This window comes from Chryseobacterium sp. G0162, from assembly GCF_003815715.1.
Taxonomy (GTDB): Bacteria; Bacteroidota; Bacteroidia; order Flavobacteriales; family Weeksellaceae; genus Chryseobacterium.
Genome location: NZ_CP033922.1, coordinates 3,015,343 through 3,073,013, shown reverse-complemented (window position 1 = coordinate 3,073,013; position 57,671 = coordinate 3,015,343). Strand labels below are relative to the sequence as shown.

The window sequence follows — 57,671 nt, the reverse complement described above, 5'->3', positions numbered from 1 at the left end:
GAAAAAACTAACCCAGCAGACGAAAAAAACTTAATCGAACTGGGAACCCGTTCCCTGCTTATAGAGGATGGAAAGAAGCTAATCCTTGTAGACTGCGGTCTGGGCAATAAACAGGATGATAAATTCTTTGGACACTACTCTCTTTGGGGAGATGATACTCTGGATAAAAATTTAAAAAAATATGGTTTTGTAAAGGAAGACATTACTGATGTATTCCTTACTCATCTTCACTTTGACCACTGCGGTGGCGCCATAGAATGGAATGATGACAGAACGGGATACAGACCCGCTTTTAAAAACGCTCACTTCTGGACGAATGAAAATCACTGGCAATGGGCAACGGAGCCTAATGCAAGAGAAAAAGCAAGTTTTCTGAAGGAAAACATCATGCCTATGCAGGAAAGCGGGCAGCTGAACTTTTTACCTCTTCCTACTACCGGAAATTATGGATTTGCTCCGGATCTGAAAATGGATGTCATCTTTGTAGACGGACATACGGAGAAGCAAATGCTTCCGGTCATTCAGTATCAGGAAAAAACGATTGTTTTTGCAGCAGACCTTATCCCTACTGCCGGACACATCAATCAGGTATATGTGATGGGGTATGACACCAGACCTCTTTTAACATTGGAGGAAAAGGGAAAGTTTCTTAAACAGTGTGTTGATAATGAGTATTTATTATTCTTTGAACATGATGCTCACAATGAACTGGCTAGTCTTAAAATGACTGAAAAAGGCGTAAGACTTGATGAAACGTTCAGTTTTAATGATGTTTTTGGGTATTAATTTTTAATTATGGAAGAATTACATTCAGAGGGCCAACAGGCCGAGCCGCCCGCACCCAAGATCATTGGTTTAACCGGGGGAATTGGCTCAGGAAAAACTACAGTTGCTAAGTTTATTGAAGAATTCGGTTTTCCGGTGTATTATTCTGATGACCGGGCAAAAGATATTGTCAATGACAGTGAAGAACTGAAAATTAAAATCAAGGAGCTTCTAGGTGAAGAATCTTATGATGAAAATGGTCTATATGACAGAAAGTTTGTAGCAGATAAGGTTTTCAATAATAAAGAGCTTCTTCAGCACTTAAATGAGATTATTCATCCTGCAGTACGTATTGATTTTGAGCAATGGGTAAAGCAGCAGACCAAATATCTGGTTTTTAAAGAAACAGCCTTATTATTTGAGTTAAGACTTAACAGACAATGCTATAAGTCTCTTTTGGTAACTGCAGAGGATAATATCCGAATCAAAAGGGTCATGGACAGAGATAACAAAACCTACCGCGAGGTAGAGGCTGTTATGGAAAAGCAAATGCCAGAAAGGGATAAGATTAAAATGGCAGATTGTATCATTTATAATAATACCAATCTGGAAGAGCTAAAAGAACAGACGGAAAAAGTCATCTTTGCTATTGAATAAAAAAGCTTTTAGAACATTCACTAAATACAAAAAGCCCTCACTTCTGAGGGCTTTTTCAATATCCATTATATCGGTCTTATAATGAATGAATGAATGAATAACAAATCAACTTATTCTAAAATGAACTGCTGAACAAAAAAATAAGCCTTCATTTCTGAAGGCTTATTCTATTTGAAATTTAAATTATTTATTCTTTAATAAATTTCTTTTGAGCAGTATTACCATTGTCATCAATATCTATTACATACACTCCATTAATCAATTTTGTTACATTAATTTCGTTATTTAATAGAATACCTTCTACGATGATCTGCCCTGCAGCATTGTAAATTTTATATTTAGCTCTTTTGCTAATATTTTTCACATACAATATTGAACTTACTGGGTTAGGATAGATTAGGATATCCTTCTGGTTAATTGGATTAGCAACTCCCGGTTTAGAAATTCTTACCGTATAGTCCTCAACTTCTCCATTCTTAACGTTCATACAGCTTACAGGAACACCATCTCTTTCCATTGCCACTCTCATCACAACATATTTATAATCTGTTGTACTTACAAAAGCATCTGCCGGTACATTAAATTTACCTGATACAGGAGTTGTTGTGTTTGGAGATGAAGTGAATATTTTTTCGTAAATATCAAATTCACCATTTCTATCGAAGTCGATCCAAACTGCAATTCCTTCATTATAAGTTTTTCCTAACCATTTTTTCTCGATGATAATCTCATTATCTGTAGATCCTTGGATTAGCTCGATAAATGTTTTAGGAACTCCAGTATAATCTGTATAAGTAGATCCTTTTGATTCATTCTCCATTTTATCTTTTCCGTTTGGAATAACAGTTACCTTGGAAATATATTCTCCTGCTGAGCTTTCTGACTTCATCTGACAGTAAATTACTGTAGGGGTTGTAAAGTAGTAAGGAGGAGTATAATTTCCTGGTTTTCCACTACAGATATTGACTACCTGCATTTCATACTTCGTCATTTCTACAAGGCCATTCAATATAACTGTGTTAACCGCTGTAGGAACTTCTGTCCAACTTGGAATACCTACTTTTCTGTATCTAAGAAGATATGTTGCGCCTGGATATGCATCCCATGTAACCTCTGCAGTTGTAGGCAATAGTTGAGTAATTGTCAATCCTGGAGGTGGAATCTCACATATTCTTACCGTTGTAAATACTTTAGAATTTGAGAAATTATTCCAAGTGGTTTCACCAGCACACTGATTAGCAATCTGAACTTCATAAGTAACAAACGAATCCAGATTATTTAACAAGAATGTATTAGGTGAGCTTGGAAGAGGAATTTCCGGTTCCCAAGCTGGAGCCCCCACTTTTCTCCATCTCATTTTATAAGTTGCACTTATTACGACTGGGTTCCAAGTAATTAAAGCACTTGTTGGAGTAATATTGCTTACTGTTACTGTTGGAGGTGTAGGATCACATCTTGTTGAGAATGTCTTAATTGCAGTAGCTGTACCTGTAGTACCTCCACAAACAGCAGCCACTTCCACTTCATAAGTTGTTGCCGGGCTTAATCCAGTAAGCGTAAGTGGAACGTTACCTAATGCTGCAGAAGCATATATTTGCGTCCATGTACCAGTTCCTGCCACTCTGTATCTTACAAGGTAAGTTACCGTATTAGCACCACCGGTTAAATTAACAACAGCCGTTGTATGGGTTATTGTAGTAAAGGTCGGTGCATTTGGCATCGCATTACTACACGGTCTGATTCTTACTGCATAATCTTCAACTTCTCCATCAATAGCATTAGCACATGCTGTAGGAATAGTTGTACCTGTTGAACGTTTCAATACGACTCTCATCGTAGTTGTATACGGTCCTATATAGGCAGGAGGTGCGTTAGGAACATTAAACAGGCTGGTAACCGGTGTAGTAGTACTAGCTGCAGAACCAAGAATTCTTTCAGAAGTATCAAACTGTCCGTTTCTGTCAAAGTCAATCCAAACGGCCACAGCATCATTCCCTGTTGATCCTGTCCATCCTTTCGCAACAAGAATTTTATTGTCAATAGAACCTGCATCTAAAGTAATAAGAGTTGCCGGGGTTGTATAGCTTGTATATGAATTCTGAACAGTAGTGTTGCTCATAGGCGGCACTCCTGAATTAGCAGACGTAACAGTAACATTTGAAATATGATCGTTATCTCCACTACCTGTTACAGGACAATATTGCAGTGGTAATGTCGTAAATTGTACTGAGCTTGAGAAAGCTCCAAAAGTAGTAGTACATTTCGTTGATACCTGTACTTCATATTTGGTTTGTTCTTTCAAAGGAGGAGTTGCAGGTGTAGTGTATATATTCCCTGGTGCAGGAACAGCAGCAACGGTTGTCCAAGCAGTAGTTCCAACTTCTCTATATCTCAATTGATATGTAGCACCTGTAGAAGCTAACCATGAGAACGTAGCACTTGTATCTGTAATGTTTGAAACCGTTATGTTTGTTGGCGGATTCGTTGTACATACCGGCTCGTCAATTAGTCTTACAGCATAGTCTTCTACTTCTCCTACATTGTATGTTCCAAATGATGAACATGGTGCATTAACAGTACCATCCATCATAACGACACGCATACGGGTAAGAAGAGTACCATCATAAGTAGCAATATTAGGTGGAAGTTCTATTTTGAAACCAGCTGCTACAGTTCCCACAGGGTTTGTAGTACTGCTAGTAGCGTTCACAACTCTTTCAGTTGGTTCAAAAATTCCGTTTCTATTCAGGTCAATCCATACTCCCACTCCATAACTAGATGTACTTCCAGGCCAGAATTTCGTAATACTAATTTTATTACCTGATGTCCCTCTAATCAGAGTAACTAATCTTGTAGGATCAGTAGAATAATCTTTATATCCGTCATATCCTGAACTACTTACCATTAAAGGTCCATTTGTAGGAGTAACAGTCACTTTACCAATATATCCACTTGGCGTACCTGTAGGAGGTACGTTAGGACAGTAAGTCAGAGCTAACGTTGTAAACTGAGTACTTGTAGAATATGCTCCCTGAGTACCGCTACAGATTGTTGCAATCTGAACTTCATACAGAGTTCCATCTATCAAATTATATAATGGCCAGCTGCTTGTTAATGGAGCTGTAATATCAATTACTTTCCAAGCTCCACCTGCTGCTGGTCTGTATTGTAATTTATAAGTAGCTCCTATTGCAGGCGTCCATGAAACGATAGCTGTACTCGCTGTAATACTATTTACTTTAATATTAGTAGGTGGTGCAGTTGTACAGGCTACTAGTTCTATACCTTTAAGCACAATCTGTGGAATGTTGGCCTGCTTAGTACCTGATGGCGGAGAAGCAGGATCAGGATTAGTACCATCACTAATATATTGTAATCCTCTTTCAGGTGTTCCTCCGGCAAAAGCTCCCCAATTAGCATATGGAGTTGAGGAATAGGCTGGTGCATTTTCATCTACAGCCACTACAATATTACTTGTTCCGTCCCAAAGCAAAGGAGTTGTTAATGGTATAGTTACCCAAGTCCCTGCCGTCATTGTAGGTAAAATTCCTGACCAAACCTGTTTCAATGAAGAGATTGGCACCCAGCTTGAGGTTGTTGCAAAATTATTCTGTGTAGTATTCCCCATATAAACTACCCAATCATTGTATTTACTCTGATCAGGAGCGGGATTATCTACATAGAATTTAAGTTCAGTAATGAATTTATTTGGCCCCACAGCTGCCGACACTTCGGAAGCTTTATAAATTTGCTGAGAATAATTATATCCCCAGTTTGAATTTACTGGAAGTTGAGTACTCTTACCACTACCAGATCCTATTTGTCCTAATTGAAATGGAGGTCCCGGCACCCAAGCACTTCTATCTGTAGAAGTACAAACTGCTCTTACCCACCAATAATAGGTAGTCCCTGCAACTAATGGAGTTAATGGTGTAGAGTTTCCTGGAACAATAGTACCTTGTGTAGTGGCATTATTTGTTGGCGCTACACCAGTAGTATTGTAATATACTTCATATCCTCCCGCAGGTGCAGAAGGTGATGCTGCCCAACCAACAACAGCACTGTTAGTTGTCATTGTTCCTACCGTTAATGAACCTGCAGTCGTAGGAACTGGCAGACATGTAGGTGGTGTTGCAAAAGATTTTGGTATAATATTCCAAGTACTTTGATCTGTTGAGCTACATCTTGCTCTCACCCATACATAATAAGTTGTATCAGGAAGTAAAGGGCTTAATGTTGCCGTTGTTCCTGATGGAACATTTTGCGATGGCAAAGTAGTACCATTAGGTGCAGCACCTGTGGTATTGTAATAAATATCATATCCTTCTGCAGGGGTATAACCAAATGAAGTCCAGTTAATCACCCCAGTTGTTGGTGTAATCGTTCCTGTTGTGATCGTTCCAGAAGTAGGCATCGCCGGACAGGTTGCCGGTGTAGCAAATGATAATGGTGTAGACCATTCACTTTGTTCTGTTGCACTACATTTTGCTCTTACCCACACATAATAGGTTGTCAATGGAGTTAATGGTCCGATAGTCGCAGTGGGTGCTCCTGGCGGAACAGTTAAATTAGGTGTTGATCCTGCTACTGGCGGTACGTTCGTTGTATTATAAAATACGTCATATCCCGCTGCCGGAGCCGGTACGTACGCAGTCCAATTGATTACAGCATTGGTTGCGGTAACCGCTCCTGTACTTAGTGATCCTCCCGGAGGCATAGGTAAACATGCCGGTGGTGTACCGAAAGTCATCTGAATATTGGGTCTGTTACTGGTAACTGTTCCGGTCTTAGTCGTAGGAGGTGTACTATCCTGCTCAATATACATGTGTCCTGATGTAACACTAGAATAAGCAATCTTCGCTCCTGTACTAAACGATCCGGAACCACCATAATTGGTTTCAACAAGTACCATTAGGTTATCTATTCCATTATAAGTATAAGGAAGCTGTAAAGGAATTGTATACCATCCTATGGGTATAAGACCTACACTTCCACTATATAATAAAGTAGCTCCGGTAGTTAAAGTATTCCAGCTTTGCGCTGTCATAGTTGTTGTAGTTCCTACCGGTTTTATATAAACTTTTACCGGCATACCAATATTAGAAACTCCGGTAGAATTCCATCCCAAAGATAGAATACTTCCAGTAGTTCCAATTTCAGCTGCCGTGTAAATAGATGCAGAACGTTCAAACCCCCAACTAGCTCCTAAAGGATACTTTTGGGTAGACGTTCCGGTACCAATTGTAATGGTTTGAGCCTGTATGGACAATCCGATGACCATACAGAGCAATGCAATGAGCACCTTAAAAGGTCGGCTCATTTTACAGAGTAAAAGTCCACTCATATTTTTTAAATTTAATAATGATAACGATAATTAAGAATTATAGTATTTCGCATTTTATGAGGCTGATTCACAATTCTGAAACCTCATTATTTACAGAAAATCTGTAGTAAAAAGAATAATTTTATCCCATAAGCTAATATTTTAATATTTACACAAATCTAATGATTTTTTCATTATAATATATCTATTAAAATGTTTTTTTGAAAAAGTTAAGCAACATTACCCTATATGATTGAAAATAAAAAATAAATCAAAATAACACAAATTCACCACCATTTAGCATCATTATTAATTTTTAATTAATTATTTACTTTCTAAAATATTATCACCTTTTATAGCAATAGCGTGCTTTACTTTTAACGGTTAATACTCATTTATATTATTATTATCAATCCTATTTTTTTTACGATTTAATACACCACATCATATATTACAACTATTTTTCACGATAAACCTTTACAATATTTACGATACTGCTGATGAGATTAAAATAAATTCTGAAGTTTTTATCTTTTTATCATTCATGCAGGAAACATAAGTGCTCATTTAAAATCCTTCCAAAACCACATAGCTTCCTTAAGGATAATCTCCATAAAAACAAATGAGCCTTAGGAAATTTCCCAAGGCTCATTGATATGATAAACAAATTGTTTAATAAACTTTCATTAGAACTTATACGCTATATTCCATGCGAATCCCATATTAAATTTTGAAGAGCTTTTTCCAAACCCTGGAATAATCATTGGAGAAATATTATCCTGTTTGGAAGTATAAGCTAAATAACGAGGCTGTAGATTTACATCTATATAAAAATTAGAGTCAAATAACTGTACTCTTCCTCCCAAGGTTCCCTCCAACCAGAAAGAAGATTGTGATGATGCAGGAAAAGCCACAGAAGAACTACTTCCCCCATATCCTCTGACTGGGATAGCCATATATTCCTGATTATAAAAGGAGCCGGCTACTTTTCCTCCCGCATAGAATCCATTGAATTCGTTTTCTTTATCCTTAGCCAGCATATAGAATGCTCCAAGTTTAATAAATGGGCCATTGGCTTTAGCATCGTATCCATTTTTCTGGTATATATTTTTTTCAAAACCAGCCTCTGCAATACCATGAACACTTCCATTAATTTTTGAGGAAATAAATCCCTGATACAGTTTCCTGTCTGAAAAAAATCCAACACCTGCATTCAAAATATCAAACCCAACCATAAAATTCGGTTCATACTTCCAATGAGTTTTTTTTACTTCTTCTTTCTTCTCCTCCTGTGCCCAGGTTAAGATTCCAAACAGGCTAAAAAATAAGGTAAAGATTAGTCTTGTCTTCATTCAATATTTGATTTTGTCCGTTTTCCACATTTTGAACAGGATCAGGAGTTATTAATTGTGAGCTTACATTCTCATATGTTTTTTTAGCACCACATCCAGCAGAAACATAGGCAGCCTTTGTTGTGTAAGTTACTCTTACTTTTGATTCTTTACTTTTAGTAGATGTTTTAAAATAAATATCCGTATAAGGAGAATCATCCACTCTCAAAGGAATAAGCCTTGAATCAATATTTTTCTGCCATCCAAGATCTACCTTCCCTGAGCCATAATCTACGGCTACAGATAATGAATCCATTGTTCTCTCCTTTCCCGAATCTGCTGTTTTAAAAGCAACCTTCATTCTTGGTGTACCTTCACCGCTTTCACAGATGTCATCATCGCTGCCACATGAAAAGAACATTCCAACCAAGCAAAGCATTATGAGAAATTTAAAATACTTCATACTAAAGATTTGAACTCAAATTTAATTAAATTATTTTTTAATCAGCAATGCTATATTTTCCACATGATGAGTTTGTGGGAACATATCAACCGGTAATATCTTTACTACGGTATAGTGTTCTTTCATCAATGCCAGATCTCTCGCCTGTGTTGCAGAATTACAGCTTACATACACTACTTTCTCCGGGGCTAATTTCAAGATTTGCTCCACTACTTTTTGGTGCATTCCATCTCTTGGAGGATCCGTAATCAGGACATCTGCTTTAGGATGGTTTTCCATAAACTCGTCATTAAAGACATTCTTCATATCTCCACAATAGAAAGTTGTATTGGTAAGACCGTTTAATTCAGCATGTTCAATGGCCGCATCAATAGCTTCCTGAACAGATTCTATCCCAATGACCTGTTTTGCATTTCTTGCCACATACTGCGCAATTGTACCTGTTCCGGTATACAAATCATATACTACTTCATCTCCTTTTAGATCTGCAAATTCAAGGGTTTTTCTGTATAATTCAAGTGCTTGTTTATAATTGGTCTGGAAGAATGATTTTGGTCCGATTTTAAATTTCAGCCCATCCATCTCTTCCATTAAATATCCTTCTCCAAAATATACATTGATGTCAAGATCATAAATAGAGTCATTGGCTTTTGGATTAATAGCATACACCAATGTTTTAATTTGCGGAAATTTCTCTAAAATAAAAGCAAATAATTTTTCTCTATTCTCTTTTTCTTCTCTAAAAAGTTGGAATAATACCATCCATTCTCCTTTAGAGTTCTGTCTCATCATCAAAGTTCTCAGGAATCCTTCATGATTTCTTACATCAAAAAAGTCTAATCCATTGTCAACAGCATATTTCTTCACCGCTAACCGGATTGCATTAGATGGATCTTCCTGTAGAAAACATTCTTTAAGGTCTAAGATCTTACTCCACATTCCCGGAATATGGAACCCTAAAGCATCTTTGCTTCCAAAATTCTCTTCAGAACTGATCTCATACTGAGTAAGCCATCTTGCATTGGAGAAAGAAAACTCCATTTTATTTCTATAAAAATACTGTTCTTGTGAACCTAGAATGGATACAGTTTCAAAGTCTTCAATCCCTCCAATTCTTTTGATATTGTTATATACTTCTTCCTGTTTAAAATCAAGTTGTTTTTCATAGCTCATATTTTGCCACTTACAACCGCCGCAAGTTCCAAAGTGAACACATTTTGGTTCTGTTCTGAAAGGAGATTTTTCCAAAACATCTACCGCTTCTCCTTCATAATATTTGGATTTCGCTTTTTTCACTCTTACATTCACAATATCTCCCGGAATTGCTCCTGAAACCAATACTGTTTTTCCGTCTTCTGTTTTTCCGATAGCCACTCCTTTTGCCCCGGCAGTTAACAGTTTTATATTTTCAAGAACTAAATTTTTCTTATTCTTTCTGCTCATTCTAAAATTTTCTATTTTCCTAATTGAAACTTTAAAAGTTTCATCTTGCAAAAATACAATAAAAAAAACCTTATCCGAGGATAAGGTTCTGATCTATATTAAAGTTTATTATTTTGTAGGTGCTGGTTGTGGATTTGTTTGCTGCGGTGCAGTAGGGTCAATCTGCAATTGCTGCTGCATCTGTGCATTCGGATCTACTTTTGGAGCTGCAAGCCCTGTTAGTTTATCTAGAATGGTTACAAATTCCTGTTCACCAAGATTTACAAATGATCTGCTGGCAATTTTACCGTCTTTATCAACGATTACAAAGCAAGGTAACTTAAATCCGTATACTCCATATTTTTTAGCAATATCAGACTCCATTCCTTTTTCTCCGTAAACATTTACTCCCGGAATACCTTTTAATAATGAATTGCTTGTTTTGATAAACTGATCTTTTGTATCATCTACATTTACAAAAACAAAGTTCATTTTAGATTTGTAAAAATTAACCACTTCTTTTAAAACCGGTACTGTAGCTTCACCGATATAAGGATTCCATGAAGCGTAGAAAAACAACATATAAGGTTTTCCTTTGTTTTCAGAAAGTTTGTATGCTTTTCCATCCTGTTTTACTAATGCTGCTTCCGGAGCTGCTTCTCCAATCTTAAGTCCTGTAATTGCCATCTGCATTTTTAACAGGTCACTTTTGATGGTAGCATCTTTGATATCTGTATCAATAAGTTTTTTGATTTTATCAATATTAGCAGTAGTTGTTGTTGGATGAATATCAGCCTGAGCCATTACAAATGCTAAAAGATAATCTTTTGCTGTTTGAGAAATATCTTTTTTAGTTCCTAAATATTTAGCAAACATTTCTGAAGTGGTAATTCCAGTTTTGTTTTTACTGTTTGCCTCTGCATATTTTTGGAAATCAGGAGTCATTTTTACAAGAAGATATTGTCTGTAAAGTGGAATAGTTTTTACCATCGCCTCTTTATCATTATCTAATTTAGCCTCATAATCTGTTAAAGCCTTAGAAGCTTTATAAGATGGGTTACCAGCCATGGCTCCATGAGACATTTCATAATTGGCAAGAAGGTTAAGAATGGTTACTTTAACATCGTTTTTCTTCCAATTCAAAAGAGCTTTACTAGGATTATTTTTAGCCGCAAGATCATCAACATTCTTATTGATATCTGCTTCTACTTTTTGCATGCCTTTAACGAATGCAGCTTCATCACCGGCCATTAATTGTCTTAAATCAATTTTATTACCATAGTCACCTAAAAACTTCTGGCTTGCTGCAAGGAAATCATTATTCTTTTTAGCATCGCCGGTAATAACATACTCGTTCGGGAATGTCATTGCATTTCCTGAGATATTTACTTTTTGTCCTCCTTCAAGGTAGATCAGGTTTTGTTTGTTAGCATAATTGATAACATACATTCCATCTTTAGGTGCTTCAAAGCTTCCTGAAAAGTTACCTTCTTTATCCAGACCGATATTAATTAAAGGCAATGTCCCTACTCCGGAAGCTTCTACAAATTCGATTCTTTCCAATGGTGAGCTTCCTGTAATTTTTCCTTTTACTTCTACTTTTTTTGAACAAGACATCACGAAAATCGCGATGATAAACAATAAAAGATATTTTTTCATTTCAATTTTTAATATTACACAAAAATACGCTTTTTAGGGCATGTTAATTCACACTGATAATTTTTTTAAAAAAAATTTATTATTACCGATAGAAAGGGAACTTTCAATTATTTTATCTATCCATTTTTTACCGGTAAAAAGCAACGGAAATGATGTACTTTTTACATCCTCCAACTGCCCTCCAAATATATACTTATTCAGCAAAGTAAACCTATATTTTACTGATAAGTTAACAAACTTTAACAGCTAAAAGGTTTCTATAAAAAAAATCGCCCCCGAAACGGAGGCGATTTTTAAGTATTCTGAATCAATTCTATCCTTGATCTACAAGAGCAGACATGTATTCTCTGTTCATTCTTGCGATATTTTCAAGAGAAATACCTTTAGGGCATTCAATTTCACAAGCACCCGTATTTGAACAGTTTCCGAATCCTTCTTCGTCCATAGCTTTCACCATGTTCAGAACTCTTCTCTTAGCTTCTACTCTACCTTGAGGAAGTAATGCATACTGAGAAACTTTAGCTCCTACGAATAGCATTGCAGATCCGTTTTTACATGTAGCTACACAAGCTCCACATCCGATACAAGCAGCAGCATCCATTGCTTTATCTGCATCTTCTTTAGGAACAGGAATTGCGTTAGCATCCAGCGTATTTCCTGAAGTATTTACAGAGATGAAACCACCTGCTGCCATCACTCTGTCGAATGCGCTTCTGTCTACCATTAAGTCTTTGATAACAGGGAAAGCTGCACTTCTCCAAGGTTCAATAACGATGGTCTCACCATCTTTGAACATTCTCATGTGAAGCTGACAAGTAGTAATCCCTGTGTCAGGTCCGTGAGCTCTACCATTGATGTAAAGGGAACACATCCCGCAAATACCTTCACGACAGTCGTGATCGAAAGCGATAGGTTCTTTACCTTCGTTAATTAAATTTTCGTTCAGAATATCCAACATCTCCAGGAATGAAGAATCTGTAGATACATCTGATATTTTATAGGTCTCAAACTGACCTTTAGTTTTACTATTTTTTTGTCTCCAAATTTTCAGCGTAAGATGTAAGCCTTTTTTTGCACTCATAATGTTATATTTATAGGTTGGAGATTATTTATAACTTCTTGTTTTAACCTCGATGTTGTCATATATCAGTTCTTCTTTATGCAATACTTCCGCATTGATATTTTCTCCCTGATATTCCCAAGCTCCGACGTATTTGAAATTTACGTCGTCTCTTTCCGCTTCTCCATCCGGAGTAGCGTGATCCCAACGGAAATGACCACCACAAGATTCTTCTCTGTTTAACGCATCGATAGCCATTAGCTGTCCTAGTTCAAGGAAGTCTGCCACTCTGAATGCTTTTTCAAGCTCAGTGTTCATCCCATCACCTTCTCCAGGTACTTTTACGTTCTTCCAGAAGTCGTTTCTTACTTCTTCAATTTCTTTGATTGCTTCTTTTAATCCTTCAGGAGTTCTACCCATTCCCACTTTATTCCACATAATGTGTCCTAGTTTCTTGTGGAAGTGATCTACTGAGTGAGTTCCCTTATTATTAATGAAGAAATCAACTTTATCTTTAATTCCTTTCTCAGCTTCGTCAAACGCTGCTGAATTCGTAGGAATTGCTCCTGTTCTGATGTCTGCAGAAAGGTAATCTGCGATTGTGTAAGGAAGTACGAAATATCCGTCTGCAAGACCTTGCATCAATGCTGATGCTCCCAATCTGTTAGCTCCGTGATCTGAGAAGTTAGCTTCACCAATTACGAAACATCCAGGGATCGTAGACTGAAGGTTATAATCAACCCATACACCTCCCATTGTATAGTGAACAGCCGGATAGATTTTCATTGGCGTTTTGTAAGGATCATCAGCTGTAATTTTTTCGTACATTACGAATAAGTTACCATATTTCTCCTCAACCCAACTCTTACCAAGATCATAGATCTGCTGATCTGTAGGATTATGAATATGTTTTTCGATAGCGGCTTCTTTACCTTTTTTCATGATCTCTGTAGAGAAATCAAGGTAAACCCCTTCTTGAGTATCATTATTTTCGATTCCGAATCCAGCATCACATCTTTCCTTAGCAGCTCTTGACGCAACGTCTCTAGGTACAAGGTTCCCGAATGCAGGATATCTTCTTTCTAAATAATAATCTCTATCTTCTTCTTTAATATTTTCAGGTCTTAATTTACCTTCTCTGATCGCTACTGAATCTTCAATCTTTTTAGGAACCCAGATTCTTCCTGAGTTTCTTAATGATTCAGACATCAAAGTTAATTTAGACTGCTGAGTTCCGTGAACCGGAATACAAGTCGGGTGAATCTGTACGTAGCAAGGGTTTGCGAAGTAAGCTCCTTTTTTGTGGATCTTCCAAGCTGCAGAAACGTTAGATCCCATTGCGTTGGTAGAAAGGAAATATACGTTTCCATATCCTCCTGAAGCGATAACTACTGCGTGAGCAGAGTGTCTTTCGATTTCACCTGTTACAAGGTTTCTTGCGATAATTCCTCTTGCTTTTCCGTCAACAATTACCAGGTCAAGCATTTCATGACGATTGTACATCTTGATTCTTCCTTTACCGATCTGACGGCTCATTGAAGAATATGCTCCTAATAATAACTGCTGTCCTGTTTGTCCTTTTGCGTAGAATGTTCTTTTTACCTGAACCCCACCAAATGAACGGTTATCTAACTGGCCACCGTAATCTCTACCAAAAGGAACCCCTTGAGAAACACACTGGTCAATAATATTTGCAGAAACTTCTGCTAATCTGTAAACGTTAGCTTCTCTTGCTCTATAGTCACCTCCCTTAATAGTGTCATAGAATAATCTGTAAGTAGAGTCACCATCTCCCTGGTAATTCTTAGCTGCGTTGATCCCTCCCTGAGCTGCAATAGAGTGCGCTCTTCTTGGTGAATCCTGGTAGCAGAATGCTTTCACATTATATCCTTGCTCAGCTAAAGTAGCTGCTGCAGAACCTCCTGCCAAACCTGTACCTACAACAATAATATCAATCTTATCTCTGTTGTTTGGTGCAACAAGGTTCATATGATCTTTATGATTTTTCCACTTGTCTTTAAGAGGACCCGCTGGAATTCTTGAATCTAATTTACTCATACTAGTATATTGATATTATTGAGTTATAAAATGATAAACTGCCACAATGATAAATCCTGCCGGAATAAGGATAGAATACCATGTTCCGAAAGCCTTAATCACAGGCGTATATTTTGGATGTCTTGCTCCAATAGACTGGAATGAAGACTGAAATCCGTGAGCTAAGTGTAAGCCCAATAGTACAAAAGAGATCACGTATAAAGCAACTCTCCAAAGGTCAGCAAACTTCTCATGAAGCTCTGGCCAGAAACGTTCTGAATCAGGAGCTATTCCCTCTACATACTTATAGTTGATTTCATGTAACCAGAAATCATATAAGTGAAGCGCCAAGAAAGCCAACACAACTGCCCCGGAAATAATCATATTTCTAGACATCCATGAAGAATTTACAGCAGCATTGTTTGATGCATACTTTACTGGACGCGCTTTATTATTCTTGATCTCCAATACAAATCCCATCGCAAAATGGAAAATTACTGCAAAGCCAAGAATAGGCTGCATTAAGAACTGCACAAAAGGATTATAGCCCATAAACTCAGATGCTGTATTGAATGCATCTCTGTTTAGAACTGATAACAAATTGGTTGTCAAATGCAGTATAAGAAAAATCAGCAAAAACATAGCTGATAATGCCATAGCGTATTTTCTACCTATCGTAGAACTCGTTAAACCTGCCATATAAGTTTAAATTTGAATTTCCCACAAAATTAAGAAATGTTAACAATATCGGGAAGTGAGAAATCTCACAATTAGACAGTTTGTAATCTTTCTAAATAAGAGCCTAACACGTTATAAATAAAGAAAAATCAAAAAAATCAAAAATATTTATTTCATATCATAAACATGATCTCCAAAAACTATTTTTTTAGTTGAAAAAGGAATCTGTTTTATTTCAAAATGATCTATTCTTCTGGAAGAACAGTAAGGCTCAATGATAAATTGTAAAACCTTTTCCCTGTCTGCCTTATCCTGAATCCAAAAGCAGGCCTTACTTCCTTTCTTTATTGATATAATTTTGTTCTTACTAAAGGAATGTAAAAGCACTTCTTCTTTCTGATTTTCAATAATATTACATCCTATTCTTATCATCATAAACGCTAAAACAGCAATGATGAAATTCATTGAATTTTTAAAGTTTAGGTTTAAAATCAATGCTCTTAACAAATATATTGCTATTAATACGGATATTACTTCCATCAGATTCATGGAAATGTTTTTAATGAATACCATATCTGCACTGGCAAACCAATGAATACTCTTCAGAAGTAATTGTATAACACCATCATAAAGCTTATCAATAAAGCCAAAATCAAGACCAAAGACAATAAGAAGTGTCATCAGAAATGAAAACACAATAATCAATTCAGAAAAAGGGATAATGATAAAATTGGCTGCAATCGAAACGAATGAAAACTGATGAAAGTAATACAACACCAACGGAAGTGTGGCTAACTGTGCGGATAAGGATATTGTAATGGTATTAAAAATCAGTTTTTTAAAATAATTATCAGCTCTTGGAAAATATTTCAGAAGTGGTTGATTCAACCAAAAAATTCCTAATACCGCCACAAAACTCAGCTGAAATCCCACATCAAAAAGCTGTTGGGTATCCAAAATCAGAATAATAAAGGCTGACAGCGCCAATGAGTGTAGTAAATCTGGTTTTCTCTGTAATAAAACAAACATAAAATATACACTCAACATGATACAGGACCTCAACACGGAGTTACCAAATCCAATAAATAAAGCAAATAGCCAAATAAAAACTAAACTAAAAATAATCGCATATTTTCTGAATTGTAAAGGAATACAACGGGTCATCAAAAAATAAAAAAGTCCAAAAATAATCACGATATGGGTTCCTGAAATAGCCAATAGGTGAACCAACCCAGATCTGTTAAAATCCTGTACAGTTGCTGCCTCCATCTCCGTTCGGTCTGCCAGGATAATTCCTTTTAAAAATTCTTTGGTACTCCCGGACATTTCTGTTTTGTCAATTTTCTTTAGAACATGGGCTCTGTATTGTTTGATCTGCTCTATAAAACTCAGATCATTTCGCTCTATAGAAGAAATGTTTTTTGAAATATAAGCCTGATAGTCAATATTCTTTCGTTTCAAATAGTGTGCATAATTGAACTGGAAATCATATTGTGGCTGTTGGGGTTGTGCAATATAGGCTTCAGCCTTGTAGTAATGTTCATAATCTAATTCTTCATGATTTTTCGGGATGTAAACCATCGAATTAAAGCTATTCTTCCCTAATTGAGCGATCCCTTCATATTTCTTATATTTTTCTGTTGAATTTAATTTCTGAGAAATTTTAAAAACAATAGTCTCATTTTTATTCACAGATATTGCCATTTTTTGAGGCAAAGAATTACAGAAATGAAGAACTACACCTATTCCAAAAAACAGTATCCCAAGCAAAATAACTTTGATCTTATGGAGAAAATATGTGTTGAAGAATAGAGAAATTAAAATCCCAACATTTATAATAATTACACCATAGATCCATCCTTTTCCCAATAAAAATGTATCCTGAAAAAAAATTCCAAGAATAAAATAGAGAACTAAAATCAGTAACGGTTCCTTATTCAATTTCAATTGTTTATATCACCAATATAGGAAATTGAATATTTGATTACTATCACTGTAATTACTAATAAAACACCCTGCTATCTTCAAAGAGATTAACAGGGCGCTTATTTTTTTGCTATGAAATTACGTTTAGGCTAAAAGTTTTACTTTCCTTTCAAAAACTTATCCGTTAAACGTTTCGTTTCTTTGATATACATCCATGGATCTTTTCCATAGTCTTCGTAGATGAAACTTCCAGTCTTTTTAGGAATTGCAGGCTCTATTTGTGTGCCTTCGTGCCATTCGTTAAATGAAGTAATTCCTATAAATTCAGGATTGACTTTAATCGCAGCATCAAACATCTTTTCGTAATATTTGCCATTATCCCGGCTTTTAAAGTTGGCTTCATTCCAAGGTCTGATTCTTGTATCTGAATAGCCTGGACCAACACATGGAATAAAAATAAGATGATGATCTTTCGCGTATTGAGCCATAAAATTCCAATTGGAAGTTGTGCTTCCATACACAAAACCTTCACTGGCAAAATAAGTGTAAAAACCATCAAATCCGGTTGTATTGAAAAATGCAGAATCTTTTTCTTCTACCCATAATCCAATATATAATGCATCCAGTTCCGTATTGCGTACAGTCTTCTCTCCATTTTTAGAAAGCAACTTTGACCATTCTTCCGGAGCTATTTTATAACTGTCATACACGTAATACAGAGGCTTTCCGTCTTTTTTATAAAAAGCATGATGATGGCCATATGTTTTAACAAGATAAGAAAGCTGCTCTCTAAACTCTGTAATTGATTTATAGAAAGGCTCTATATGAAATGCTATTTTCAAATTAAAACGGTCTGCAATGTCCAGATACTTCATCAAGCTTTTATCAGTAAAAGAATCTTTTCCCAACCAACTCACCACCACAACCCCTACACCAGAATCTTTAATCATCTTCATGTGCTTCTCTATGATTGCTTTATCATTGGAGCTATAATTACCTAATGCCGGATAAAAGTTGGCACCAATATCATCCCCGCCTTTGTGATTCTCAAGATTATTCCATTTAGGATTGCTCCAGTGCGGGATAATTTCGTGATTCCAGTGTTGTAGGCTTCCATCAGTTTTTGGGTTTCCATACCAGCCATAATAAAAAATCTGAACTTTATCTCTCAATGCTGTTTCTTTCTGAGCAAAGCTTATTGAGAAAATGGTACAGGCAATTAATAATAGAACATTCTTTATATGTTTCATTGTAATAAAGGAATTATATTTCCTGAGATTCTTCTCAGACATTTAAAATCACCTCAGCTGCATGATCACTGGCTCCGCTCCCCCCAAGCTTTTCTCTCAAAAGGCTATAGTCGTTCAGGACCTGTTCTCTTTTTTTTCCTTCTAAAATTTTGTTGAGTTCGTCCACCAGATTTTTAGTATTCAGATCACTCTGGATAAGTTCTTTTACGACTTCCCTATCCATGATAAGATTCACCAGGGAAATATAGTTTATATTTTTAACCAATCTTTTGGCAATGGCATAAGAAACAGTGCTTCCGCGATAACAAACCACTTCAGGAATATTCAGCAGAGCTGTTTCTAATGTAGCAGTTCCTGAAGTTACTAAAGCCGCTTTTGAGCACCTCAGCAGATCATATGTTCTATTCGAAACAAAGTGTACATTATCATCCACATATTTCTCATAAAATTCTTTAGGAAGACTTGGTGCTCCAGCAATAACGAACTGATAATTTTTAAAATGCGGTCTTACAGAAAGCATGATTTCAAGCATTTTTTCAACTTCCTGTTTTCTGGAGCCTGGTAAAAGTGCAATAATTTCTTTTTCGTTCAGTCCATTTTCTTTCTTAAAACCATCAATATTGATTTCCTTTAAATCAGAGATTGCATCCAGCAAAGGATGACCAACAAAATGTGAATGTACACCATGTTTTCTGTAAAAATCTTCCTCAAACGGAAGAATTACCATCATTTCATCCACATATTTTTTAATAATTTCCACTCTCCCCTCTTTCCAGGCCCAAAGCTGTGGTGAAATATAATAAACTACCTTAATACCCAATTCTTTGGCAAATCTGGCAATCCTTAGGTTAAATCCCGGGTAATCCACCAGAATTAAAACATCAGGTCTGTTGTTCTGAATATCTTCTTTGCAGAATTTAATATTATTTAAAATGGTTCTCAGGTTCATGACTACTTCCAAAAACCCCATGAATGCCAGATCACGATAGTGTTTTACCAATGTTCCGCCCTGAGCTTTCATCAGATCACCGCCCCAAAACCTGAACTCCGCATTTGGATCCTTTTGTTTAAGAGCTTTCATCAAATTACTTCCATGAAGATCACCGGAAGCTTCTCCTGCAATAATGTAATATTTCATTTCTTCCGAAATCTTTATTTGTTTTAATAACCGATAAAAACAACCTGTTTCTTTAAATCATGGGCAGTTTCTATGGTAAGGATAGAGAACAAATTAAAATGTATATTGATCTTAATTCGTAAATTTGTTCAAAGATAATGATAAAAATGTCAGAAGAATTTGAAATACGAAATAAAGTTGCTGAAAGCGGCCTTGTGAATTTTGACCTTACCACTTTGCTTCCAAAAGGGGAAAGAAAAGGTATTGACCTTAAAGATTTTCTTTTCCAGGAAATGATTCTGAAGGAAAAGGATTTCCGTGAAAAAGTAGAAGCAATCAACGTTGAAGAATACAGAGATTCTTACATCTATATATACAATTCTGTAGACACTATTATTCCACTTTGGGCTTATTTTGTATTGACAGCTAAGCTTACTGATGTCTCCAAGAAAATTGTATTCGGAAACCGTGAAGATCTGGAGGTTATTTTGATGCATAATGCGATCCAGACCTATGATTTTGAAGACATGAGAGGAAAAAGAGTTCTGGTAAAAGGATGTTCAGATAAAGAAATTCCTGAAAACGCTTATATTGAGTTGGTAGAGCAGCTGAAACCTATTGTAAAATCTCTGATGTTTGGAGAAGCGTGCTCTAATGTTCCTATTATAAAGAACTAAGACTCAGGCAGAAATTTTATACTTTATTGTTTAACAATTTTTCTCCTTTCTATTTTGTTTTGTTGAGGAGTATCTTTCAGAGAAAAATCCATAGACTATTTCAAATGGGAGATCAGAAAAACTTTAACAATAATTATGAATCCGGAGTATTTTATCAGGCACATTTTTTGATAACTTTGAGTCAATTAATACTTTAACAAACACAAACAATGAGCTTATTAGACCTACTTACAGGGAACACTAGCAACCAGGTTGCTGAACAGGCTGAAAACAAATTCGGAATCAATAGAAACCAGGTAATTGCTTTATTGGCAGTAGCTACTCCTCTCATCATTTCTTATTTAAGAAATAAATCTCAGGATGCTAAAGAAGCGGAAGCATTAAACAGTGCTTTAGACAAAGACCACAATGGAAGTATCTTAAATGATCCTTCACAAATTGAAGCCAGACAGGCTGAGGGTGGATCTATCCTTGACCATATCTTTGGTGGACAAAAGAGCACCGTAGAAAATCAGTTATCACAAAATACAGGAATCTCAATAGATAAGATAGGACCTATTCTTGCCATGTTGGCTCCGGTTGTAATGGGATATATTGGTCAACAAAAACAACAAAGTAACGTGGGTGCCGGAGGTTTAGGAGATCTTTTAGGAGGAATTTTAGGAAATGCTTCTAATCAGGCACAAGCTCAACAATCTAATCCATTAAATGACATTCTTGGAAGTGTTTTGGGGAATAATGGACAAGCTCAGTCATCAGGAAATCCATTGAATGATATCTTAGGAAGCGTACTTGGTGGTGGTGGAAATCAGCAACAGCAAGGCGGCGGCGGATTAGGAAGCATCCTTGGAAATATTTTCGGAAAATAATTAATTTAATTTTTAATAAAAAAGGGCGGAGAAAAATTTCTCCGCCCTTTTTATATCATTACTTTTTAGATTTCTCTTCAGAGGCTACAAAAGATTTTGAAGCTTTTCTAGGCCTTCTTTTTCCATAGTTTCCAGAATTGATCTTACCTCGTCTTGATTTTTTGTCTCCTTTTCCCATAGTAATAAATATTTGTTGTTCTTACGAATTTAGGGAATGCATGATTAATATCCAACTATTTAAGCTATTAAAGTTGATAAGAAAGGAGAATTAAGACCGAAAGGTGGAAGTATGCGCGTCGTTAATTCGATATTATTATATAAGAAAAGATGACATAAACTTCCAGCTCATGCTTTTCTGCTATTAAACCTGAACCGTTTTCCATTTTCCTTTTCTAAACAGAATAAAAGCAACAATAGTAATCAAAGTCTCTGCGGCCGGGATTGAAATAAAAACTCCTTTCGGCCCCATTTCCAGGTATTTGGAAAGGAAATAAGCTAAGGGAATCTGAAACAGCCAGAATCCGAAAAGATTCACCCATGTAGGGGTCCAGGTATCCCCTGCTCCATTAAAGGCATTAATCATTACCATTCCAATTCCGTAGAATATAAAACCTATACTCATGATATGAAGTGCATTTTTAGCAAAATTCTTGATCTCAATTTCCTGGGTAAAGAAACTCACCAGGAAATTACCGAAAAGAACAAATATTAAACTTACAATCACCATGAAAATCACATTGTATTTTACCGTTTTCATCACAGACTGTTCTGCTCTCAACATTTCATTCGCCCCCATATTCTGTCCCACCAACGTGGATGCTGCATTACTAAGCCCCCAGGCCGGAAGCATAAAGAACATCATTAATCGTAAGGCAGTCTGATAACCGGCAGAGGCATTTTCACCTCCTGTAGTAGCCACCAGTTCTGCGAGAAAGATCCAACTGCATGATGCAATCACAAACTGGAAAATTCCTGGAGTCGCAATTTTTATGATGGATTTAATTAACCCATAGTCTGCTTTAAAATAAGGAAGTTTAATACGGATCTGCGTATCCGCTACCAAAAGATGATACAGCTGATAGAATACTCCGATACTTCGTCCAATAGTCGTTGCCAACGCTGCTCCGGTAAGTCCCATGGCAGGAATAGGCCCAAAACCCTTAATCAGAATAGGGCAAAGAATGATATTGGCAATATTGGCAATCCACAAGCTTTTCATTGCAATCATCGCATTACCTGCTCCTCTAAAAATCCCATTGATAAGGAATAAAAGCATAATAATGGTACTGCTTCCCATCATAATCCTCGTAAAGTTTTTTCCATAGGCAGCGGCTTCCGGTCTTGATCCCATCAGGATCAGAATTTCTTCGGCATAAACAACACCTAAAATACTTAAAACAAGAGTTATTGCAAATGAAACCAACAATACCTGTGCGGCACTCCGGGAAGCTTGTTCCGGATTTTTCTCACCAATTCTTCTCGCTACCATTGCTGTTGCCGCCATACTCATCCCAATGGCAATAGAATACATAATGGAAAGTACAGACTCCGTAAGTCCTACGGTCTGAATTGCAAAGCCACTCTCTTTCAAATGTCCCACAAAATAGAGGTCAACCAGTGCAAATACTGACTCCATCGCCATTTCTAGCATCATCGGTATAGCCAGAAGCAAAACTGCACTCCTGATGTTTACCTTCGTAAAATCGGTTTCTTCTCCTCTAAAGGCTTTCTTGAAAAAGTCAATATATCTGGTCATTTCTTTGGTTATAATTTTATTATCCTCAAAAATACAAATCTGTATCGGAGTAAGTCTTAGCAATTGGCAATAAAAATTAATACGAAGTTTTTTTATTTATAAAACCTGCAAAAATCTTATCTTTGCCAACGAAAAAAAAGAGGTTATATCAAAAGTTTCATTCTGAACGAAATGAAATACAGGAAAGAATCTTAAGCATTTGATTCTTAGAGATTATTCAGCAAGCTCAGAATAACAAAAATCAATTTCAACAACTTTTGAGATGGTCTCCAAACATTGAACTTTAAACAAATAATTATGTTTCGATCACACACCAACGGAGAGCTATCTCTGAAAAATCTGAATGAAGAAGTTACACTATCAGGATGGGTACAGACTATCCGTGATAAAGGATTTATGATTTGGGTAGATCTTCGAGATCGTTACGGAATTACCCAGCTGGTATTTGACCAGGAGCGTTCTTCTGCACAATTGATGGAAGAAGCTAAAAAATTAGGCCGTGAATTCGTTATTCAGGCTACCGGAAAAGTAATTGAGAGAGTAAGTAAAAACCCTAATATTCCTACAGGAGAAATTGAACTTTTAGTTGAAAAACTAACGATTCTGAACGATTCTCAGCTTCCTCCTTTCACTATTGAAGATGAAACTGACGGTGGAGAGGAATTAAGAATGAAATACCGTTATCTGGATATCAGAAGAAATCCGGTAAAAGATAAATTGATTTTCCGTCACAAGATGGCTCAGAAAGTAAGAAATTATTTATCTGATGAAGGTTTCATCGAAGTGGAAACTCCTGTTTTGATTAAATCTACTCCGGAAGGAGCAAGAGACTTCGTAGTACCAAGCAGAATGAACCCGGGACAGTTTTATGCATTGCCACAGTCTCCACAGACTTTCAAACAGCTTTTGATGGTAGGTGGAATGGATAAATACTTCCAGATTGTAAAATGTTTCCGTGATGAGGATTTAAGAGCAGACAGACAGCCGGAATTTACACAGATCGACTGCGAGATGGCTTTTGTAGAACAGGAAGATGTAATGAATGTTTTCGAAGGAATGACCAAAACGCTTATCAAAGACATTACAGGTCAGGAATTCGGTGATTTCCCAAGAATGACATTCGCAGAAGCGATGCAGAAATACGGAAATGACAAGCCGGACATCCGTTTCGGAATGGAATTCGTAGAGCTTAACGAGCTTGTAAAAGGAAAAGACTTTAAGATATTTGATGATGCTGAATTGGTTGTCGGAATCAATGTAGAAGGATGTGCAGACTATACAAGAAAGCAGATTGATGAACTTGTAGATTGGGTAAAGCGTCCACAGGTTGGAGCTTCAGGAATGGTTTGGGCAAAATTCCAGCATGATGGAGTAAAAACCTCATCAGTAAACAAATTCTACAACGAAGAGGACTTAGCAAAAATCATTGAGAAATTCGTAGCGAAAGAAGGTGACTTAATGTTGATTCTTTCCGGAAACGAAAACAAAGTAAGAGCTCAGCTTTCTGCTTTGAGAATGGAGCTTGGGAACCGCTTAGGATTAAGAAAAGGAAATGTATTTGCACCACTTTGGGTGGTTGACTTCCCTCTATTGGAATGGGATGAAGATACTGAAAGATTCCATGCCATGCACCACCCTTTCACCTCTCCAAAACCTGAAGATATTCACTTATTGGAAACTGATCCTGGAAAAGCAAGAGCCAACGCTTACGATATGGTACTTAACGGTAACGAAATCGGAGGTGGATCTATCAGAATTTTCGACAGAGATCTTCAATCTAAAATGTTTGACCTGTTAGGATTCTCAAAAGAAGAAGCAGAAGCTCAGTTTGGATTCTTAATGAATGCATTTAAATACGGAGCACCGCCACACGGTGGTCTGGCATTCGGATTTGACCGTTTGGTAGCTATTCTGGATGGAAATGAGGTAATCAGAGATTATATTGCATTCCCTAAGAACAATTCCGGGCGTGACGTGATGATTGATGCACCGGCTTCTATTGCTGATGCACAGCTCGATGAATTAGAGTTAAAATTAGATTTAAAAGCATAAATTTAAAGCGGGGCAAATGCCCCGCTTTTTTATACTATGAAAACCCTTATTCAGCTCCTTTCTTTAATTATGTATGTATCAGCTACGATTGGAATCATAACGACCTCGAAATTCAATTATATAAAAAAATAAAATTCCTTTTACAGATCAACAATAGTTGTCGGGAAAATTATTTCATCTTCAACATCTCTTCTCTTCCAGGTCCTATAGAAAGATACGTTACCGGAACTCCCACTTCTTCCTCCAAGAAGGAAAGGAAGTTCATCAATTCCTGCGGAAGGGCAGAAGGGTTTTTAATTAATGAGAAATCCGCATTCCAGCCATCCAGCCATTTGAATACTGGTTTAGCATTTTCAGGAAGGGTTCCGGCAGTAGTTTCAATAGTTCCGTCTTCCAACTCATAATGAGTACAAACTGCAACAGATTGTAATCCACTTAAAACGTCTGCTTTTGTCAGAACCAATTGAGTAACTCCATTAATCATTACTGCATATCGTAACGCAGGAATATCCAGCCAGCCTGTCCTTCTCGGACGTCCTGTATTGGAACCAAACTCATTTCCTTTTATTCTTATTTCTTCACCCATTTCGTCAAAAAGCTCCGTTGGAAATATTCCATTTCCTACTCTTGTACAATACGCTTTGGCAATACCGTAAATCTCACCGATCTTTTTAGGAGAAATACCCAATCCGCTGCAAGCTCCTGATGCAATAGTAGAAGAAGAAGTTACGTAAGGGTAAGTACCATGGTCAATATCTAACAATGTTGCCTGAGACCCTTCACCCAAGACAGTTTTTCCTTCAGTTAAAGCTTTATTGAGAAATAATTCAGTTTCTGTACAATTGAATTGTTTTAAAAATTCTACGGCTTCAAAAAATTCTTTGCTTACTGATTCAAAATCGGGCAATTCCATTCCTCCATCAGCAAGAAATTGATAATCTCTCTCTAAAATACGTTCTACTCTCTTTTTAAAATCCGGAGCATACATATCCCCGATTCTTACATTCTGTCTTAAAATTTTATTGGAATACGCCTGGGCAATTCCATTCTTTGTTGTTCCTATTGTTGTATAGGCTGGGCTTTCTTCCATGAAAACATCCATCAGCTTATACGTAGGCAATACAAAATGAGCCTTTTTAGAAATAATCAAATTTTTCTCAGGATGAAGCGCTTCATCAAACTTTTTTAAATTCAGAATTTCATTTTTAAAGCTTACAGGATCAAGAACAGTTCCAGTCCCAATAACATTCTGAACCCCTTGCATAAAAATTCCTGAAGGAATCATTTTAAGCGTAATTCTTTTCCCATTTCTTTCAATGCTATGTCCAGCATTTGAGCCCCCATTAAAGCGGGCTGCAATATCATAATTTTCACTGATAAGGTCAATAAACTTTCCTTTACCTTCATCTCCCCACTGAAGTCCTAATACAATATCCATATAATTATTTTTATGGTGCAAAGCTATGGCAGTTTGAAAGGGAGACCATTGTCATTTGACAAAAACGTATTTTTATCAATACAGGGTATAAATATTTATGAATCCGAAGTCGGGATTTAACTTTATTTTTATAAAAGGGTTCTTGTTATAGGTTTTGGCTAAAGCCAATGGAATTGTTATAAAATGATAGAACAGGCTAAAGCCCGTTCCTATTGAATATTGACAATTTGTATGTTTAATTTATAAATAATAAGATCGATAGACATTATATTTTGACCTTTACATTTATATTTTACAATGAAGAGACCACATTACTCATTGATAGTTCTCCTAATCCTGCTCAGCGACGAAGGCGTCACCCCAAGATAAGAAGCCAACATAGACTGCGGAACTCTATTCGCCAGCCCAGGATAATGATTGAGAAAATGAATATATCTTGATTTTGCATCCTGATTGAGCATAATACTTGCCACTTTAAGCTTATTTTCGGCAACAAAACCATGAATTCGGGCAAATAAAACTGGCCATATTGCAATTTTCTCTTCTAATATTTTAAAATGGTTGAGGTCAATTACAAGTAAAACAGCATCCGTAATCGCTTCTATGTATTCATGGGCAGGAAGCTGATCGGTAAATCCCTGAAAGTCTCCAATAAAACGGCCTTCATAAATAAAATAACGGGTAAAATCATCTCCTTCTTTGTTATAATACAAAGATCGGAATACCCCTTCCTTTACAAAAGCAATCTTTTGACTTACTTTCCCTGCCTCTACGAAAATTTCTCCTTTCTTCACGGAAATTTCCTGGATTCCTTCTGTAATCAGAAGCTCATCCTGCGTATTCAGTAATCCAAATTTTTTGATATAGTTAAAAAGTTCTTCCATGTTATTTATCCACAGATTGCGGAAAGATAAAGGTATAAAAGTAGAAGCTAAAAACAATTGTCATTTGGCAAAAAAGCTTTATAATACATACCACGCACCCTCCTGACGGCACGCTAATTGCTTGATTTTTAAAAACGTAAGACAATGAAAGCAATCTGGAATGGCGCCATTGGCTTCGGTTTAGTAAATATTCCTATTAAAATTTACTCAGCAACGGAGACCAGCAAACTCGACCTTGATATGCTCGATAAATCCGATTTTTCCAATATCCGGTTTAAGAGAGTCAATGAAAATACAGGAAAAGAAGTAAAATGGGAAAATATCGTTAAAGGCTATCTCATGGATGATAAATATATCGTTCTTGATGAGCAGGATTACGAAGCAGCAAGCCCTGAAAAAACAAAGATCCTATCCATTGATCAGTTTGTCAAAGAGGAAGAAGTAGACAGTATTTATTTTGAAACGCCCTATTATCTGGAACCTCAGAAAAATGGTGAAAATGCATACAGACTTTTGCTAAAAGCTCTTGAAGAAACCAAAATGGTAGGAATCGGAACGTTTGTACTCCGTGACAGTGAAGCTATAGGAATGATACGGCCTTACAATGATAATATACTGATCCTTAATAAGCTGAGATTTGATCAGGAAATAAGAGATTATGGTGATCTAAAAATCCCGGCCCGCAAGGCTCCAAAACCAGCAGAATTGAAAATGGCAGTAAGTCTTATCAAGCAGCTTTCTCAGGATTTTGATCCGGCAATGTATAAAGATACCTATTCTGATGATCTAATGAAGATCATCAAGCAGAAAGCCAAAGGTAAAAATAGTAAAGCCAAAAAAGCACCGGCTGCAAAAGAAGGTAAAGTGATTGATCTGATGGCCCAGTTAAAGGCCAGTTTAAATACCTCCCAATCTAAATCGGCATCGTGATGGCACTCAAAGATTATCAACAAAAGCGTAAGTTCAATGAAACAAGTGAGCCTAAAGGAAAAACGAAAAAGAGTGAAAACAAACTGATCTTCGTTGTTCAAAGACATGCCGCTACCCGGCTTCACTATGATTTCCGTCTGGAAATGGAAGGTGTCTTAAAGAGTTGGGCTGTTCCAAAAGGACCCTCTTTAGACCCTCAGGACAAACGCCTGGCTATGATGGTGGAAGATCATCCCTATGATTATAAGGATTTTGAAGGGAATATTCCTGAGGGGAATTACGGAGCAGGACAAGTAGAAGTCTGGGATAGTGGAACTTATGAACCTTTGGAAGAAAGCAGCAATGTTTCCGATGAAAAAGAATTGTTGAAAGAACTGCATGCTGGCTCCTTAAAATTTACCTTACATGGAAAAAAATTGAAGGGTGAATTTGCCTTGGTTAAAATGAAAAATTCTGAAGACAATGCATGGTTGCTTATTAAACATAAAGATGAATTTGCAGAAAGTCCTTATAATGCTGAAGAAAACACCTCTCCAAAATCTTTAGTCACCAAATTCCTTGAGGAAAAAAAAAGCCTAAAAACAAACGAAAAAAAGAAATCATAACTTCGGAAAACAGATTCCGGAGTTTTAATTCTTTAGCTGGCGAAAAAAAACTTAAGTCTTTTATAAAACCCATGCTTGCCAAATCTTTTGATAAAGCATTTGATGATAAAGACTGGCTTTTTGAAATAAAATGGGATGGTTATAGGGCTATCGCTGATCTTAGCCATGATGCTCCCCTTTTTTATTCCAGAAACGGAATTTCGTTTTTATCAAAATTTGATAAAATAGCCCAGGATTTTGACCAGCAGAAATATAAAATGATCCTGGATGGTGAAATTGTTGCATACGATAATCAGGGAAAACCAAGTTTTCAGCTTTTACAGCAAATCGACGATCATCCCAATCTTGCTTTGGTTTATCAGGTTTTTGACCTTCTATGGCTGAATGGCCATTCTACGGAAGAACTTCCACTCGTACAACGGAAAGAACTTTTAAAAGATGCATTAATTGAAACTGATACTCTTAAATACTGTGATCATTTCCCTGAAAAAGGTATTGCATTTTTTGAACAGATGAAAAAAATGAAGCTTGAGGGTATGATTGCTAAACGGGCAGCCAGTCAATATGTAGAAGGTTCCCGAACCACAGACTGGCTTAAGATTAAATTTTCAAATACGGAAGAAGCCATTATCTGTGGATTTACAGAACCTAAAGGCTCCCGGGAAAATTTCGGAGCTTTGATTCTGGGAAAATATGTGAATAATGAACTGATCTATTGTGGACATACGGGAACTGGATTTAATCATACTTCCCTAAAAGAGCTCCATCAAAGACTTGGAAAGATAATTATAAAATCTTCACCATTTGAATCCATCCCCAAAACGAATATGCCTGTAACATGGGTACAACCCAAACTGGTCTGCGAAATCAAGTATTCAGAAATTACCAAAGACGGTATTTTTCGCCATCCTGTTTTTATGGGGATTCGGGAAGATAAGGAACCGGAAGAAGTAAAAGGCTCAACAGATCAGGCAATTCAACCTAAAAAATCAAAAACTATGAAAACTAAAGCATCATCAAAAAAAACAGAACCTTTGGAAAAGGAAAAAGAAATTACCCTAAACAAACACATTGTGAAGCTCACGAATCAGGATAAAATATATTTTCCAAAGGATGGAATTAGCAAAGGTGATGTCATAGATTATTATCAGTCTGTTGCAAAATATATCCTGCCTCATCTAAAAAACCGCCCTTTATCCCTCAATCGTTTTCCTAATGGCATAGAAGAACAGGGTTTTTATCAGAAAGATGCGGGAGATCATATCCCTGACTGGATAAAAACAACTCAGGTTTACTCAGAATCTAATGACAAATACATTGATTACATCTACTGTAATGACAAGGCAACCTTAGCGTATCTGAATAATCTCGGATGTATTGATTTCAATCCTTGGAACAGTTCACTTCCTGATCTTGAACATCCTGATTATTTGGTTTTGGATCTTGATCCGTCAAAGAAAAACAGTTTTGATGAGGTTATTGAAACAGCTCTTCAAGTCAATGAAATTTTACAATCAATCAAAATTAAAGGGTATTGTAAGACTTCCGGAAGTACAGGTATTCATATTTATATTCCGATGGGTGCACAATATGATTTCGAACAGGTAAAAGACTTCGCACATATCCTGATGAAACAGGTTCATGAAAAACTTCCTGAAATTACAACATTAGAAAGAAGCCTTCAAAAAAGAGATCGTAAAAAAATATATTTGGATTATTTACAGAACCGAACAGGTCAGACTTTAGCAAGTGTTTATAGCCTTCGACCTAAACAAGGAGCCTCTGTTTCTATGCCTTTAGATTGGGATGAGCTGAAACCTGGATTATTACCCACAGATTATACCATCGAAAATGCTTTGGAAAGAATTCTAAATAAAGGGGATTTATTTAAACCTGTTCTGGGAAAAGGTATTGATATGATGAAGGCATTGGAGCTACTGCAGAATATTGAATAATTTATATATTTTTACCTGCAAAAATTATCCATGAATGAATCTATTAAATTAGAAGTTCCTTTTAATGAAACAGCGGAACGGGAACACCAACAGTTTTTCTTTCGCTATACTTGGAAAAATGGGTTTACTGAACTAAAGAAAGCGATCCTATATGCCATCGTATTTCTATGCCTTGGTTTTTCTCCATCAAAGCTTATCACCAGTACTCCTGCTTCTGCAGTTTTCAGATACGGAGGATTTATTTTTCTTGCCTATATTTTCTTACTTCTTTATCAGTTTTTCACCCGTAAAAAGAAGTTTCATGCATCCATCGAAGAACAAATCAACGATTTTAAACAAAAAGATGAAAAGTTCAGTTTTATAATTCTCAATAAAGATCATATTACTCTGGAGAATTCGTTGAACACAATAGGAAGTATTTGGAGTAGAACCAGCTATAAATTCGTTGACAAATACCTTATTCTAAGTATTCTTACCAATGTTAATTTTATTTTTACCGAAAATGATTTTAAAGAAAATGATTATAAAGTTTTAAAAAGTTTTCTGGAGCAATACTCAAAGGAAGAAAAATAAAAAAACGACTTACATTAAAAAATCCTGCATTATTGAATGCAGGATTTTTTATGATTGTTGTAAATAATATTATCTGATTACTTATTATAAACGTGTACGTCTCTTTGTGGAAAAGGAATTCCGATTTCTGCCCTGTCCAGAGCTTCTTTACAATCAATAATAAGTTCTTCATTCATTTTCCAAAAGTTTTCAGTAGAAGCACTCACTCTGATCGATAAGTTGATTGCACTATCACCTAGTGTTGTTACAACTACCTGTGGTGCAGGCTCTGCAAGAGCATATTGATTCTTTACGATCACTTCCATTAATACCCTCTTTGTCTGTCTAAGATCTGCATCATAAGCAACTCCGATATCCAGAGATGTTCTTCTAGTTCCAAGCTGAGTAAAATTTGTAATACTGTTATTAGAAACAACTCCATTAGGAATAATGATTAATTGATTTTGTGGGGTAATCAGCTTGGTATGAAAAATATCAATGGCCTCTACGGTCCCGGAAACTCCGGAATTGGTAGAAATAAAGTCTCCTATTTTAAATGGTTTTAACAGCAGAATAAGAATTCCACCAGCAAAGTTCGTTAAAGATCCCTGCAAGGCCAAACCTACGGCTAAACCTGCAGCACCAATCATGGCTACAAAGGCAGAAGTTTGCACTCCTAATTGAGTAACCACTACAATGAAGAGAAGAATATTAAGTCCCCAATTGATAATATTAAGAAGGAAGTGCTGCAAAGAGGCTTCCATATTACGTTTCTTGAAACCTTTCGCAACAAGTTTCTTAATCATTCTTATCATCCATGATCCGATCAGATAAATCAATAATGCAGAAATAATTGCAGTAAAGATTCTCGGTGCCCATGAAATGGCTGAAGATATTAAGGTATCCCAATGTTTTTGAATGTTATTCAATTGTAAATCGTCCATTTTTATACTACTTATTTTTATATATTATGACAGATATTCATTCCTGTAACTGCAAGATTTTAAAACGAATCGAATAAAAAGCATCATTTTTTCAAAAAAATATAATCTTAACCCTTTAGAAGTTAAAATCAATGATTATATGCATTACAACAGATTGACAGCAGAACAGATTATTTCTGCTTACTCAATGATTATTTTAGAATTTGAATCTTGCCAGGAAGAATAATTCGAGGCTAACATTACAAAAAAAATACCGAACTCTATTTTCAGAGGGAAAATCTTAATATAAAATATATTTTGAACATAAATATTAAAAGATTATGGCAGTTTTGCAGCCAGACTTTCTGGTAAAAGCCTCAGGATATGATAGATGACTTTCCATTTGAAATTAGGAACTATGGTAAAGGAATTTCCAGCATTTACAATGAATTTCGCTACATAATCCGGCTCCATAATTAATGACTCATTGAGTTCTAAGCCTTCATTGATCTTTGTCCGGATATATCCTATCACCAAAACATTCACTATTATTTTTCTGGAAGCCAGTTCCTGCCTTAAGCCTGCCAGATACTGAGTAAATGCAGCTTTCGTACTTCCATAAACAAAATTACTTTTTCTTCCTCTTACTCCCGATAATGAAGACAATCCAATGATTCTTTCCAGGTTTTTATTGCTTTTATCCATAGCAATAACGTTCAGAATGGAAACTCCACCCATATAGTTGACTTCCATCATTTGTTTTGTTCCTTTAAAATCTCTCAAAGCCTTTTGGTTATCCACAAGAAAACCTGCGGAATATACTGCAATATGAGGTTTTACAGGAAGTTCATGGTAAAATTGTTGATGAGAATCGAAATCTGCAGCATCAAAATACAACACAGTTACTTTAGTCTTATCCAGGGAATTGGAAGTGATGAAATCTTCCAGTGAATTTGTATTTCTGGAAGCCGCCATTACAGAATATCCTTTTTCAAGGTATTGAATGATGCATTGTTTTGCTACGTCTGAATTGGCTCCTAAAATGAGAACAGTTTTGCTTGTGTTTTGATCCATGGGACAAAGATAATTTTTATTAAACACTAATTTCGTTAATGTTTATACAAATGAACACAAGTATTTTAAAACTGTGAGAAAAGGAATATATTGTATGAGATTCTTCACTACGCGTTGCTTCGTTCAGAATGACAATATTACTATTGAATAATAGACACTTATTTTCCCCTACTAATGAGAACATACAATATTATAAATGAAATAACATTATATAAAAAATTGCGGCGGGTGAACTTCGTTCACCCGCCGCAGCTAAATATTTTCAGACTGAATTAAATTATTTCTTTTCTTCAGTTACTGTTTCTTTGTTGTCTGCTGATTTTTCAGCAGTTTTTGCCTTATCTCCGAAACGGCTTTGAGTCATTTCTCTGGAAACTGCAGCTTTTTCAAACTTTAGCTTTCCGGATAATGTTTCAATAATAAAACCGTCATCCTGAACTTGGGCAATTCTTCCGTGAAGACCGGATGTAAGTACGACTCTAGTTCCTACCTTAAGTTCTTCCTGAAAGTTTTTTTCCTGTTTCTGCTTCTTCATTTGAGGTCTGATCATCAGGAAATAAAACCCTACAAACATCACACCCATCATAATCAGCATCATAGATGAAGAACCTTGTGGCTGTGCCTGTAAAAATAATGTCAACATATTTTTAAAATTATGGTTGAATGTTCGCAGTGAACGTTAATTGAATTGGAGATTTCTCTACGTTAGCAAAAACATCAGCAGATTTCTGAACGTTTCCATCGAAGTTTGAAGAATCAAAGTGCAATGTAATTTTTCCTTTTTTACCTGGCATGATAGGCTCTTTTGTAAAATCTGGAGCAGTACATCCACATCCAGGCTTTACTTCAGAAATAACCAATGGATTCTTTCCTGTATTGGTAATTTCATATACGTGTTCTACTTTGTCTCCTTTTTTGATTTTTCCAAAATCGAAGGCGCTTTCAGATAAAGCAACAGAAGTAGAAGGCGCATTAGAAACCGGTGTTGCTGCTGCAGGAGCTTCTCCTGTTACAGATGTAGCAGCAGAGTCAGCTGTTACCGGAGTTCCTGCAGCTGTAGAATCAGTAGCTACAGCTTCAGGGCTTTGAGTTTCTTTGTTTTCTTTTTTACAAGAAACTAATCCAAAGCCTATAATTGACAAGGCGATAATTGATAACGTCTTTTTCATTTTATATTCTATTTTGATCTTTACAATATTTATCTAAAATACCATTAATGAAGATATTCGAACGGTCTGTAGCAAATACTTTTGCAATTTCGATATATTCATTAATAATAACTCTTGAAGGTGTTAAGGCAAAGTTATCAAGCTCTGCAATAGCTGTTGACAAGATCACTTTGTCCATCAGGGAAATTCTTTCAAGATCCCAGTTTTCCAATCTTTCTTCCAGCTTCTTCTCATTGTTTTCCCAGTTATTCAGGGTATCTTTCAATAATTTAGCTGCGAAACTCTTGTCGTCTTCATCTTTAATCATTTTGATTAAAGTTCTGCTTTCTTCATCTTCTCTTAGGAATCCGATTGTTTTTTGTACCATTGAATTGGCAATATGGATATCGTCATACCATGATAGCTCCTTATCTCCCAGATAATCATGGAAATCATCATTTTCAGCAATATATCTTAAGAATAATTTCCCGATAAACTTTTGATCGTCTTCAAAAGAAAATCCTTCTTCTTTCATGAAATCCTGATAACGTTTTCCTGCAGTAATTCTTTGGAAAGTCTTTACCAATAAATCATCATGCATATCCCACTTCAGCTGCTTATGTTGGCCTGTGAAGAATAATCTTTCTGGATTTTCTTCAAGTTTAAGCAATATCTGGTTGTTGATGAATTTTTGGTTAGGATTAATATCAGCATCGGTTTTAAGGTATTTATTCTTACCGATTTCAATTTGATGCTCAGCTAATTCTTTTAGACCTACTAAAAAATTAAGCTGATAGATATAGAGATAATAGATTTTCTCTATTCCAGCGAACATGTTTTTCTCTAAAACATCAAATTTTACAGGGTTTTGGTAGTATGAATACACTGCCTGTACTACTTTTTCACGAATTTGTCGTCTTCCTAACATTCAAAGAGCTTTTTAATGACTGCAAAGATACAAAATTTAAAATTGATTGAATTCGTAGTCTGATGACATTTTTGTAATTTTGTGAAACTATATGAAAGCGCTAAAAACCTTAAACCCCTATTTTTGGAAACACAAAATACTTTTGTTTTGGGGGGTACTATTCATCATTGCCAGTAATTTTTTCAATATATATAAAGTTCAGTTTGTAGGAAAATCCGTAGATGAACTCACTAAAAGCGGGAATCTCGGTTTCAATCAACAGGTACTTATCTATGTGGGAATCATTGTAGGATGTTCACTTTTAACTGGAGTCTTCACTTTCATGATGCGACAAACCATCATCGTTGCCTCCAGAAGAATTGAATATGAGCTGAAGAACAAAATCTACAGACATTATCAGGATTTATCTTTAACGGATTATAAGCAGACGACCATCGGAGATCTAATGAACAGATTAAGTGAAGATGTAGTGGCAGTCAGAATGTACCTTGGACCAGGGGTAATGTATGTGGCTAACTTAATTGTTCTTGTTCTTATTACAGCTATTTATATGGTAAAAACGGATGCTTCCATGACTTTATGGACCTTGCTTCCACTTCCCATTTTATCACTCGCTATTTATAAGGTAAGTTCAATCATCAATAAAAAGTCGAAGATCATGCAGAAAAGCCAGTCTGCTATTTCAACTTTTGTACAGGACAGTTTTTCAGGAATTCGTGTGGTGAAATTTTTTGCACGAGAAAAATATATTCAAAAAAACTATGGAATAAAAGTCACCGATTACCAGAATAAGGCATTAGATCTTGCCAAAACAGAAGCTTATTTCTTCACTATTATCTTGTTTGTAATTGGGTTGCTGAATGTTGCCATTATCTGGATTGGAGGAACAAAATATATTGCGGGAGAATTGAGTATTGGTAAAATCGCGGATTTCTTCATGTATATTAACACTTTGATCTTTCCGTTTTCTATGGTAGGATGGGTAACTTCCGTAAATCAGAGAGCTGAGGCTTCTATGCAAAGGATCAATGAGTTTATGCACAAAAAATCTGAGATCATTAATACCAACTTTGAGACGTATCCTATTAAAGGAGATATAGAGTTCAGGAATGTATCTTATGTTTATCCTAATACCGGTATCAAAGCGCTGGAGAATTTGAGCTTTAAAATTAAAGCCGGAGAATCCCTTGCCATTATGGGAAAAACCGGAAGTGGAAAATCTACCATTGCCCTGCTTTTATGTAGGCTGATTGATCCTACTGAAGGGGAAATCCTAATTGACGGTAAAAACCTGAAAGAACATAATCTCGAGAACTACAGAAACTTTATCGGATACATTCCTCAGGAGAGTTATTTATTCTCTGATTCCATTGAAAATAACATTGGATTTGCAATTGATCATCCATCGCATGAAAAGGTAATTGAGTATGCTCAGATTGCAGATGTTCACAAAAATATTGTTGAGTTTAAGGAGCAATATAAAACACTTGTGGGTGAACGCGGGGTAATGCTTTCAGGGGGACAAAAGCAAAGAATTTGTATTGCAAGAGCCTTAATTAAGGACCCAAATATCATTATTTTTGACGATTCTCTGTCTGCTTTAGACACCGAAACGGAGCAGAATATTCTTGAAAATATTGATCGAAAAATCAGTAATGCGACCTCCATAATTATCACACACAGAGAGTCTAGCGCTCAAAAAGCACATCAGATAATCAACCTTACCGAAATTGCTAATTCTGTAACCGCTTAGCGGTTTCATTCCTAATTGTTAAATAAATCATAAAAAAAATTTTGTGATTAAAAGAATTCTTTTATATTTGTTCTTAACAAGATTAAAAAATATCTAACAATGAGTGAATACAAGGAACGCCATGAAAATGAGATTTTCACTAAGGTGTTAAAAGCAGGGAGAAGAACTTATTTCTTTGATGTGCGCGAGACGAAAGCAGGAGATTATTATCTTACAATCACTGAGAGTAAGAAAAATTTCGGAGAGAATGGGGAAGCTACATTCGAGAAGCATAAAATTTACCTTTACAAGGAAGATTTTAAGAGTTTTCAGGAGATGTTTAATGAGTCCACAGATTTCATCATTAATGAAAAGGGTGAGGATGTAATTTCAGAAAAACATGACAAAGATTTCAAAAGCAGATCATTCACAATAGATTCTGACGACGAAGTTTAAAAAAAGAATATCTAAAAACACAAGCATCTGAAAAAGATGCTTTTTTTATGCCCTAAAATTGGCTTATGGCAAAAATAAAAGGTACACTTTAAAAGCATACCTTTTTGTTTTCATTTATACATACTCTCGCTTGATTTGCGATAATATGGTTGGATCTTGTATTTCATTGTCTTTAGCCAGCATTAATACTTTAGACAATACTTCTGCTGATTTCGGGTCATCATCTGCAAAAGGCAGGAATATTCTTCCTCTATGCTGGGAATGTACCGGAAGAATGGATAAATATCTGCCCGGAGTCTGATGAACAACCGCACTTCCTAAATGTACACTATATTCAGCCATCTGCCCTTTTATCAATACATGTGAACCTTCAATTCTCACATTATCTAATTTAAATAAGCGTGCTGTTTCCTTCATCAATACCGCTCTCATTTCGATGGATGAATGACTGGCTTCCGGATCTACACTTCCTACATGTGCCACTGACACTACCAAATCTACATCCCGCATTACTTCCGAGAACAATCTTGGATTAATATCTTCAAAAGGAATATTCTTATAATCCTTTAATGAATGAAATTCTATAGTTTCCAGGGTTGGGCCTTCTATATCTGCTGGTGAGAACCAGTCTGCCATAGCATATAATTTCACCTGGAAGCCTTCTTTGTGATATACTTTCTGTAGTCCTTCCTCATAATCTACCTTCCATCCTCTTGTTTTAAGCAATGCCAAGGTCTGTTTAGGCTGAATCTGATGTCCTGCATATCTACGGGAAATAGATTTCTCTTTCAATTCATCAGGAGTAGGAACATATAGCTCTCTGAAAATCTGTTTGAACGGCTGAATCAGTTTTTCTTTAAAACAATAATGCTGGTAATCACTCCAAACTGAATGTTCATGCAGATCTACACAATGGGCAATACGTAAAGTGTTTTCTTCATTTAACTCCTGGATCTCACCATGAGTATTGACAAGACCTCCATCATGGTAGAAACCTATTTTATGGTCATTGGAAATGAAGACAAGCTTTTCTAAATGTTTTACAATAACCGGATGTTCAAAAAGGGTTTTAATTTCTTTTAAGAAGAATTCATCGCCTCTTATCATCGCTTCTTCCAATCCTTTTCTGGAACGGGTCCATTGCTCACGCATGATCTTACGGTTATTGGTTAATTCCACAATGGCTTTATCTTTCTTAATTTTCGGAGGAATAGATTTCAGCTGTTTATCATCCCTGAATACAACTAGCTCCGCTTTTCCATTATCTTCTATGATTAAACCTACGGTCACTCCGTCAATGGTCACTTGAGTTTCTTTTGATAGAAGTGCTTGAATTTGTTTGGTTTCCATAGCCCAAGTCAATCTTATCGGATCAGGATAGCCAGCATTTCTTGCCAGATTTTCAAGAGCTACGCGAATTGCTAAAGCTTCGCTTGCCTGTTTCATGGAGCCAAACTCTTTACTCTCTTTTTTGAACTGTTGGATATACTCATATCTGCCCAATACATCTTTCTCCGGATTTGTTTTGCTTAATGGTACCAATCCATACACGCGAAAATAATCCTGGTCACGTTTATCTTTAACTTTAGCCGTAACTTCTTTGATCTTTAAACTTCCGGACAAAGTATCGGAATACAGTCTTGCTCTTCGGTGCCCGTTTCCGTCTGATATATATTTTGCAGATTCATACAACATCTCCCAACGGGCTTTTCCTAATTCTTTATAGGCTTTTGTAAACCAATCTTTGTCCACAGCTCCATCTTTAAACTCCTGAATATCTACGGATGAATATTTAGCCACCTCACTTTCCAGTTTTGCATTCTGTTCTTCATAAGCTCCGGTTTTGGTATGAGCGTGCATCCACCAAATCGCAGAATCCAAGCCTTTCCAGCCTAAATAATTACTGACTAGTGATTGCCATTGCGGCGCATAAACCGCTGCCTGAATCAAGCGAAGCTCAGAAATTTTCTCTTTCTTCATGACTTCATCAAAAGCTTTCTGAGTATCAGTTTCTAAAGGATAAGAATTCGAAATTAATTTAGAGAAGAGCTTTTGCTTGGTCATACTTTCATGACCATAACTGTATATATAATTAGCATATAATCCTGATTTGCCTAGCCCTTTCAGAATCTGGGCAAAACGCTGAGCACCATATATCGTCTGAAAATCCTGTACAAAGTGAGATACAGCTGTATTCGCATCCCCACGGATAAGTTCAATATCAAGGAATTTCTCCTGAATTTCAGCAATCATAGGCTTCAGGAAAGGAAATCGCTCAAGATATTTTTCTTTGTTATAATGATTAATTTTCACCGTTGTAAGTTCTCTTATTGCTGAATCGGCTGTCAGAATCCCTTCATACAGTTCTTCCTTTGTGATGAGTTTTAATTCATATGCTTTACAGAAGAAATAGAAATTAGGCACAGATTTTTTAATATTTTCTTTCAAACCGTTATACTGCATCCATCGGTATAAATTCCATTGCTTGATATGCTGTTCATCGGTAAGGTTCATCTGTGGAACAGCCCATAAGAAAGGCATGAAAAAATCAAGCTTCTGCCAACCATTTCCCTGATCCTGATAGTAATAATCATTACTATCTTTTCCTTTATAGTTGATAATGCTTTCAGGAAGATTAGCAAAAACAGTACTGGCAGCATCTAATGCAAAATCTACGCGCTTTTCGAATACGAATTTATCCTTTAACGACTGCAGAATCATGATGATTGGATTTTCCCATGCATATCTTCCTTTCAGAGGATTTATTAAAACATCTTTGTAGTAGAATACATAATTCTCCATAAAATCCCTGAAAATTTTTCTGTCACAACTCTCAGCCAATGTCAATAAAAATAAATCTCTCGGCTGTAAACCTGAATCCAGATACCATTGTTCCCAAACCTCATGCAGAGGATAATTTTCTGCCAATTGTTCAGAAGTAAAACCATCTGTATTTCGTTTGATTTGACGGAAAGTATTCCCCATCAATAAAGTTGTTACAGAGCCATCCCATTCATCAGCTTCATATTCATGGTCTTTATGTTGAAGGAATAAATCATTAAGCTTCTTTATTGCTGCTTTTATATCATCCAAAGATTTTGTAAACCCATATTTATCTTTTTCAGTAGCCAGTGCATATACCGAATTTGGCTCTACCTTTGGCAACGCAAACGTTGAGACTATATTAGGATCATAAAAACCATATCCATTATCTTCAGAAAGAACAGTATGATCTCCGGATGGATGAATCTGATCCAATAAACCTTGCTCTCTTTCCGTTATTTTTGACCTTTCAGCATATTGTTGAGTCCAGTTAGTAATCTGGCTGGATACTCTTTTTTCCTTTTGAAGCTGAAGCATAATATCCAATGAGGCTGCACGCTGTTCCAGGTCACCTTTATTCATCAATTCCTCAACCAATGGAGTAACAACACCATCTTCCTGCTCCATGACAAGCTCTACAAGCTTTTTACGAAGTACACCCCCCTTTCTTTTAAAGAGATCAAAGAAAACCATGATTTCTTCAGTATTTAAAGGGTCCTGCAACAATACATTAATTCCTGAGGCTACCAGTGCTTCTCCTCTGTCTTTTAAAATTTTAAAAGCAAATTCTTTTTGGGAAGCCGTTACTTTCAGCTTCTTTTTTCCTGTTGCGTATGACAGGGAATAACAATAAAACTCGCGTAATATATTCCGGGCCAATAATTCACGTAATGAAAGGTCAAATTGCTCGAAATAAGAAAGTAGCAGATCCAGCTTATTGGTATCCTCTCCTACCAAATAAAACATAGAAGCATACAGATCGCTTTTTTTGAAAGTAACATTTAGCCACGAAAATATCTTTCCTTCAAACTTCTTTTCCTTTACCTCAATCTTTTGCGTCAGTTCATGAAGTTTTTCAAAGAATTCCTGATAATCTCCATTATTGATAAAAAATTTTGTTTCTGTATTAGCGCACAGTAATGTAGACATAGGGTCACCGGCAAAAGCCAATACTTCTAAGTTGCCATCCAATACCGCTTTATAATACAATGGCATCTGAATGTAAGGATCAGCTGTTTCTGTAGCAAATTTAACCGCCAGGCATTTCTTTTCCGTATCACCTTTATCAAATAGTTCATGCAGATAAGGAACTGTTTTTTCAACATCCCATACTGCCTGTACCCAAAGGGCCATATAGACTTCGTTATTATTCTTACTTTTTACCGCTGATGAAATTTCTGTCGGGTTTTTAAAATAATAATCTGCCAATGACAGAATATTCTTTATTACAGATTCTTTTTCTGCTTCCCAGCCTAAACCGGTCCAGGTATCTATAGCTCTTACAACAGATGAAAATCGGGTAAGTTTTTGCTCAATAATTACATTCGTCATATATTCCAAAGCCCCGATGCTTGTTTCATCCAAAGCTTCCAGAATCGTCTGACGCAGACCTTCCTGTCTTTGAGCAGCCAGCAAAAGCTTTTCAACCAATTCCCAGCACTTCTTCTGCTCACTATTGAGTAAAGCCTTAATAATATTCTGAGAGATTTTTCCTTCAGGATGTTTATTGAAAATAATATCCTCAATCAGTTGATAGATGGCTGTATTTCCAGTATCTATTGCGGCAGACCAAACATAAAAGCGGCTTGAGTTATGAACGAATTCATTATCATAAATAATTTGCTCTTCTAAAGACAAATTAAAATTTTCATCACCATTATAAGAGTAAACACAAGGGAATATCATCAGTTCCCGGATTAAATTGATCTGATTAAGCAATACATAATGTTCACTATGAGGAGCCCTGAACGAACGTCTGAAATAACTGCTCTGATACATTTTGTAAGGCATTTTGTTCCATGCATATTTTACCAGGTCTGCATTGTTTCCAAAAAGATAAATCAATAGATTATAATACTCCTGATCTTCCCAGATATCAGGTTTGACAAATTCTTTGAGCTTTTCAAATTCTTTTGAACCTAAATTTACTCTCTCGAAATAATTAGGTTTACCTTTCAGCAATTTGCCTAGTTCCCCTACTTCTTTTGTAAGAATCGGCCTGTCTGGAAAAAGCGAAGAAACAGTCCCTTGTTCCGAATGTTCCAATAGGTCTTTTCGCTGCTTTTCATAAAAGTTTTTAATTAGTTTTTTCGATTCTAATTTTTTTGTGATTTCCATGTATTTTGTTTGTTAGTATGGTTTGCTTACCAATAACTCCCTGCCAGAAATGCAAGCCTGATAAAGGTAAATAGGTGTCGTAGACTTAGATCTATAGATTGGTCAAGGTTTTCAAGTTGTTCATCATTATAAAAAACAGCAAACATACCGTCTTCAAATGCCTGAATGGCATTATCCTGAGCTTTTTGCACATCTGCTTTTTTAAGATTATAAATACTTCCAAAACCTACCTTACCGGTATCTGTAAGGATATTCAGATAATTGTCCGTTGGAATTTTGGTATAATCTTCATCTTCAAGCTCGAATGACTGAGCATTAAACTCTGCTACCTGCTGATGAACGACGAGCTTTAATAAATTTTCTAAGGAGATAACTGAATCTTCGTAATCGATTTCAATTTTTTATTCCGAAAGAACAGGATGTTTCCTGCCTAACTGCTTTACAGTGACTTTTATATCCATATTTGAACTTAGTGTGGACTAAAGATAATGAAATTTTTCAGCGCTATTAGATCAATTTGAGATTTTATGACGAATATCAAGAAAATGGAAATAAAAGATGAATTGTAAATACAGATAAAAAGAAAGGCTAATACTTATAACTCATTATTTATTGTCATTACTCATTAATTTAGCTCCGATAAAACGATTGCACCTAACAAGCAATGCCATTTTTAGGTACTGACGTGAGGAGTATGAGTAGATAGCAGGGAAAAGCTTATGGGAAAAAGATAAAAAATAAGGATTATTTCACCATCAAAACAGGTATAAAATAAAAAAGTACACTTTCAAAAAGTGTACTTTCTTTGGGTGAATGAGGGGTCTCGAACCCCCGACCTTCGGAACCACAATCCGACGCTCTAACCAACTGAGCTACAATCACCGTTTTCTGAGTGCAAATATAGGACAATTTCCTCAACTACCAAACAATTCCATCAAAATTTTTCAAAGAAATTAATCTTTCCGACGTAAAACCCTCAGCATAAGTAACTCCCGATAATCGGCCTAAATCCTGTGCTCGGTATGTTAAGCTTTCAAAAAAGTCTTTGGTGGTAATTGGAGTCTCAGGTTCTTTAGAAGTTGGGTCATAAAACTGAGTTTTATATGCCATACATGATGCAATCTTTTTATCCAGGAATTCTGAAATGTCAATAACGAACTCCGGCTTGATGTCTTTCCACTGAATATAATGAAAAACATGTTTAGGCCTCCAGACTTCCTGAGCTTCTCCATCTACTACGGTCTCTATTTTTCTCAATCCGGACAAAAAGCACGCATCCGACACTAATTTCGCTCCTTTTGCATGATCCGGATGTCTATCATCAATTGCATTCGCTAAGACGATTTCCGGTCTGTATTTGCGGATCATTTTTACAATCCTCATTTGGTATTCTTCGGAATTCACCAAAAAGCCATCTTTCATTCCCAGATTTTCTCTTGCGGAGAGTCCAAGAATTTTTGCTGCATCTGCCGCTTCTGCCTTTCTTGTTTCATCTGTACCTCTTGTCCCGAGTTCTCCTCTGGTAAGATCTACTACAACACATTTTTTTCCTTCAGAAACCATTTTGGCAATAGTACCTCCACATCCTAATTCTACATCATCAGGGTGTGCTCCAAAAGCAAGTATATCGATTTTCATATAATCAAAGATAAGGTTTAAAATAAAAACTTCCCAAACATTACGAATGGGAAGTTTTAATATCTATAATTTAAATTTTAAATTACTTGTTGATCTCTGCATTTAGTTTTACAGCATCCTGATAAGTAGGATCTAACTGTAAAGATTTGGCAACATAATCTTTTGCTTTTGCTACATCAGAATCTTTGCTCATATAAGCTACCGCAAAGTAAGCATATGCAAGAGTCTGCTTATTAGCTTCCTGATCAGCAGGTTTTACAGTACTGATGAACTTTTCGTAAGCAATTTTAGCAGCATCGTTGTTTCCTGCCTGTTGGTAAGAATATCCCTGGCTGTAGTAAGCCGGAGCCCAATCAGGAAGAAGCGCTGACATTTTCTGCCATGTAAGGATAGCTCCGTTCCAGTTTTTAACATCCTGGTAAGCGGTTGCTAATTTGAATAAAGCATCAGAATCCTGGCTGTTAGCAGCTACTTGCTTCTTCAATGCTTCAATTGCAGGGTTTGTAGGTCCTTTATCAGCTTCAGCCTGAGAAGCACCACCACCTCCAGCGATGTTTGCCAATTCTAAATCCCACTTCATCGTCTCATCTTTTGCAGCTTTAGCAATAGCGATTTTCTGCTGAGATTCTGTAGTTAAAGCAGATTTCTTAGCAGCATCTTTTTCATCTTTTGCTAATCCTGCAGCAATAAGTCCTTGTAGACCTTGGTCAGCAGGCAATACTCTTGTTTTCTCTGCTTGAGAAACGAAAGTATCCATATTCTGCTTAGCACCTGCATAGTTCTTATCTGCATAATCCTGATAAGCTCTTAATTTGAACTTGATAGGATCTTCAATTTTATCAAAAATTTTATCTAATACGCTTTTAGAGTTGGCATAATCTTCATTAGTAAAATAAAGTTTTGAAATCTCTAACAAAGTATATGGATCTTCGTCAGCGTATTTTGTATAGTTGATAAGATCTTGTGTAGCCTTTGCATTTTGCTGGTATCTGATATCATAACCTGCCAATGCTTTGTATGCTGGTGCATAAGTAGGATCTACAGCGATTGCCTTATCCACACTTTCTTTAGCTTTCTGCCATATCTGAGCAGCCATCCATAATGTAGCCATTCTTGTATAAACAGAAGCTTTGTTTTTAGCTAATGGTAATGCTTTGTCATAAGCAGACATAGCTTCACCCGGAGCTCTTTTTAATCTGTAAGCATCTCCTAATGTATAATAGTAATGTGCAGGAACTCCTTTTTTCTCAGCTTTTTCAATTGCTTTAGTCAGGAATTGGATCGCAAGATCCGGAGAACTGTTCTTTTCAAATAACGTTAAAGCTTCTGCTGCTCTGAATAATACTTCAGCATCTTTTTCTTTAGAATCAGTTACTATTTTCTGAATTTCAGCAACAGCACTTTTATCTCCCTTTCCTAATTTTACGGTAGCTAAACCGATTTTGTTAACAAAGCTTTTAGCATCTGCAGCTAATCCTTTATTAAAGTTTTCAGTAGCCTTTGCATAATCTGGCTCTCCTTGCTTTAAGAAAGTATTTCCTAAATAGAAGTAGTTTTCAGCGGTAGGCTCTTTAGCGATCATATCAGTGAAGTTTGTTTTTGCCTGAGCAAATTTATCACTGTCTATACTGTTAATACCATCCTGCAATGTCTGTGCAGAGGCAAAACCGGTAAAAAATACCACGGCTGCTCCAAAAGCAATCTTCTTTACATTCATATTCATTATATCTTTCATTTTATATTTTCTAATAATTGAGTTATATTCTACACAATTTTCAGACCAAAATACTTTGTTTATTATAGCTAAATTGTGAAATTATATTTTTTAACGCATCTGCACCTCTCTTTTGTACAGGTTATAAGGCTGTAGACCTTCTTTCTGAACAATTTTCTGTCCTAAATGAGTACATGAAAATCTTATAAATCCGTTTGCAATATTAAAATTACCCTCGTTTTCCAGGAAATAAAGAACTCTTGTAAACGGATATTCCATAGAACGAAGTCCTTCAAAATCTGCATTATATGATTTTCCTTTATTTACAACCGGAAGAACTTTAACCATTTCTCTCAGTTTTTCAGAAGCTTTATCATAGGGACGGCTGAATGTATTAAGACCAATAACGCCTATTTTATTAGGATACATTCCTAGTTCTTCTATGATCTTCTGATTTCCTGGAATAATAGAATATTTAAGATCTTTAGGCTGCTTTTTTAACTTCTCAGCCACAAAGTTTAAATTACTGGAGTTTGTTCCATCAAAAATAAATTCTTTATTATCGGAAAGCAGTCCATTATTGATCTCATCCATTGAGATATTTTCTTTTGGAGAGTCTTTTGGAACTACAAAAACTACGGCATCTGCTGCGAATTTAGCAGGAAGAAACTTCAGGTCTGTTCTTTCTTCGTAGGTTTTTATTTCTTCAGGAGTAAGGTTTCTAGACATTACAATGACTTTAGCATTACCATGCAACAGGTCAAGAAAGCCTAAATCTTCTTTTTTTGTTTCTACTTTGATATGTGTTTCAGGATAATTAATCATATAACCATCGGCTAATGCTTCTGTAACACTTTGAAAAGATTCATCTGTAAAAATCGTAAGATCACCTTTATTATAGGAAGGAGATTTCTCCTCTTTTTTGCAGCCTGCCAGCATAATAGTTATTACAAAGACAAGTGCAATTTTAAAACTATTCTTCATCTTTCGATTTTTTGATTTTAGCAACTGCTCTATAGATTCTGAAAATACCATAAATAATCAACACTGCACCCAATGCATAAGCAATAGCAGGTTCTAAAATAGTAAAAAAGAATTTATAGATAATGACTACAATTCCTAAAACAATATAAAACAATCCCGTAACCAGGGATAACCAATTGAACATCATGTAACAAAAATACCAAAAAAAATAAAAAGAGAAGCATATGCTTCTCTTTTTATTTATATTCTGAATAAATAAGTCTAATTATTCAAAGTTCATAGTAAATGGTACGCTATAGTAAGATCTTACGCTTTCTCCATTTCTCTTAGCAGGAGTCCACTTTTTAAGTTTCTTAACTACACGAATTGCTTCATTGTTGAAGTCGCTATTTGGAGATTTCTCTTCAATAGTAACTGCAGAAACAGTTCCGTCTTTTTCTACAACGAACTTAAGCTTAGCTTTAAGGGTACCTTCACCTCCTTCCATTAATGAAGTATCGAAGTTTTCACCTAAGAATTTTCTTAATGCACCCATACCTCCAGGATATTCTGCAGACTGGTCTACATCTTTGTAGATTTCGTTAGGGTTATTCGCTTTCACTTCTACAGTTGCAGTTTTTGTACCCGTAGATGGTGGTGGCGGTGGTGGTGTATAAGCCGGAGCTTTAACTCCCTCCTGATTATTCAAACCAGTTGTAGTTTCCAACTGCTTAGAAATTGGTGGTGGTGGAGTTTCAATCTTCGGAGCTTTTACAGGCTCAGGAACAACGTTCTGAATAACCTCAATTTTCGGCTCCTCTTTTGGAGGTGGCGGTGGTGGAGGTGGTTCTTCTTCTTTAGGCTGCTCGATAATCGGTTCTTCTTCAAGGATATCTACAAGATCTGCCTTTACTTCTTGCTTAGGCGGAGCTGTAAGATTCTTGATCGTAAGATAGATGAACGGAGACAAAGCTGCCAAAAGGAATAATGCTGTTCCGATAATAAATGACTTTGTTAAAAGTCTCGGATACTGATGTCTAAGATCATAGGCACCATATTCCTTGTTTCTATTTTCAAATACGATTTCGTCTAGAGTAAGATTCTGACCGTATACATTTTCATCTGCCATAGATTAGATATACAATTTTATGGTTAAATTACTTTGTAGCAGCCGGTGCAGCAGCACCTCCTATTTTCTTTTCATAAACAGCTTTCTCCCAAGGCTTCACATCGGTAACACCGTATTGTTCGCTCTTAGTAATTGCCATTTCGTCAAGAATATCAACAAAGTTCTTATATACAGCATCGTCTGTTGGCTTAATGATCACGGTAAATTTCGTTTGATCTGCAGCTCTAGATTTTGCCTGCTGAATTATTTTTCTAATTCCATCTCTATCAAGAGTAGTTTCCATAAGAGTTTGGTCATTCAAGGAAGTTGCATCCTGCTGGTGCCAGAAAACTCTATTGTTTTTTCCTAATAAGATAGAAATTGAGTTAGAAAGTTTAATTTCTGTTGGTGGAGGTTTAGGAGCATCTGGCTTTGGTTTTGCCGGAAGACCTAAGTCCATAACATTCGGTTTACTGAATGTAGTTGTGAACATAAAGAAGGTAATCAATAGAAAACCCAAGTCCACCATCGGAGTCATATCGACTCTGGTACTCTGCTTCTTGGAACGGACCTTGCCGCCCTTGCCGCCTTTTTCTTGTACTTGTACTTCTGCCATTTCTATCGATATTATTCGTTAGGTTTACCTTCTTGTGATGTAATCAACCAGAATTTAAGAAAATCAATATCTCTTAAACCTTCAAACAGACCTTTAACTTTAGGGTACTGAGTTGTAACGTCTCCTTTAATTGCTAACTTGTAGTCAGGGTTAACGCTCAAACTTTCTTTTACCCAATCAATTAATTGCTTATTTGTACTGTCCATAGGAATACCTGTAGGACTCTTATAATTTTTCTGCTCATCTGCAGGCATATCCAAGTAACCTTTTAGTTGGTTCATTGGAACTCCAATTGCCTGAACTTTCTGGAATGCAGCTTTTTGGTTATTGTCAAAAGTAATACCATACTTTTTTCCCATTTTATCCAAAAGAGCAACTCTTTCTGATGCGTTTTCTACCGGTTGGAAATAGAATTTTCCGTCCGGAGTAGCGTTGATAGTCATTAAACTAGCATCAGGAAGCAATTTTTCCGAAATTGAAGATGGCGGTTTGATCTGCTCCACGTCAGGTTTTTTAAACTGAGTGGTCAAGATAAAGAACGTAAGAAGTAGGAACGCAACGTCACACATTGCGGTCATGTCCGTTACTACTCCATGTCTTTTAGGTTTGACTCTCGCCATTATTATAAAATATTTTTAATTAAACTTCTTTTAATTGCTAATGCAAATTTCTTGCTAATTCTTAGTTGAATTCAGCGAAAGACTGCTGGATGCTCATAGAGATCTCATCGATCTTGTAAGTTAATCCATCAATTTTAGATGTAAAGAAGTTATAAAGGATAATAGCGATAGCTGAAGTACCAATACCTAATGCCGTGTTGATCAAGGCTTCAGAGATACCTGTAGATAGAGCAGCAGCATCTGGAGTACCACCTCCTGAACCTAACGCGAAGAATGCCTTGATCATCCCGATTACCGTTCCAAGTAGTGCTACTAATGTTGCAACAGTACCTAAAGTAGAAAGGATCATCATGTTCTTCTCAAGCATTGGCATCTCAAGAGTTGTAGCTTCTTCGATAGCTTTGTTAAGCGCTACCATTTTCTGCTCTTTATTTAGTGTGTTATCGTGAGCAAGAGCTTTGTAAGTAGTAAGACCTTCTTTTACTACGTTACCTACAGAACCTTGTTGTCTGTCGCACTCTTCAATAGCTTCGTCGATTTTGTTTTGGTTTAGTAAGCTTCTTACTTGTACTACGAAGTTGTCTAAGTTTCCTTTTCCAGCAGCTTTACCAAGAACGAAATATCTTTCAAAAGAGAAAACGATTACCGTAATCATGAAAGTAATCAAGATTGGTACAATAACTCCTCCTTTGTAGATAATACCTAAAAACGACTCTGGGTGAATGTCTTTTCCTTCAATACTTGAGAAAGCTACAGATCCACTTCCTAGTTTATCTGCATCTTTAAAGTTTCCTGGGCTACCAAGAACGAATAAATAAATACATACTCCTATAATAAATAGAATAGGAATAATAACAGCTGGATTTAAACCTCCTGCCTTTCTAGCAACTACTTGCTCATCATTTTTTGAAACATTCATTTCCATATTTAACTAAATTATATTGTTTTAAAATTTTACAGGGTGTAAATTAAAGGCAAAATTAATTAAAATGCAAGAGTCTTAATTAAACATTTTGCTTTTTTTTGATAAAGAAAATTTAATACGATTCCGATATAATAATTATTCTTAAATATTTTATTTATTTTCCCCAAATTTAACATTTGAATTAAAAAATCAAAAAAATAAAACACCCATTTTTTTTAATTTCCCAATGTTAATTTTTTTTTAAATTACGATATTCACAATACGGTGAGGGACTACAATGATTTTTTTAGGGGTTTTACCCTCCAAAATCTGTTGCATTTTCTCATTTGAAATCACCAAATCTTCTACCTCCTTAGCAGATAATTGAGCTGAAAGAGAAATTTTGAACTTCATTTTACCATTTACACTTACCGGATACTCAATTTCATCCTCGATTAGATAATCTTCGTTTAATGCCGGAAACTTCTCGAATTCGATAGAGGTATCATGACCTAATAAACTCCACAATTCTTCACAAATGTGCGGTGCATATGGAGAAATGATAACGGCTAGTGGTTCTAAAATATTGCGTTTGTTACATTTTAATTTCTGAAGCTCATTTACAGCGATCATAAATGATGATACAGAGGTATTGAAAGAGAAGTTTTCAATATCGTAAACGACTTTCTTTATTAAGGTATGCAAAACTTTATATTCTGCTTTTGTAGGTTCTTCTTCAGAAACTTCAAATACCTCTCCATTGAAATAAAGGTTCCAGAATTTTTTAAGGAAACCATATACTCCGCTTAGCCCCTGTGTATTCCAAGGCTTGGATTGCTCTAATGGTCCTAAGAACATTTCATACAATCTTAGTCCGTCTGCCCCATATTCATCACAAATATCATCAGGGTTTACTACATTGTATTTTGACTTGGACATTTTTTCTACTTCACGGTCTGTGATGTATTTTCCATCTTCCAGAATAAATTCTGCATGAGCATAGTCTGGTCTCCATGCTTTGAATGCTTCAGTATCCAATTCATCAGATGTTCCTTTTAATAAGGATACATCAACATGGATCTGCTGAGTCTGATATTCGCTCGCTAAATTTTTAGATACATATTGATTAGTACCATCAATTCTATATACGAATGCACTCATCCCCAGGATCATTCCCTGGTTGATTAATTTCTGGAAAGGCTCATCATGATTGATATATCCTCTGTCTTTTAAGAACATATTCCAGAAACGTGAATATAATAAGTGACCGGTTGCATGCTCGCTACCTCCTATATATAAGTCTACTTGTCCCCAATAATCTGAAAGGTTCTTTGCGCTGAATTCTCCATCATTCTGTGGATCCATATATCTAAGGAAATACCATGAGCTTCCAGCCCAACCTGGCATTGTAGATAATTCTAATGGGAATATTGTTTGGTCATCAATTAAATCTGTAGAAACTACTTTCTGGTTCACCTCATCCCATGCAAATGTTTTAGCATTTCCTAGTGGTGGATCTCCATCTTCCGTTGGCAAATATTTTTCAACTTCAGGGAGTTCTAATGGTAATGCAGAAACAGGTAATGTGTATGGCATTCCATCCTTATAATATATAGGAACCGGTTCTCCCCAATACCGTTGTCTGGAGAAAATAGCATCACGTTGTCTGTAGTTCGTCGTTCCGTGACCGATACCTTTCGTTTCAATTTCAGAAATTATTTTGGACTTGGCTTCAGCATAATGTAATCCGTTTAAGAAATCTGAGTTTACACAAACAGAGTCTTTAGAGTCAAAAGAATTTTCCTGAACGTCTTCTTCTGTTTCAACTACTTTTTTAATTTCTAAATTAAATTTCTTTGCAAATCTGTGGTCACGTTCGTCATGTGCAGGAACAGCCATTACAGCTCCTGTTCCATATCCCATCAATACATAGTCTGAAATATAGATTGGCATTTTCTCTCCGCTGAATGGGTTGATTACATAACTTCCTGTGAAAGCTCCACTCACGTTTTTCACGTCAGACATTCTGTCTCTTTCGGTTTTCTTGGAAGTTTCTTCTATATAAGTATCTACTTCTGCTTTTTGAGCCTCTGTAGTAATAGTATCCACTAAAGGATTTTCCGGAGCCAATACCATAAAGGTTGCTCCAAAGATGGTATCAGGTCTTGTAGTGAAAACCTCAACAATTTCGTTGTGACCTTCTACCTGGAACTGAACCTGTGCTCCCTGAGATTTTCCGATCCAGTATTCCTGAGCATCTTTCAACGGTTGCGGCCAGTCCAATGTAGAAAGACCTTGTAACAGTCTTTCAGAGTAAGCAGAAATTCTCATGCTCCACTGCATCATTTTCTTTTGGAACACAGGGAAACCTCCTCTTTCAGATTTTCCGTCTTTTATCTCATCATTCGCTAAAACTGTTCCTAAAGCAGGGCACCAGTTCACTGTAGTCTCTGCTCTAAAAGCAAGACGATAGTTTAATAAGATATCTTCTTTATCAATAGCAGAAGCATTAGTCCATTCTTCAGCGGTGAAATTCAATTCATCGTTTTGATTGGCATTTAATCCTTCTGTCCCTTTTTCTTCAAAATGTTTGATTAGAGTATCAATAGATTCTGCCTTGTCTGTATTTTTATTATACCAGGAGTGATACAGTTCGATAAAAATCCACTGGGTCCATTTATAATAAGAGGCATCAGAAGTTCTTACTTCTCTGCTCCAGTCAAATGAGAATCCGATTTTTCTTAATTGCTCCTCGTATCTGTTGATATTTTGTTCTGTAGTAATAGCGGGATGTTGTCCTGTCTGGATTGCATACTGCTCAGCAGGAAGCCCGAAGCTGTCATAACCTACCGGGTGGAGAACGTTAAACCCCTGGTGTCTTTTATATCTCGCATAGATATCTGACGCAATATATCCTAGCGGATGTCCTACGTGAAGTCCTGCTCCGGATGGGTACGGAAACATATCGAGTACATAAAATTTAGGTTTATCGGTATTGTTGGAAGTTTTATATGTTTGATTGTCCTCCCAGTATTTCTGCCACTTTTTTTCTATCTGCTGATGATCGTAAAACACTTTATATAGATGTTTATATGTTAGACTTTAATATCGAATTGTTTTTCTTGTAAAACAAGATTCACAAAAATAATGATTTTAAAGGAAATAGAAATTTAATTTATGATGAATTACCATTCCCTGTAAAACAGAAAGGTCTCACCCGAAGATGAGACCTTTATTATATCTTGAAGGACACTATTAAGACTGAGGGTTCACTCTTTTAAAAGTAATAGTTCTTGTTTTGTATATCGTAGGATCTTCGGTTTCTTCTCTAATTGATAAATTGAGCGTTGTTGCATCCAGTGTCATAACTTTTGTATTCACCGGTGCTACCACTCCCTGATATTTGATCTGAAGGGTTTTACCACTTTTATCGTATGAGTATGTAAAGTTTTTATCAGGTAAAATATTACAGGCTGTTCCTGTAGTAGGATCCTCCACATCTATTCTTTTCCCGGTTATTTCCGTACTGAACCACCATCTGGATTGTTTCTGGCAGTCGGTATATGTAATCACATCTGAAATTGGCTGCTCCCCTACCTCAACGGTAGTAACCACCTCTTTTAGCGGTTGCCAGAGTCCAATAACAGGTTCATCTATAACAATATCGTTGCTATTATTACAGCCGGTAGTTACCAATAATGATAAACCAAAAAATAGTAGTGCTAATTTCTTCATAGATCAATTTTTTCAAGCGCTAAAATTATAATTTTTTTGATTTATATTACTATTTTTTGTGAAAAATTATTTTATCGGCTTTTATTTATACATATTTTAAAATAGCATGAGGCCATATTCTCTTTATTTAACAAATATTGAACATTTGAAAATACCTCTGTTTTATTAAAAAAGTTATTTTTGTAGGAAAGAAAAAAAATGCAGGCTATAACGAAAAACAATTTTGACTTCATCCGTGTTCTCCTCGCTTTTATTGTCTTCGTTGGACATTTGGGTGCTTTAAGTGCTTCTGAAAAGCTTTCCTTTTTAACCCATAGCCCTGTTGAAGTTGCTGTTTTCTCGTTTTTCATTGTAAGTGGTTTCTTAATTGCAAGAAGCTACGAGAGATCTTCCAGCCTGAAAAGCTACGCTAAGAAAAGGTTCAACAGGATTGTTCCTGCCTATTTACTTGTTGTATTCCTTTGTGCTACTCTATTGAGCCTGGTGAGTACTTTACCATTCTCCGAATACTTCAGCAATACACAGGTGTATAAATATTTGTTCTGGAATTCAATATTCCTCAATTTTAAAGCTCCATGGCTTCCGGGGGTATTTGGAAATCAAGCGGTAAACGGAGCTTTATGGACTCTTAAGATCGAAATGTGTTTTTACATAGCAGTTCCGCTGATGTTTTTACTGTTTGGAAAAAATAATAAATACCGTACTATCAGTCTGATTGTTTTATACTTTCTATCTCTCATTTATCTTAATTATTTTGAAATGTCCGGAAAAGCAGCACTTTCAAGGCAGCTTCCAGGTTCATTATGCTATTTTATTGGCGGAATGCTTCTTTATTTTCATTTTGATAAGTTTATTCAGCATAAAAACACCCTTTTCATCATTGCTATCCTTACGGTTTGGATTGATCTTATTTTTAAAATAAAACTATTCTCGCCCATAATGATTAGCATTATCGTCCTGTATATTGCTTATTCCTTCAAGTTCCTGAATAATTTTGGAAAATACGGGGATTTCACGTACGGAATTTATATCTTCCACTTCCCTATCATCAGAGTATTTGCTACTTTGGGACTTTTTGCCAACTACAATCCATATCTTATGAGTATTGTATGTATGTTTGTGGTTATTGGAGTCGGAATCGCTTCATGGCACCTTTATGAAAAAAGATTTTTATAATTTTACCGATATTTTACAACACGAATGAAAGACCTGGTCTCCATTATTACTCCCTGCTACAATTCTGCTGATTTTATAGAAGAAACAATACAGTCTGTTCTGAATCAAACCTATGAAAACTGGGAATGGCTCATTACTGATGATCTTTCTAAGGATAACACGGTTGAGATCATCAGAAAGTATAATGACCCAAGAATCAAACTTCAGGTTCTGGAGAAAAATGGTGGGGCAGGAAATGCAAGAAACAATAGTCTTGAGAGAGCTGAGGGCCGGTACATTGCATTTCTGGATTCTGATGATTTTTGGTACCCTGAATACCTTGAGATCATGACAGGTTATATGCAGGAACACAATGCAGAGCTTGTCTACTGTAATTATTCAAGATGTGATGAGCAGCTCCAGCCCATATTAAAAGATTTTCTTGCAGATAAAATTGTTACTTTCTCCAATTTATTGAAAACCTGCCGACTGGCACCGGTCTCTACGATGTATGACACTAAAAGAGTCGGAAAGTTTCTGTTCCCGGTAAAAAGCAAGCGTGAAGACCATGTAATGTGGTTAAATCTACTGAAAGTAATTCCGGAAGGAATGCCTATCAATAAAACGATGGCGAAATACAGAATGCGTGAGAACAGTGTTTCCAGAAATAAAAAAAATATTATTAAAGATCAGTACCTCGTATATAAAGACTTTATGGGATTCTCCACTGTAAAATCATTGTATTATACGGCAAACTGGGCAATAAACGGATTTCTAAAATATTCAAAAATATTCAACTAATGGAGTATTCAAAAGAGTTTAAGGCGGCACTGAGTGCTTTTTCAAGCACAGAGAAGGACAAACTTATTTTCAGGCTCCTGAGAAAAGATAAATTATTATCTAAAAAACTGTATTTCGAGCTTATTGATCCGGAAACTACTGACGATAAGAGAAATGCCATGGAACAAAATGTAGAAGAAAAAATTCTTTTGGCATCAAAATATATTGGCAACACTAAGTATTTCCTGACCATTATCCGAAAAATCAGTGCAGAAATCACTGAACATATCAAAATAACAACAGATAAATTCGGGGAGGTATCCCTCAATCTTCTGATGATTGATAGAATATTAGATCACAATAATGATCTGAGCAGACAACGATTTGATAATGTTTACAAACTTTACATTTACATCATCAATAAAATATTCAAGTCTCTCACTATCATTAAAAAACTGGATGAAGATTATTGGATGGAATTTGATGAACTTTTAAGAACCCTACAGCAAAAAATATCTGAAAATCATTATCTCCAAAAACTATGCATTAACAATGGTCTTGATTTAAATTGGTTTGAGTGTGATCGTATTCCTGAAAATATTGATCAAATCATGAAGAACATCAAAAGCCAGGGATTCTTAAGATAGGATTTTATGGAGGATCATTTCTGTAGAACCGGGTTTTTCATCAACGAAATTCTTTGCCTTTTCAGCCATTTCTGCAAGTTCTTCTTCATGATCCTTATTAGCAAGAAATAACACGAATTCTGCAGCCGTGGCTTCGTCTGCAAAAGACCTCCCTCCATTTTTGTTAATAAGATCGTCTGCTTCAGGATTCTTTTTATAATGATTTCCAAAGATAACCGGAACGCCAAATGTGGCAGCCTCCAGAATATTATGAAGCCCTGCATCATGGAATCCCCCACCTACGACTGCTATATCAGCATAGGAATAAAGCTTTGAAAGCAATCCTATACTATCTATAATTAAGATTTGAGGCTTAAAGATTAAAGACTCAGATTTCTTAATTTCGCTATACAATAAAGCATCAGGAAAGATATTTTTCAGGTGCTCTACCCTCTTCAAATCATGAGGAGCAATGATTATTTTGATCGTGTTATTTTTACGGGAAATCATTTCTGCTATTTTCTCCTCTGCCTGCCAGGAACTCCCAAAAACAACAGCTTTCTGATCTGCTATAAAGTCTGTAATATACTCAACTTGGTTATCACGATTTCGAAGTTGTTTTACCCTATCAAACCTGGTATCTCCTGTTATAGAAGACTTCACAAGTCCTACACTTTTAGCCAAAGCCAATGAGAATTGGGTCTGATGAAAGAACCAGTCTACATTTTGCTTAAGCTGTTTCACAAACCATTTCCCATACGAGGTAAAAAAAGATTGACTCTCGTAGAATAAAGCAGAAATCACATAGATCTTTGCATTTTTCTCTCGTAGTACTGCAAGCAGATTATACCAGTAGTCATACTTAACCGTAAAAAATAGTTTAACATCAAATTGTGAGATAAATTCTTTTACAGTATTCTTTCTATCAAATGGGAGGTAACAGATTACATCTGCAATATGTTTCTTTTTAATTACATTTTCATAT

At 36.0% G+C, this 57,671-nt stretch carries 47 protein-coding genes and 1 tRNA gene (2 of these 48 only partly in view); 14 read left to right on the top strand and 34 right to left on the bottom strand.

Annotated elements, in window-relative coordinates:
- A protein-coding gene (locus tag EG344_RS13940) for an MBL fold metallo-hydrolase (RefSeq protein WP_123909938.1) crosses the window boundary here: on the top strand, positions 1-786 show its 3' portion. It extends 81 nt beyond the left edge of the window; 786 of the gene's 867 nt are visible here — the last part of the coding sequence; the start codon falls outside the window, past its left edge; its stop codon occupies positions 784-786.
- Between the two features lie 9 nt (positions 787-795).
- A complete protein-coding gene (gene coaE / locus EG344_RS13935) occupies positions 796-1,422 on the top strand; it encodes a dephospho-CoA kinase (RefSeq protein ID WP_123909937.1) in 627 nt (208 codons plus the stop codon).
- 187 nt (positions 1,423-1,609) lie between these two features.
- On the opposite strand, the gene EG344_RS13930 is transcribed toward coaE, so the two are convergent.
- The 11 genes from EG344_RS13930 to lpxB form a co-directional block, all read right to left on the bottom strand.
- A complete protein-coding gene (locus EG344_RS13930) occupies positions 1,610-6,766 on the bottom strand; it encodes a fibronectin type III domain-containing protein (RefSeq protein ID WP_123909936.1) in 5,157 nt (1,718 codons plus the stop codon).
- Between the two features lie 665 nt (positions 6,767-7,431).
- The gene (locus tag EG344_RS13925) at positions 7,432-8,097 is read right to left on the bottom strand and encodes a DUF6048 family protein (RefSeq protein WP_123909935.1); all 666 of its coding nucleotides are present in this window, start codon (positions 8,095-8,097) and stop codon (positions 7,432-7,434) included.
- Positions 8,063-8,515, bottom strand: coding sequence for a DUF6452 family protein (locus EG344_RS13920; RefSeq protein ID WP_228412737.1), 453 nt, complete (start codon positions 8,513-8,515; stop codon positions 8,063-8,065). The genes EG344_RS13925 and EG344_RS13920 overlap by 35 nt, the downstream gene beginning before the upstream one ends.
- Positions 8,516-8,569: 54 nt before the next feature.
- A complete protein-coding gene (gene rlmD / locus EG344_RS13915; RefSeq protein ID WP_123909933.1) occupies positions 8,570-9,982 on the bottom strand; it encodes a 23S rRNA (uracil(1939)-C(5))-methyltransferase RlmD in 1,413 nt (470 codons plus the stop codon).
- 108 nt (positions 9,983-10,090) lie between these two features.
- Positions 10,091-11,620: a TlpA family protein disulfide reductase gene (locus EG344_RS13910; protein ID WP_123909932.1), complete on the bottom strand. Its 1,530-nt coding sequence runs from the start codon at positions 11,618-11,620 to the stop codon at positions 10,091-10,093.
- Between the two features lie 313 nt (positions 11,621-11,933).
- Positions 11,934-12,701, bottom strand: a complete 768-nt coding sequence (locus EG344_RS13905; protein WP_123909931.1) for a succinate dehydrogenase/fumarate reductase iron-sulfur subunit — start codon at positions 12,699-12,701, stop codon at positions 11,934-11,936.
- Positions 12,702-12,725: 24 nt separating this feature from the next.
- Positions 12,726-14,738, bottom strand: coding sequence for a fumarate reductase/succinate dehydrogenase flavoprotein subunit (locus tag EG344_RS13900; protein WP_123857908.1), 2,013 nt, complete (start codon positions 14,736-14,738; stop codon positions 12,726-12,728).
- 15 nt (positions 14,739-14,753) lie between these two features.
- Positions 14,754-15,416 carry a succinate dehydrogenase cytochrome b subunit gene (locus EG344_RS13895; RefSeq protein ID WP_123909930.1) on the bottom strand — a complete coding sequence of 221 codons (663 nt, stop codon included), beginning with the start codon at positions 15,414-15,416 and terminating at the stop codon, positions 14,754-14,756.
- 147 nt (positions 15,417-15,563) lie between these two features.
- A complete protein-coding gene (locus tag EG344_RS13890) occupies positions 15,564-17,336 on the bottom strand; it encodes a ComEC/Rec2 family competence protein (RefSeq protein ID WP_228412736.1) in 1,773 nt (590 codons plus the stop codon).
- Positions 17,337-17,479: 143 nt separating this feature from the next.
- Positions 17,480-18,571, bottom strand: a complete 1,092-nt coding sequence (locus EG344_RS13885; RefSeq protein ID WP_123909928.1) for a glycoside hydrolase family 99 protein — start codon at positions 18,569-18,571, stop codon at positions 17,480-17,482.
- A 34-nt stretch (positions 18,572-18,605) separates the two neighbouring features.
- Positions 18,606-19,709 carry a lipid-A-disaccharide synthase gene (lpxB, locus tag EG344_RS13880; protein WP_123909927.1) on the bottom strand — a complete coding sequence of 368 codons (1,104 nt, stop codon included), beginning with the start codon at positions 19,707-19,709 and terminating at the stop codon, positions 18,606-18,608.
- A 146-nt stretch (positions 19,710-19,855) separates the two neighbouring features.
- Here lpxB and EG344_RS13875 point away from each other — a divergent pair, with 146 nt between their 5' ends.
- Both EG344_RS13875 and EG344_RS13870 read left to right on the top strand, forming a co-directional pair.
- Entirely contained in the window at positions 19,856-20,365 is a 510-nt protein-coding gene (locus EG344_RS13875) for a DUF2480 family protein (protein WP_123909926.1), read from the top strand.
- Positions 20,366-20,574: 209 nt separating this feature from the next.
- Positions 20,575-21,234: a DUF937 domain-containing protein gene (locus tag EG344_RS13870; RefSeq protein WP_123909925.1), complete on the top strand. Its 660-nt coding sequence runs from the start codon at positions 20,575-20,577 to the stop codon at positions 21,232-21,234.
- 58 nt (positions 21,235-21,292) lie between these two features.
- Here the strand turns inward: EG344_RS13870 and EG344_RS13865 are convergent, their stop codons facing one another.
- Positions 21,293-21,412, bottom strand: a complete 120-nt coding sequence (locus tag EG344_RS13865; RefSeq protein WP_123857915.1) for a 30S ribosomal protein THX — start codon at positions 21,410-21,412, stop codon at positions 21,293-21,295.
- Between the two features lie 183 nt (positions 21,413-21,595).
- Positions 21,596-22,990 (bottom strand): MATE family efflux transporter, encoded by a 1,395-nt coding sequence (locus EG344_RS13860; RefSeq protein WP_123909924.1) that lies wholly within the window; start codon positions 22,988-22,990, stop codon positions 21,596-21,598.
- Positions 22,991-23,287: 297 nt separating this feature from the next.
- Here EG344_RS13860 and aspS point away from each other — a divergent pair, with 297 nt between their 5' ends.
- Positions 23,288-25,042, top strand: a complete 1,755-nt coding sequence (gene aspS / locus EG344_RS13855; RefSeq protein ID WP_123909923.1) for an aspartate--tRNA ligase — start codon at positions 23,288-23,290, stop codon at positions 25,040-25,042.
- 169 nt (positions 25,043-25,211) lie between these two features.
- Here aspS and EG344_RS13850 read toward each other — a convergent pair whose 3' ends face one another.
- Both EG344_RS13850 and EG344_RS13845 read right to left on the bottom strand, forming a co-directional pair.
- Positions 25,212-26,480 carry an adenylosuccinate synthase gene (locus tag EG344_RS13850; RefSeq protein ID WP_123909922.1) on the bottom strand — a complete coding sequence of 423 codons (1,269 nt, stop codon included), beginning with the start codon at positions 26,478-26,480 and terminating at the stop codon, positions 25,212-25,214.
- Between the two features lie 311 nt (positions 26,481-26,791).
- Positions 26,792-27,364, bottom strand: a complete 573-nt coding sequence (locus EG344_RS13845) for a Crp/Fnr family transcriptional regulator (protein WP_123857919.1) — start codon at positions 27,362-27,364, stop codon at positions 26,792-26,794.
- 144 nt (positions 27,365-27,508) lie between these two features.
- Here EG344_RS13845 and EG344_RS13840 point away from each other — a divergent pair, with 144 nt between their 5' ends.
- The 4 genes from EG344_RS13840 (at position 27,509) to EG344_RS13825 (ending at position 31,427) form a co-directional block, all read left to right on the top strand.
- A complete protein-coding gene (locus tag EG344_RS13840) occupies positions 27,509-28,294 on the top strand; it encodes a Ku protein (protein WP_123909921.1) in 786 nt (261 codons plus the stop codon).
- Positions 28,294-28,899 (top strand): DNA polymerase ligase N-terminal domain-containing protein, encoded by a 606-nt coding sequence (locus EG344_RS13835; protein ID WP_123909920.1) that lies wholly within the window; start codon positions 28,294-28,296, stop codon positions 28,897-28,899. Before EG344_RS13840 ends, EG344_RS13835 begins: the two co-directional genes overlap by 1 nt.
- A 71-nt stretch (positions 28,900-28,970) precedes the next feature.
- Positions 28,971-30,854 (top strand): DNA ligase D, encoded by a 1,884-nt coding sequence (gene ligD, locus EG344_RS13830; RefSeq protein ID WP_123909919.1) that lies wholly within the window; start codon positions 28,971-28,973, stop codon positions 30,852-30,854.
- A 30-nt stretch (positions 30,855-30,884) separates the two neighbouring features.
- Positions 30,885-31,427 carry a hypothetical protein gene (locus EG344_RS13825; protein WP_123909918.1) on the top strand — a complete coding sequence of 181 codons (543 nt, stop codon included), beginning with the start codon at positions 30,885-30,887 and terminating at the stop codon, positions 31,425-31,427.
- A gap of 77 nt (positions 31,428-31,504) precedes the next feature.
- Here EG344_RS13825 and EG344_RS13820 read toward each other — a convergent pair whose 3' ends face one another.
- The 5 genes from EG344_RS13820 to nusB form a co-directional block, all read right to left on the bottom strand.
- Positions 31,505-32,350, bottom strand: coding sequence for a mechanosensitive ion channel family protein (locus tag EG344_RS13820; protein ID WP_123909917.1), 846 nt, complete (start codon positions 32,348-32,350; stop codon positions 31,505-31,507).
- Positions 32,351-32,668: 318 nt separating this feature from the next.
- A complete protein-coding gene (locus EG344_RS13815; RefSeq protein WP_123909916.1) occupies positions 32,669-33,403 on the bottom strand; it encodes an SDR family NAD(P)-dependent oxidoreductase in 735 nt (244 codons plus the stop codon).
- Between the two features lie 277 nt (positions 33,404-33,680).
- Positions 33,681-34,046, bottom strand: a complete 366-nt coding sequence (yajC, locus tag EG344_RS13810) for a preprotein translocase subunit YajC (RefSeq protein ID WP_123857925.1) — start codon at positions 34,044-34,046, stop codon at positions 33,681-33,683.
- A 10-nt stretch (positions 34,047-34,056) separates the two neighbouring features.
- Positions 34,057-34,572, bottom strand: a complete 516-nt coding sequence (locus EG344_RS13805; protein ID WP_123909915.1) for a DUF1573 domain-containing protein — start codon at positions 34,570-34,572, stop codon at positions 34,057-34,059.
- A gap of 1 nt (position 34,573) precedes the next feature.
- Positions 34,574-35,479: a transcription antitermination factor NusB gene (nusB, locus tag EG344_RS13800; RefSeq protein WP_123909914.1), complete on the bottom strand. Its 906-nt coding sequence runs from the start codon at positions 35,477-35,479 to the stop codon at positions 34,574-34,576.
- Between the two features lie 91 nt (positions 35,480-35,570).
- Here nusB and EG344_RS13795 point away from each other — a divergent pair, with 91 nt between their 5' ends.
- Positions 35,571-37,232 (top strand): ABC transporter ATP-binding protein, encoded by a 1,662-nt coding sequence (locus EG344_RS13795; RefSeq protein ID WP_123909913.1) that lies wholly within the window; start codon positions 35,571-35,573, stop codon positions 37,230-37,232.
- Positions 37,233-37,331: 99 nt separating this feature from the next.
- Positions 37,332-37,667 carry a DUF3276 family protein gene (locus EG344_RS13790; RefSeq protein ID WP_027375472.1) on the top strand — a complete coding sequence of 112 codons (336 nt, stop codon included), beginning with the start codon at positions 37,332-37,334 and terminating at the stop codon, positions 37,665-37,667.
- A 114-nt stretch (positions 37,668-37,781) separates the two neighbouring features.
- Here the strand turns inward: EG344_RS13790 and EG344_RS13785 are convergent, their stop codons facing one another.
- The 13 genes from EG344_RS13785 to EG344_RS13730 form a co-directional block, all read right to left on the bottom strand.
- Complete coding sequence (locus EG344_RS13785; RefSeq protein ID WP_123909912.1) at positions 37,782-42,827, bottom strand: DUF4132 domain-containing protein; 5,046 nt, start codon at positions 42,825-42,827, stop codon at positions 37,782-37,784.
- A 26-nt stretch (positions 42,828-42,853) separates the two neighbouring features.
- A complete protein-coding gene (locus tag EG344_RS23955) occupies positions 42,854-43,018 on the bottom strand; it encodes a hypothetical protein (RefSeq protein ID WP_164464437.1) in 165 nt (54 codons plus the stop codon).
- A 616-nt stretch (positions 43,019-43,634) separates the two neighbouring features.
- Positions 43,635-43,710: transfer RNA gene (locus tag EG344_RS13780), tRNA-His, on the bottom strand.
- 35 nt (positions 43,711-43,745) lie between these two features.
- Complete coding sequence (gene bshB1, locus EG344_RS13775; protein ID WP_123909911.1) at positions 43,746-44,465, bottom strand: bacillithiol biosynthesis deacetylase BshB1; 720 nt, start codon at positions 44,463-44,465, stop codon at positions 43,746-43,748.
- Between the two features lie 82 nt (positions 44,466-44,547).
- Positions 44,548-46,200, bottom strand: a complete 1,653-nt coding sequence (locus EG344_RS13770) for a tetratricopeptide repeat protein (protein WP_123909910.1) — start codon at positions 46,198-46,200, stop codon at positions 44,548-44,550.
- Between the two features lie 90 nt (positions 46,201-46,290).
- Positions 46,291-47,163, bottom strand: a complete 873-nt coding sequence (locus EG344_RS13765) for a PstS family phosphate ABC transporter substrate-binding protein (protein WP_123909909.1) — start codon at positions 47,161-47,163, stop codon at positions 46,291-46,293.
- Positions 47,153-47,350 carry a DUF308 domain-containing protein gene (locus EG344_RS13760; RefSeq protein ID WP_185145561.1) on the bottom strand — a complete coding sequence of 66 codons (198 nt, stop codon included), beginning with the start codon at positions 47,348-47,350 and terminating at the stop codon, positions 47,153-47,155. The genes EG344_RS13765 and EG344_RS13760 overlap by 11 nt, the downstream gene beginning before the upstream one ends.
- A 78-nt stretch (positions 47,351-47,428) precedes the next feature.
- Positions 47,429-48,271 (bottom strand): energy transducer TonB, encoded by an 843-nt coding sequence (locus tag EG344_RS13755; protein WP_123909908.1) that lies wholly within the window; start codon positions 48,269-48,271, stop codon positions 47,429-47,431.
- Positions 48,272-48,299: 28 nt separating this feature from the next.
- Positions 48,300-48,866, bottom strand: a complete 567-nt coding sequence (locus EG344_RS13750) for an ExbD/TolR family protein (protein WP_123909907.1) — start codon at positions 48,864-48,866, stop codon at positions 48,300-48,302.
- Between the two features lie 11 nt (positions 48,867-48,877).
- Positions 48,878-49,486 (bottom strand): ExbD/TolR family protein, encoded by a 609-nt coding sequence (locus tag EG344_RS13745; protein ID WP_123909906.1) that lies wholly within the window; start codon positions 49,484-49,486, stop codon positions 48,878-48,880.
- A 61-nt stretch (positions 49,487-49,547) separates the two neighbouring features.
- Positions 49,548-50,411, bottom strand: a complete 864-nt coding sequence (locus EG344_RS13740) for a MotA/TolQ/ExbB proton channel family protein (protein ID WP_123909905.1) — start codon at positions 50,409-50,411, stop codon at positions 49,548-49,550.
- 240 nt (positions 50,412-50,651) lie between these two features.
- Positions 50,652-53,465 carry a leucine--tRNA ligase gene (gene leuS / locus EG344_RS13735; protein ID WP_123909904.1) on the bottom strand — a complete coding sequence of 938 codons (2,814 nt, stop codon included), beginning with the start codon at positions 53,463-53,465 and terminating at the stop codon, positions 50,652-50,654.
- A gap of 180 nt (positions 53,466-53,645) precedes the next feature.
- The gene (locus EG344_RS13730) at positions 53,646-54,125 is read right to left on the bottom strand and encodes a lipocalin family protein (RefSeq protein WP_123857939.1); all 480 of its coding nucleotides are present in this window, start codon (positions 54,123-54,125) and stop codon (positions 53,646-53,648) included.
- A 198-nt stretch (positions 54,126-54,323) separates the two neighbouring features.
- Here EG344_RS13730 and EG344_RS13725 point away from each other — a divergent pair, with 198 nt between their 5' ends.
- From EG344_RS13725 to EG344_RS13715, 3 genes are read left to right on the top strand one after another with little or no spacing between them, the layout of a single operon-like run.
- The gene (locus EG344_RS13725) at positions 54,324-55,301 is read left to right on the top strand and encodes an acyltransferase family protein (RefSeq protein WP_123909903.1); all 978 of its coding nucleotides are present in this window, start codon (positions 54,324-54,326) and stop codon (positions 55,299-55,301) included.
- A 24-nt stretch (positions 55,302-55,325) separates the two neighbouring features.
- Positions 55,326-56,081, top strand: a complete 756-nt coding sequence (locus EG344_RS13720) for a glycosyltransferase family 2 protein (RefSeq protein WP_123909902.1) — start codon at positions 55,326-55,328, stop codon at positions 56,079-56,081.
- Positions 56,081-56,707: a deoxyuridine 5'-triphosphate nucleotidohydrolase gene (locus EG344_RS13715; RefSeq protein WP_123909901.1), complete on the top strand. Its 627-nt coding sequence runs from the start codon at positions 56,081-56,083 to the stop codon at positions 56,705-56,707. Before EG344_RS13720 ends, EG344_RS13715 begins: the two co-directional genes overlap by 1 nt.
- Here the strand turns inward: EG344_RS13715 and EG344_RS13710 are convergent.
- Positions 56,699-57,671, bottom strand: the 3' portion of a protein-coding gene (locus EG344_RS13710; protein WP_123909900.1) for a 3-deoxy-D-manno-octulosonic acid transferase. It continues 266 nt past the right edge of the window; 973 of the gene's 1,239 nt are visible here — the last part of the coding sequence; its start codon lies off the right edge, out of view — the gene reads right to left on this strand; the stop codon is at positions 56,699-56,701. The two genes, EG344_RS13715 and EG344_RS13710, sit on opposite strands and share 9 nt — an antisense overlap.

What these genes read in the sequence shown, in the direction of transcription:
- EG344_RS13930 (WP_123909936.1), bottom strand. Translation starts at nt 6,766, where the DNA reads ATGAGTGGACTTTTACTCTGTAAAATGAGCCGACCTTTTAAGGTGCTC.
- EG344_RS13900 (WP_123857908.1), bottom strand. Translation starts at nt 14,738, where the DNA reads ATGAGTAAATTAGATTCAAGAATTCCAGCGGGTCCTCTTAAAGACAAG.
- EG344_RS13885 (WP_123909928.1), bottom strand. Translation starts at nt 18,571, where the DNA reads ATGAAACATATAAAGAATGTTCTATTATTAATTGCCTGTACCATTTTC.
- EG344_RS13720 (WP_123909902.1), top strand. Translation starts at nt 55,326, where the DNA reads ATGAAAGACCTGGTCTCCATTATTACTCCCTGCTACAATTCTGCTGAT.
- EG344_RS13825 (WP_123909918.1), top strand. Translation starts at nt 30,885, where the DNA reads ATGAATGAATCTATTAAATTAGAAGTTCCTTTTAATGAAACAGCGGAA.
- yajC (WP_123857925.1), bottom strand. Translation starts at nt 34,046, where the DNA reads ATGTTGACATTATTTTTACAGGCACAGCCACAAGGTTCTTCATCTATG.
- EG344_RS13835 (WP_123909920.1), top strand. Translation starts at nt 28,294, where the DNA reads ATGGCACTCAAAGATTATCAACAAAAGCGTAAGTTCAATGAAACAAGT.
- ligD (WP_123909919.1), top strand. Translation starts at nt 28,971, where the DNA reads ATGCTTGCCAAATCTTTTGATAAAGCATTTGATGATAAAGACTGGCTT.
- EG344_RS13740 (WP_123909905.1), bottom strand. Translation starts at nt 50,411, where the DNA reads ATGGAAATGAATGTTTCAAAAAATGATGAGCAAGTAGTTGCTAGAAAG.
- bshB1 (WP_123909911.1), bottom strand. Translation starts at nt 44,465, where the DNA reads ATGAAAATCGATATACTTGCTTTTGGAGCACACCCTGATGATGTAGAA.
- aspS (WP_123909923.1), top strand. Translation starts at nt 23,288, where the DNA reads ATGTTTCGATCACACACCAACGGAGAGCTATCTCTGAAAAATCTGAAT.
- EG344_RS13805 (WP_123909915.1), bottom strand. Translation starts at nt 34,572, where the DNA reads ATGAAAAAGACGTTATCAATTATCGCCTTGTCAATTATAGGCTTTGGA.
- coaE (WP_123909937.1), top strand. Translation starts at nt 796, where the DNA reads ATGGAAGAATTACATTCAGAGGGCCAACAGGCCGAGCCGCCCGCACCC.
- EG344_RS13845 (WP_123857919.1), bottom strand. Translation starts at nt 27,364, where the DNA reads ATGGAAGAACTTTTTAACTATATCAAAAAATTTGGATTACTGAATACG.
- EG344_RS13905 (WP_123909931.1), bottom strand. Translation starts at nt 12,701, where the DNA reads ATGAGTGCAAAAAAAGGCTTACATCTTACGCTGAAAATTTGGAGACAA.
- EG344_RS13895 (WP_123909930.1), bottom strand. Translation starts at nt 15,416, where the DNA reads ATGGCAGGTTTAACGAGTTCTACGATAGGTAGAAAATACGCTATGGCA.
- EG344_RS13875 (WP_123909926.1), top strand. Translation starts at nt 19,856, where the DNA reads ATGTCAGAAGAATTTGAAATACGAAATAAAGTTGCTGAAAGCGGCCTT.
- EG344_RS13925 (WP_123909935.1), bottom strand. Translation starts at nt 8,097, where the DNA reads ATGAAGACAAGACTAATCTTTACCTTATTTTTTAGCCTGTTTGGAATC.
- EG344_RS13725 (WP_123909903.1), top strand. Translation starts at nt 54,324, where the DNA reads ATGCAGGCTATAACGAAAAACAATTTTGACTTCATCCGTGTTCTCCTC.
- EG344_RS13910 (WP_123909932.1), bottom strand. Translation starts at nt 11,620, where the DNA reads ATGAAAAAATATCTTTTATTGTTTATCATCGCGATTTTCGTGATGTCT.
- EG344_RS13765 (WP_123909909.1), bottom strand. Translation starts at nt 47,163, where the DNA reads ATGAAGAATAGTTTTAAAATTGCACTTGTCTTTGTAATAACTATTATG.
- EG344_RS13820 (WP_123909917.1), bottom strand. Translation starts at nt 32,350, where the DNA reads ATGGACGATTTACAATTGAATAACATTCAAAAACATTGGGATACCTTA.
- EG344_RS13785 (WP_123909912.1), bottom strand. Translation starts at nt 42,827, where the DNA reads ATGGAAATCACAAAAAAATTAGAATCGAAAAAACTAATTAAAAACTTT.
- EG344_RS13850 (WP_123909922.1), bottom strand. Translation starts at nt 26,480, where the DNA reads ATGGATATTGTATTAGGACTTCAGTGGGGAGATGAAGGTAAAGGAAAG.
- lpxB (WP_123909927.1), bottom strand. Translation starts at nt 19,709, where the DNA reads ATGAAATATTACATTATTGCAGGAGAAGCTTCCGGTGATCTTCATGGA.
- EG344_RS13745 (WP_123909906.1), bottom strand. Translation starts at nt 49,486, where the DNA reads ATGGCGAGAGTCAAACCTAAAAGACATGGAGTAGTAACGGACATGACC.
- EG344_RS13920 (WP_228412737.1), bottom strand. Translation starts at nt 8,515, where the DNA reads ATGCTTTGCTTGGTTGGAATGTTCTTTTCATGTGGCAGCGATGATGAC.
- EG344_RS13790 (WP_027375472.1), top strand. Translation starts at nt 37,332, where the DNA reads ATGAGTGAATACAAGGAACGCCATGAAAATGAGATTTTCACTAAGGTG.
- EG344_RS13815 (WP_123909916.1), bottom strand. Translation starts at nt 33,403, where the DNA reads ATGGATCAAAACACAAGCAAAACTGTTCTCATTTTAGGAGCCAATTCA.
- EG344_RS13715 (WP_123909901.1), top strand. Translation starts at nt 56,081, where the DNA reads ATGGAGTATTCAAAAGAGTTTAAGGCGGCACTGAGTGCTTTTTCAAGC.
- rlmD (WP_123909933.1), bottom strand. Translation starts at nt 9,982, where the DNA reads ATGAGCAGAAAGAATAAGAAAAATTTAGTTCTTGAAAATATAAAACTG.
- EG344_RS13865 (WP_123857915.1), bottom strand. Translation starts at nt 21,412, where the DNA reads ATGGGAAAAGGAGACAAAAAATCAAGACGAGGTAAGATCAATTCTGGA.
- EG344_RS13870 (WP_123909925.1), top strand. Translation starts at nt 20,575, where the DNA reads ATGAGCTTATTAGACCTACTTACAGGGAACACTAGCAACCAGGTTGCT.
- EG344_RS13755 (WP_123909908.1), bottom strand. Translation starts at nt 48,271, where the DNA reads ATGGCAGATGAAAATGTATACGGTCAGAATCTTACTCTAGACGAAATC.
- EG344_RS13840 (WP_123909921.1), top strand. Translation starts at nt 27,509, where the DNA reads ATGAAAGCAATCTGGAATGGCGCCATTGGCTTCGGTTTAGTAAATATT.
- EG344_RS13770 (WP_123909910.1), bottom strand. Translation starts at nt 46,200, where the DNA reads ATGAAAGATATAATGAATATGAATGTAAAGAAGATTGCTTTTGGAGCA.
- nusB (WP_123909914.1), bottom strand. Translation starts at nt 35,479, where the DNA reads ATGTTAGGAAGACGACAAATTCGTGAAAAAGTAGTACAGGCAGTGTAT.
- EG344_RS13730 (WP_123857939.1), bottom strand. Translation starts at nt 54,125, where the DNA reads ATGAAGAAATTAGCACTACTATTTTTTGGTTTATCATTATTGGTAACT.
- EG344_RS13760 (WP_185145561.1), bottom strand. Translation starts at nt 47,350, where the DNA reads ATGATGTTCAATTGGTTATCCCTGGTTACGGGATTGTTTTATATTGTT.
- EG344_RS13750 (WP_123909907.1), bottom strand. Translation starts at nt 48,866, where the DNA reads ATGGCAGAAGTACAAGTACAAGAAAAAGGCGGCAAGGGCGGCAAGGTC.
- EG344_RS13795 (WP_123909913.1), top strand. Translation starts at nt 35,571, where the DNA reads ATGAAAGCGCTAAAAACCTTAAACCCCTATTTTTGGAAACACAAAATA.
- EG344_RS13860 (WP_123909924.1), bottom strand. Translation starts at nt 22,990, where the DNA reads ATGACCAGATATATTGACTTTTTCAAGAAAGCCTTTAGAGGAGAAGAA.